This is a genomic window from Mumia quercus (genome assembly GCF_025506335.1).
In the GTDB taxonomy this organism is placed as follows: Bacteria; Actinomycetota; Actinomycetes; order Propionibacteriales; family Nocardioidaceae; genus Mumia; species Mumia quercus.
Genome location: NZ_JANZYO010000001.1, coordinates 57672 through 112603, shown reverse-complemented (window position 1 = coordinate 112603; position 54932 = coordinate 57672). Strand labels below are relative to the sequence as shown.

The following is a 54932-nucleotide window of genomic DNA, read 5'->3' as shown; positions in this document are numbered from 1 at the left end:
CGCGATGATCGGTCTGGTCGCGCTGGTGTTCGTGCTGGCCGCGCGCGCGACCGGAGGGCTCACCGGCGTCCAGCGGCGCGCGATGCCGGGCGAGCTCGCCCACTCGCTGGTGCCGATCGTCGTCGGCTACGTCGGCGCGCACTACCTCACGTACCTCGTCGAGAAGGGCCAGCGCACCGCCATCGCGCTCGCCGATCCGCTCGACCGCGGCTGGGACGTCCTCGGGGTGGGCAGCCTCGAGGTGTCGTACTGGCTGTCCGAGCACCCGCACCTGCTCGGCGTGCTCAAGGTCGGGCTCGTCCTGACCGGCCACGTCCTCGGCGTGATCGCAGCGCACGACCGGTGCATCCGGCTCCTGCCGCGCGCGCACCACCTCACCGGACAGCTCGCGCTGATGCTGGTGATGGTCGGGTACACGTTCCTCGGGTTGTTCTTGCTTTTCGCGGGCTGAGGGCGCTCTTCCGGCGGCGGTCGGGGGTTCCTAGGCTGGGGGCGTGGAACGACCCGAGGGACCAGCCGTCACGGTCTGGCTGTTCTTCTTCGTCGTCGTCTTCCTCCGGGCGCAGGCGACGTACTGGATCGCGCGCGTCGCCACCGTCCAGGTGCTGACCCGCACCCACCCGGAGGGCGGCTGGGGCGCCCGCGCGCACGGCTGGCTGGACGGTGACTCCGCCCAGCGCGGTGCCGACGTCGTCCGCCGCTGGGGTGCGCTCGCGGTGCCGGTCTCCTTCCTCACCGTCGGGGCGCAGACGGTGATCAACGCCGGCGCCGGCATCGTGCGGATGCCGTTCCCGCTCTACCTGGCCGCGATGATCCCCGGATGCATGGCCTGGGCGCTGGTGTGGACGACGATCGGGATGTCGGCGTTCTACGCCGCCGTCGGCGCCGGGCTGACCACCGGCTGGGGCCTCACGCTCGCGGTCGTGACGGTCGTCGCCGTGGTGGCGGCGATCGCCGTAGGCCGGCGCCGGTCACGGTCGCGACTGTAGCGGCCGCGTCGCGACCCGACCCCGATTTGGGCAGTTGGCCACGGAACCGGCGTCGGATTGCGTGGCCAACTGCCCAAATCGGGGTCGGGCGCGCATCACCTTGGGGACAGGAAGTTCGCCAGGAGGTCGTGGCCGCGCGGCGTGAGGATCGACTCCGGGTGGATCTGCACGCCCTCGACCGGGTGCTCGCGGTGACGGACCCCCATGAGGACGCCCTCGGCGTTCCACGCGGTCGGCTCCAGCGCCTCGGGCAGGTCCTCGACGACGAGCGAGTGGTAGCGCGCCGCCACCAGCGGGCCGTCGAGCCCTGTGTAGACGCCGCGGCCGTCGTGGTGGACCAGCGAAGGCGACCCGTGGACCGGCCGCGGCGCCCGTACGACCCGCGCCCCGTACGCCTCGCCGATCGCCTGGTGCCCGAGGCACACCCCGAGCACCGGCGTGGTCGCCCCGAGCGCTCTGACGGCATCGACGCTGACGCCGGCGTCGGACGGTGCTCCGGGCCCGGGCGAGATGACGAGATGGGTGAGGTCGCCGGCGCGCCGCCTCCGCACGAGCGCCTCGACGTCGAGGGCGTCGTTGCGGACCACGGTGGCCTGCGCGCCGAGCTCGCGGACGTACTGCGCGAGGTTGTGCACGAACGAGTCGTAGTTGTCGATGAGCAGCACCCGCGCGCCTGCCCTTGGGCGAGGCACGGAGCTCGTCGTGACCGGTCGCGCCGAGGCGTCGAGGTCGCGCAGCCATGCCGTCGTACGGCCGGGGGCGCGGCACGTGATCCCCTCGACCTCGGTGACGGCGCGGACGCGACCGATCGCGTTGGTCACGAAGAGCTCGGTCGCGCAGGCCAGCTCGTCGAGGGCGATCCGACGCTCGTACACCGGGACCGCGCGCTCGCGCAGCAGCCCGAGCACCACGTCACGCGTCACGCCGGGCAGGATCCGGCCGTCGAGCGCCGGAGTGTGGACACCGTCGTCGAACACCGCGAACACGTTGCCCCGCCCGGTCTCGAGCACGCTGCCGTCGGTGTCGACGAGCAGCGGGTCGCGCGTGGCGGTCCACGGCGCCCCCGGCAGCGCGTCGAGGACGGTGCGGTCGCACCACTTCGCGTCGCCGAGACCGCCGGGGACGACGACGGGCCGCAGGACCCACGGGTCGGACGGTACGGCGCCGGCCGGCGTGGCGGTCACGTCGACGGCGCCCGTACGGGGGTCGAGCGTGAGACGCAGGCGGTGCGCGCCGGCGAGCGGGGCTGCGGTCTCGGCCACGCGTACGGCCAGCGCGTCGGGGTCGAGGGCGATGCCGTACGTGGTGCGTGCGGCACCGGCGAACCGCGTCACGTGCCCGTCGAGGTCGACGGGGTCACCGTCGCGGACGAGGAGCGTGTCGAAGATCCCCGCCGCGGGATCCGGGGTTGCGGGGGTGTGGTCTCGATACGCGTCTCGCCCTTGGGGGCTCGCCGCTACTCGACCAACCTGGGGGCTCGCCGCTACTCGACCAACCAGAGGGCTCGCCGCTACTCGACCAACCAGCGGGTTTGCGACGACGCCGCCGACGGCGCGCAGGAGCGGGGCCGCTTTGGTGAAGCACTCGCGCAGCTCGTCCTCGGGGTCGGAGTCCGCGACGACGCCACCGCCGACCCCGAGCCACACCCGGTCGCCACGCAGCTCGAAGGTCCGGATCGCGACGTTCGCCTCGAGCCCGCGCGGCCCCGCGTACCCGATCGCACCCGTGTAGACCTCGCGCCCCGTGGCCTCGAGCGCGTTGATCACCTGCATCGCCCGCACTTTCGGCGCACCGGTCACCGAGCCGGGCGGGAACGACGCCCGCAGGACGTCGGCGTCCGAGGCACCCGGCAGGAGCCGCGCCTCGACGTCCGAGACCAGGTGCCAGACACCCGTGTGCGCCCGCGGAGCGGCGGTCGCGGTGACCTCGACCGTGCCGGTACGGGCCACGCGGCCCAGGTCGTTGCGGACCAGGTCGACGATCATCACGTTCTCGGCCCGATTCTTGACCGAGGCCGCGAGCGCCGCGGGATCGGAGTCGGCCGGAGCCGTGCCCTTGATCGGCGACGACACCACCCGGTCGCCGGTCCGCCGCACGTACAGCTCGGGCGACAGGCTCACGACCGTCCCCGTACGGCCGGCGACGAAGGCCGCGTACGCCGGGCCCAGCGCCTCGACGCCGGCGACGAACATCTCGAGCGGGTCCCCGCTCAGCCGCGACTCCAGCCGCAGGCAGACGTTGGCCTGGAACAGGTCGCCCGCGTGGATGTGCGCGATCGCGCGACGCACCGCCTCGCGGTGGGCCTCGAGGCCGGGGACGGCCACGAACGGCTCCAGCGCGTACGGGGCCGGGAGCGGGTCTGCGCCGTCGAGCAGCTCCCGGAGCTCGAGCCAACGTCGCTCGACCTCCGCCGGCGCCGCCACCGACTCGAACCACCACACGCCGTCGACACCGCGGCGCAGCACGGTGTCGTAGCGTGCCAGGTCGGCAGCGGGTAGCGGGTACGGCCGTGGCGGCGCCGTGCCGATGTCCTCGAGCCGGGCGCCGAGCGGGTAGCCCCACCAGCCGACCCAGGTGCCCGCCGCGGTCCCGCCGGCGGCGCCGTCGGTGTCCGGCCCGGTCCCGAGCGCGAACGGGTCCTCGCCGTCGCCGAGCACGCTGTCCGGGTCGTATGCGACGAGGTCGTGCCCGTCGTCCCACGACCCGACCAGCGCCACCAGGCGTTCCCGGTCGCGCAGGCGACGCAGCAGCGTGCCGGTCGCGACCTCTCCGACCCGCCGGCGGACGGCGGGTGCCGTCATCGCGCGGGGGTCTCCAGGGGAGCCGAGACGAGGTGCGTCTCGTGACGCAGCCACGCGTCGACGACCTCGTACGCCCGCTTGCGCGGTCCCTCGGTCGACAGGAAGACGTCGTGCCGCGCCCCCTCGATCGGCACGACGTGGGTGTCCCCACCCAGGCAGCCCGCCCAGCGTGCGATCTGCCGCACGTCGAGGACGGCATCGGCGGCGTCGACGGCCTCGGAGTACCTCGACGTGAAGTGGCTGCGCGACGAGCGCAGCACCAGCGACGGCACCCCGACGTCGAGCCCGCGGTGGAGCCGCGCGTGCCCGAGCCGGATCGCCCGCAGCCAGCCGAAGGTCACCGGGAAGCCGGTGACCGGCTTCCACGCCGTGTTGAACTCCCACTCCCCGAAGTGCGACGCAGCCAGGCTCGACCCGTACGCGTCTCCCGGCGGCAGCTTGATCACGGTCGTGGGCTTCACGCGACCGACGAGCTTGACGACCTCGGTGCCGACCGTGCGGAGGTACGGCGCGCCCTGGAGGTCGAACCACGGGCTGTTGAGCACCAGTCCCGCGACGTCTTCCTCACGCTTGCCGGCGCGGCGACGTCGGTCGAGCCACAGCGGGAGGATCAGGCCGCCGGTCGAGTGCGCCGCGAGGACGACGTCGCCGCCCTGCTCCGCGCGGACGATCGCCAGCGCCTGCTCGAGCTCGACGTCGTACGAGGCGAGGTCGGAGACGAAGTGCGCGGTATGCCCCGGATGCAGGGAACGACCGCACTTGCGCAGGTCGAGCGCGTAGAAGGCGAGGCCGCGCGCGGCGAAGAAGTCGGCCAGCGCGGTCTGGAAGAAGTAGTCGCTGAAGCCGTGGACGTACAGGACCGCTCCGGTGGCAACCTCGCCGGGCTGCGGCACCCGGCGTACGAGGGTGGCGTCGATACGGCCCTCGCCGTCGGGGTCTTCGCCGAGGTCGATGCGGTGCTGCTCGTACCCCACGCCCAGCACGTCCGGCTGCCAGCTGGTCATCGGTGCTCCTCTCGCGGCCGCTCGCCCGCGGCCTCCCACGCCGAAAGCGTACGGGGAGGCGCACGGGCGAGCCGTCACGGTCTTCGGAGTCAGCCGACCCTCTCGAACGGAGTCGGGGTCTCGCCCGTCCACCGGTAGAGGTCGAGCGCGCCGGTCTGCTTCCTCACGCCGTCCTCGGTGACGGGGCCACCCGAGGCGCCGTAGAAGTAGCCGTTGCCGACAGACACCAGCCCGTACGACGCGTCGAAGGTCCACCCGAACGTCGAGGACGCCGGGTCGTACTGGCCCTCCGGCAGCAGCGTCAGGTGGTCGCCGAGCTCGGGCTCGGCCTGGCCGCGCACCACGGCCTCGTACGGCGGACGGTCGCCGTCGACGACGAACAGCGAGTAGTTCGGATAGCTGGGCTTGGTCCCCTCGTAGACGGCGAGGAACCAGTTGCCCGACGCCTCGTCGTACTCGAGGTTCTGGACGCCGTACGTGGTGTTGCCCGTGAAGACGAAGTACTTGTTGCGCACCTCGCGCGGGCCGCTGCGGTGCGGGGCGTCCTGGGCGAGCGGCCGCTCGTACCGGCGCCAGCCCGAGACGTCGTACTCCAGCAGCACCTGGTTGTCGTTGTCGATGCGGTCCTTGTGGGCGTAGATGCCGTACGCGACGCGCAGCACCTGCTTGCCCTTCGCCTTGCCCTTGCCCTGGTCGGCGGCGGGGCCGAACGCGACGCCGTCGATGCCGCTGCTGCCGTAGCGGTGGTCGGCCGTGTTGGCGGTGTCTCCGTCGAACGTCCCGTCACCGTCCATGTCGGCGGTGAAGTCCTCCACGACCTCCGGGAGGTAGACGGTCGTCATCACGCCGTCGGTCTCGGCGTCCATGCCGACCCGGTCGACCTTGTCGCCGTCGAAGATCGCGATGTAGAAGGCCTCCTCGGCCTTGTACTCCAGCGAGCCGTAGACGCGGCCGTCCTTCTCGTTGAAGTCGAGGTCACCGAGGTGGCCGGTGAGCCCGGTCACCGTGCCGAGGACGTTGCCGTCGAGGTCGGTCTTGACGAGCATCTGCGTGAACGACCAGTAGACGACGCCCTCGCGCTCGTCGATCGCGGCGCCCTGGACATGGCTCGTCGGCCAGGCGCCGCCGTCGATGTGGCGAGGAAGGGCAGGTGGTCTCGAGGGCTTGTCCGCGCGTTGCTGCGCGGAGGTGGGGGTACGCTCGCCCGCCGGCTCGGCGACGGCGGACGTGGTGGGGAGGAGCAGAGCGGTGGCGGCCACGAGGGCGGCCCCTGATCGTACGAGCGGGTGGCGCATGGGTTCCTCTCGTCGGATGTGCTTCCTGCACATCGAACCTAGAGGAGTTGGCGGTTTTCCGACACCGAGGCGGCGAGACGACAAACGTCGGGCGACGAGAGCGTGTCTTGCTCAGTCGTGCGGGATCTCGCTGATGACCTGCGCACCGAGGGTCCGGCTCAGCAGCTCCTCGTGGCTCAGACCGTCGTTGTCCATCGCCGGGTCGTCCGCGCGGGCGTGCCGGTCCGGGTCGTACGCCTCAGGTCGTGCGACGTCCTCGCGCAGCTGGGCGCGAGCGGCGGCGATCGCGTCGGCGCTGGCACGCTCCGGTCGCGCGGGAGCGTCGGAGGGTGGCGCTGCCGACGCGGGCGGCGCCTCGGGCACCGGACGGGGAGCCGGCGCTGGGGCGGCGTCTGCCGGGGCGGCCGGCTCCGGCGCACGGGTGGGCGGCGCCGGGGCGGGCGCGGCGCTGCCGCCGGCGGCCGAGGGATCGACGATCGCCTCGACCCGCCACGTCCCTCCAAGGACGTCCGCGAGCGCGTTGGCGAGGATGCCGTCGGAGCCGCTGCGCGCGAACGAGTCGCGGGCGCCGGCGTTGACCAGCCCGATCGTGACGGTGCTGCCCTCCAGCGAGTGGACCTGGGCGTTCTGGCTGAGCATGACCCACGTGAAGCGCCGCAGCGCGCGGACCTTGTCGAGGATCTGCGGCCACAGCCGGCGGACGTCGGCCACACCGACGGCGCCAGGTGCTGCGGGCGGCTGCTGGGGCGCCTCGGCAGGCGCGGCGGCGGCAGGCGCCGGCTCTGGCGCGGGAACAGGCGCGGGCGGGGTCGCCGCTACAGGAGCAGGCGCGGCCACCGGAGCAGGCGCAGCGGCCGGAGCAGGCGCGGCCACCGGAGCAGGTGCTGCCTGCGGAGTGGACTCGCCGACCATCGCGAGCCGTCGCTCGATCCGGTCGAGCCGCGCCTGGAGGCCGTCGGGAGTCGCGTCGGCGCCGGGCAGAAGGATGCGCGCGCAGATGAGCTCGAGGAGCAGCCGTGGCGCCGTGGCCCCCCGGAGCTCGGTCAGGCCGGCGCTCACCACGTCGGCGGCGCGCGTCAGGTCGGCGCGACCGAAGCGCGCGGCCTGGTTCTCGATGCGCTCCGCACGGTCGCCGGGGATGTCGATGAGCCCGATGGAGATCGCGTCGGGCACGTTCGCGACGATCACCAGGTCGCGCAGGCGCTGGAGCAGGTCCTCGGCGAACCGGCGCGGGTCCTGCCCGGTCTCGACGACCTTGTCGATGGCGGCGAACACCGCGCCCCCGTCGCCCGCGGCGAACGCGTCCACCACCTCGTCGAGCAGCGAGTCGGGCGTGTAGCCGAGCAGCGCGGCGGCGAGGTCGTACGTGACCCCGTCGTCGCCGGCACCGCTGATGAGCTGGTCGAGCACGCTGAGGGTGTCACGGACCGAGCCGCCGCCTGCACGGACGACGAGCGGCAGCGCCGTGGGCTCGAGCGGCACCCCCTCCGTCCGGCCGAGCTCTTCGAGGTACGACGTGAGGACCTTCGGCGGGACGAGCCGGAACGGGTAGTGGTGGGTCCGTGACCGGATCGTGCCGATGACCTTCTCGGGCTCGGTCGTCGCGAAGATGAACTTCAGGTGCGGGGGTGGCTCCTCGACGAGTTTGAGGAGCGCGTTGAAGCCCTGGCTCGAGACCATGTGGGCCTCGTCGATGATGTAGACCTTGTAGCGGCTGTTGACCGGCGCGAAGAACGCCCGCTCGCGCAGGTCGCGCGCGTCGTCGACACCGCCGTGGCTCGCGGCGTCGATCTCGATGACGTCGATGCTGCCCGGCCCGCCGCGCGCGAGGTCGCGGCAGCTCTGGCACTCGCCGCACGGGTCGGCCACCGGCGCGCGCTCGCAGTTGAGGGCGCGCGCGAGGATGCGCGCGCTCGTCGTCTTGCCGCACCCACGAGGTCCTGAGAAGAGGTAGGCGTGGTTGACGCGGTTGTTGGCCAGCGCGTGCCGCAGCGGCTCGGTCACGTGCGACTGGCCGATCACCTCGGCAAACGTCTCTGGGCGGTAGCGCCTGTACAACGCCATGGGTTCGTCCACGCCTCAACCCTAACGATCGCTCATGACGGTCGGCGGAGGCCGCCGTTGATGCGCAAGGCCCCACGACATCAGCGTCGCGGGGCCTTCCGGGGGTTTGCTTTCTCGCACGGCGCCCGAGGCGCACTTGCACTGTCCTACCGTGCTGTTTGCCCGGCGTGCAAGGGCATCCGGGGACTTTTTCGGCTATCCAGAGGGTCGTACACAGGCACCGCTACGCCATCCACAGAGATGGGGAGTTCATCCACAGTTTCGCCCACAGGCAGGAGTCGTCGGTTCACACCGAACGCTCGTCCGCGGGCGGCCGCCCGTACGTGACCGCGTCGACCACCTCGGGCGGCGACGTCTCGACCAGCTGCCGGTCGGGCCGCGCGCCCAGCGCATCGTTCACCGTCGAGAACGCGAGCCGGAGCGCGACGAACACCGTGGCCTCGAGCACGGCACGGTCGTCCAGGCCGACGGAGCGCAGTCGCGCGACGTCGTCGGGCGACGTGGCGTTCGGGTCACGGACGACCGCGTCGGCCCACGCCGCGAGCGCGGCCGCACGCGGCTCGAGGACCTCCCACCGCCCCTCGATCACCGAGGCGGCCGTCGCCGGGTCGGCGAGACCGGCGAGCCGGCGCCCCCACGCGAGCGAGCAGTAGGAGTCGCCGCGGGCCGCCGCAGCCGCCACGACGAGGACGGCCCGGTCGTCGTCGGTCAGCGCGCTGTCGCTGGCGACCGCCGCCCGCGCCGCGGTGAACGCGTCGTTCACGTCAGGGCGCCAGGCCCACAGGCGTGTGAGGTTGTCCACGTACCCGCCGGCGTCTCGGTCCCCGGCGTACATCGCGGTGACGGCGTCGGTCTGGGGCGGCTCTTCGAGGAACATCACCCCAGCATGGACCCGCGGGGGTCCGGGAGGGTGCAGACATGAAAAGGTCCCTCGCGCACCCGATAGAGCTCACTTACCCTTGCTGCCTTCCGGCCCTGGGGGAGTTGGGCGAGATACCGCCGCGCGAGGGACTGCCGTCATCCTACCGACAACGGTCAACGTCCTCGGGCACGGGGCTCGACCCCGGCCCGATTCACGGCCGCCAGGCGCGAACGGGTACCCTGCTCGCGGAGGATTCGCATAGTGGCCTAGTGCGCACGCTTGGAAAGCGTGTTGGGTTAACGCCCTCAGGGGTTCGAATCCCCTATCCTCCGCCAGCCACGACGGCCCGGCCCGCACGACGCGGTCCGGGCCGTCGTCGTACGCGGCGCGACGACGTGCCCTGAGCGGCGGCGAGAGCCGAGGTCGGCCTGACTAGACTGCAGGGGTGATCTTCCGAGGAGTGGGCGAGGGCAAGCCGTACCCTGAGCACGGCCTGACCCAGAGCCAGTGGGCGAAGCTGCCGCCGCAGCAGGTCCGGCTCGACACGCTCATCACCATCAAGCGCCAGCTCGACCTGGCCAGCCTCCTCGACGAGGACTCCACGTTCTTCGGCGACCTCTTCCCGCACGTCGTCGGCTGGCAGGGCGGGCTCTACCTGGAGGACGGTCTGCACCGCGCGCTGCGCGCAGCCCTCCAGCAGCGCCAGGTGATGCACGCCCGCATCTACACGATGGACAGGTGACCATGACCCGGGGGTTGCGTACGTTCCTCACGATGGCGGTGCTCGTCGCCGTCTTCGTCGGCGGCACCTACACGGGCGTCCGCCTGCTCTTCGCCAAGCCGCCGAGCCTGCCGGAGGTCGCTGCCGACACCTGCCGCAACCGCACGCTCGACCGAGGCGAGCAGCTGTCCACCAACCAGGTGCGGGTGAACGTCCTCAACGCGAGCGAGCGCTCGGGCCTGGCCAACCGCACCATGATCAACCTGCAGACCCGAGGCTTCTTGCCCGGGACGATCACCAACGCTCCCGAGGACACCCGGATCGGCAACGTCCGCGTGGTCGCCCGCGAGCCCAACCGCGTCGACGCCCGCCTGGTCGGCGCTCAGTTCAAGGGCAAGGTGCAGTACACGAAGGGCGTGCCCGGCGACGACGCCAACGTCGAGATCCTCATCGGCAAGAAGTTCGAGGGCCTCAAGAAGAAGACGATCGAGTCGATGAAGGCCAAGAACCGCGTCACGATCTGCGTCCCGGACCTGACGGAGCCCGTGTCCTGACGACGCGTACGGTCGCCAGGACACGGGCCCGCGTGCTCAGCTGGTGATCGCCACCACTCCGAGGTGGTTGGAGATCGAGTTGTAGCGCTCGGCGTACACCCGGATGCCGCCCATGTCGTAGGCGATGATCATGCCTCGGATGGAGGCACGCGGGAGCGTGGAGTTGCGCTGGTAGACAGGGCCGCCGCTGTCGCCCCTGCGGACGATCACCCGGTCGTCGCTGCGTCGGCCTCGCATGAGGTACGTCGTGCAGGTCGCCGGGATGTCCGGGTCGTCGCAGTACGTCGCGGAGAGGCTCTTGATCTCGACCCCGCACACCGACTTCGTCACCTGGCCCGACAGGCACACCGAGTCACCCACGTCGCCGTCGTTGGCGCCGGTGACCACGCGGGTGGTGAAGTTGTCGAGGCCGTCGGTGTAGATCGAGTTCGTGTACGTCGAGCCGGCCAGGCGCGCCTGGTCGTACTCGGGGTAGCTGGTGCGCCCGGCGGTGTTCCCGAAGAAGTACGAGCCGGAGTACCACGACGTGCCGTTGGGACCACAGTGTCCCGCGGTGACGGAGTAGCGCGTGCTCGACGACTTGCTCTTCACCGTGAACCCGGAGGTGCACCCGGTCGAGCCGGCCGTGATGCGGGCACCGCCCCAGTGCGGCGAGGTGTCGGAGTTGCGCGAGGCCCGGGCGCTCTCGCCGCTGTAGCGGACGACGACGGCGCCTGGCTTGACGCCCTCGACCGGTGCCCGCGCGACGTCGAGACGACCTGCGGCAGGTGCCGCCCCCTCGACGTCGACGACCACCGACTCGAGCTCGGGATCGAGGTCCATGCTGAAGCTGCTGCGCTGAGCGGCGTCGTCGGCCCACTCCTGCGCCATGACCTGTCGCCAGGCCGTCCGCAGCTCGTCCGCGCTGCGCTCGGACTTCGTGACCGTGAGGTTGGCACGTGCCGAGGGGGGAAGACCCGACGTCACCCGCGCGATCAGCGCGGCCGGGTCGGTCTCACGGGTGACGACGACCTCGTAGCCGTCGGCGGCGCTGCCGATGACTCCGATGATCCCGGCGTCGAGGCCGACGGGGACGCCGTCGGCGGGCTTCGCGCCTCGGGGGGTGAGAAGGGCGGTCAGTCGTTGGGCCACCTGACGTTGGACGGTAGTGACCGTCGCGGTCTCGGCGGAGGTGGGGGCTTCGTCACCGGCAGCGGGACCGCCGGTGGTGGTGAGGAGCCCGGCGCTCAGGACGAGCGCGAGGGCTGGGACGGTGATGAGCTGGCGTGGAGTCGACATCGGGGCTCCTTCGTCGCAGGGTCCGCTGCCCGAAGGTTAATGGGAGTTCACTAGGTCCGCTCGGCAACTGCTGGACCATCTGGCCGGCTTTGGTTAGCCTTACCTGAGATGCGCTTCCGAACGAGGAGAATCCGTGAGCACCACGACCGACACCGCCGTCGCCGCCTGGCGCTTCTTCGACGTCGAGGTCGCGCGTACGCAGGTGCTCTCCCGCTCGTTCGTCCGTCTCACGTTCCGCGGTGACGACCTCGACCAGATCGCCGACAACGGCTTCGACCAGCGCATCAAGCTCGTCCTGCCCGACGCGACCGGCGGGTACGACCACGTCCCGAGCGGGCTCGACTGGTACGACCAGTGGCGCAGCCTCCCCGACGAGCACCGCAACCCCATCCGTACGTACACGATCCGCTACGTCCGCCCGGAGCTTCGCGAGGTCGACGTCGACGTCGTCCTCCACGGCCCCACCGGACCTGCCGGCCGGTACGCGGCGACCTGCCGGCCGGGCACGCGCGGAGCGCTGATGGGCCCGAACGCGCTCCACCCGGGTCCGCACGGCGCGATCGAGTTCGCCGTCCCCGACCCCGGGCACCCGCTCCTGCTCGTCGGCGACGAGACCGCACTGCCCGCGATCAGCCGGATCCTCGAGGACCTGCCGGCCTCGACCAGCGGGCACGTCGTCGTCGAGGTGCCGTACGCCGAGGACTTCACCGAGCTCACCCGGCCCCGCGGGATGGCGCTCACGTGGGTCGCCCGCGAGGGCGGCGAGCACGGTGCGCACCTCGTCCCGGCGGTCCGCCGCGCCGCCGACGACCTGCTCGCCGGCGTGCGTACCCGGGTCGAGACGGTCGCCCCCTCGACCCGTGCGCTCGAGGACGTCGACGTCGACAGCGAGATCCTCTGGGAGGTCCCTCTGGACGACGTCGGGCTCCCGCTGCCACCGCAGGGCGATCTGTACGCGTGGCTGGCCGGCGAGGCGTCGACGATCAAGACGCTGCGCCGGTTCCTCGTGAGCGAGCGCGGGCTCGACCGCCGCTCGGTCGCGTTCATGGGCTACTGGCGACAGGGTCGCGCCGAGGGCTGACGCCGCCGGCGCCCGACCCGCTCACAGCGCCGCGCTGATCCGCGGGTCGGTCGAAGGGACGGGCGCCTCCGTCCGTACCCACGGGTCCCCGCCGAAGTAGGTGGAGAAGATCGTCTCCGCGGTGCGTGTCGCCAGCGCCTGGGTCGTCAGCGTCGGGTTGGGCCCGCCGAGGGAGTTCGCCAGCGCTGAGTTGTCCGCGACGAACAGCCGCTTGACCCCCCGCGCCTCGCACCGCTCGTCCAGCACGGAGGTCGCAGGGTCGGCCCCCATCCGCATCGACGACTGCGTGTGGAGGATCAGCGGCGCCCAGTCGATGCGGTAGACCTTCTTCGCCCCTGCCGCACGCAGGATCTCGGCCGCACGGTTCGCCAGGTAGTCGCGCCGTCGGACCGTCGCCGGGGAGCGCCGCGACCCGTCGAGCTCCACGCGGGCCGGGGCCCCGTGCTCGTCTCGCGGGTAGAGCGGAGGGAGGCGGACGCGGTTGCGGGCCTCGACGTCGTCGGCGGTGATGACGAGCAGGCTGAGCAGCCGGTCGATGCCGCGGCCCATCACCTCCTTGAGCTCCGAACCGGCGAGCCGCCCCGAGCTGCCGTCCCACGCCCCCCGCTTCCCGCGGCCGAGGTCGTACTGGCATCTGATCCCGCTGCCGCTGAAGCTCATGCTGAAGGCCTGGAGCGCTGGCGGGAGCCCGCCCTGCTCGATGCACCCGTAACCGGGGAACTCCGCGCGGGCCGCCGACGCCGGGCCCCGCGAGGCCCCGGTGTCCTTGTCGAACGTGCCGACGATCCAGTCCAGCGCGTGGTCGGTCAGCCCGCGGCCGACCCAGTCGTTGGGGTTGGGCAGCTCCGAGGACAGCCACAGCCTCGGCGTCTCCACACAGCCTCCGGCCAGCACCACGACCCGGGCGTCCTCGCGGGACGGTGTCCTTGTCGTCGTTGGTCCGGTACGTCACGCCGGTCGCCACGCGCTCCCCGTCACGCACCTCGGTGTGGACCTGCGTGACGAACGCGTCGGTCACCAGCGTCGCGTCGCGACCGCCCGAGGACCACGCGCTCGCGGTCACGGCCATCGGCACGTAGCTGTTGTCGGTCGAGCGCTTGGCGACGAGGTTGCGCGGCGCGTCGAGCGGTGAGCGGCAGCCCTGCGCGCAGAAGCCGCAGAACGTGCATCCCTGCGCCTGCGGGTAGTGCAGCAAGGACGAGTCCGAGGTCCGGCCCGCCGTGCCGTGAGGCTGGAGGATCGCGTTCTCCTGCGGCCGGAAGGCGACGCCGTGGGTGTCCTTGGTCGTCTGCACCGGCAGCCCGAGCGCCTCGCAGCCGTCGAAGAACACCCGCTCCTTTCGGCCCATGGGCGCGGTCTGGACCGGCAGCGTCGCCTCGACCCACTCGTAGTACGGCACGAGCTCGTCGTAGCCGAACGGGAACGCGTGCGCGGTGTCGTACGCACCGCGGTCCGCGCCGTCGTACCCCGCGAACGCGCCCTGGTAAGCCCGCGGGCTGTTGCCGTAGTAGTGCAGCGTCGTGCCCCCGACGCCGGTCACGTTCCAGATGTAGGAGTTCTGCGGCTGGTCGCGGATCCAGGCCGGGCGCGACCGGTCCCGAGGGCCGACCCGGAAGTAGCCGTCCTTCGGGTTGAAGGCGTCGTTCTCGAAATGGGTCCACTCCTGCTCCGGGTTGTCGTGGGCGGCCCCGGCCTCGAGCAGCAGCACGTCGAGACCACGACCGGCCAGCTCGGCGGCGACGACGGGGCCGCCGCCACCGGCGCCGACGACGATGACGTCACGCATCACGCCACCTCCGTCCGGCCCTGGTAGTAGCCGAGCAGCTCCGGATGTCCGTCCGGCGGCCGCGTACGCCCGGGCAGGTAGCGCGTCTGGTCCCACCCGATCGGGCGGCGGACGAGCTGACGCGTGGCGCGGTCGAACGTCGACTGCTCGCTGTACATCCCGTCCGAGGGCAGCGCCAGCATCGCCATCGAGAGGAAGCGGATCAGGGAACGCAGCTCGTCGGCGAGGAAGTCGCCCACGAGCGGTCGCAGCGCGGCCACCACCGAGGGCTCAGGCCCTTCGAGGTCGGCGAACACGCGTGCCTTCTCGGTGTAGCGCAGGCGCGCGAAGGGCGAGTCGAAGCCGATCCGGAACAGCGATGCCGGCACGAGCACGCTCGCGGTGACGTTGAGCAGCAGCGCGATGACGATGGAGGCCGGGAGGTGCTCGTCGTTCTCGAGCACGAGCGTGAGCGCCTCGTCGACGCGCTGCGCCCGCGACAGCCCGACCCGCCGCAGCGACAGCGGCAGCGGCGTCGGCAGCGAGCCGAGCTCGCGCGTGCCCTCGGTCATGAGGGGGACGACGATCGCGTCCGGGAGCGGCAGATAGCCGTCGATCGTGTCCATGAGGAACTGGGGCGTCTTCGTCGCGACGCCACCCGCCTCGGCGCGCACCTCGAGCTGGCGCAGCGAGTAGAGGTCGGGTCCGGGGAGGCAGAAGGCCGCGACTCCGCTGAACGTGTCGAACGCCAGGCGCTGCAGCTGCGGCCGCAACCACCTCATGAGGTCCTCGATGACGTCGGCGGTCGCGGTCGGCGCCGCGGCGCCCGCCGAGGGAGGCCCGGCCAGCGCCGGCGGGAGCGCCACGGCGAGGCCGAGGACGCCGGCACGGACGAGGAACGCCCGTCGGCCGGTGACGAGTGGAGGGCGGGCGGGGTCGAGGTCGGCGAGAGGGCGAGGGTCGGTCATGGTGGCTCCTGGGTGGGTACGCCGTGCCGGGGGCACCGTTCTCGCGGGTGCTTGGCCGCGTGGGTGCCCCGAGAGAGGCGGACGTAAACCCATGCGCAACTCTGTGTCACAAATTCGCCGGTTCCCGCGTCGCTAGGCTCCCGGCATGACTGAATCCGTCGTGTTCGACATGGACGGCGTGCTGATCGACTCCGAGGAACGGTGGGACGCCGTACGCCGCGAGCTCGTCGCCGCGGCCGGCCGGCCGTTCCCCGACGAGGCGACGCGCGCGATGCAGGGCATGAGTGCACCGGAGTGGGAGCGGTACCTCCACGAGGAGCTCGGCGTCCCCGGCACGCCCGAGCAGATCGGCCGCGAGGTCGTCGACGCGATGGCGGACGGCTACCGCGACGACCTCCCGCTGCTCCCCGGCGCCGTCGACGCGGTCACCGCCCTCGCCGCCTCGTACCGGCTCGCGGTCGCCTCCTCGTCGAACCGGAGGCTGATCGAGCTCGTCCTCGAGCTCGCCGGCATCGCCGACCACTTCGATGTGGTCGTGTCGAGCGAGGAGGTCGACCGAGGCAAACCCGACCCGGACGTCTACCTCGAGGCCGCCCGACAGCTGGGAGTGGCGGCGGACGCGTGCGTCGCCGTCGAGGACTCCTCCAGCGGACTGCGCGCCGCACACGCTGCCGGGATGGCCGTCGTCGCGGTGCCGAACCGCGCCTTCCCGCCCGACCCCGACGCGCTCGCGCTCGCCGACGTGGTCGTCGAGCAGGTCGGCGAGGTCACGCCCGCGCTGGTCGCCGACCTGCGCTGAGGCCGAGAGCGCCCCGAAAGCACCGAAAGCACCGAACCCCGCCCGGGATCCCGGGCGGGGTTCGTACGGCGGTGGCGGTGGGATTTGAACCCACGGTAGGTTTCCCTACACAACATTTCGAGTGTTGCACCTTCGGCCGCTCGGACACGCCACCGCAGAAGAGATTACCGGACCGACCCCAGTCCTCCCGCACCGGGTCGTCGCCTCATCGATGGTCGGCGAAGAAGGCCAGCAGCTGGGCCGCGGCCTCCTCCGCCCGCACGCCTCCACGTACCTCCGGACGGTGGTTCAGCCGACGGTCCCGCACCACGTCCCAGAGCGAACCGACCGCGCCCGCCTTCTCGTCGTACGCGCCGAAGACCAGCCGCGAGACCCGAGCGAGCACGAGCGCACCGGCGCACATCGTGCACGGCTCCAGGGTCACGACCAGCGTGCAGCCGTCGAGCCGCCACTCCTCCCCGCGGGCCGCTGCCGCCGCACGCAGCGCGATCACCTCGGCATGGGCGGTCGGGTCGCCGTCTCGCTCACGGGCGTTCCAGCCCTCGCCGATCACCGTGCCGTCGGCGTCGACCACCACGGCACCGACCGGCACGTCGCCGGTCTCGACGGCGCGGGAGGCGAGCGTGAGGGCACGGCCCATCAGGCCCTCGTCGTACGCGAGCGGGGAGTCCACGTCAGTCGAGCAGCGCTTCGTAGGCCTCGCCGAAGCCCAGCCGCTCGGCGATGTCGCCGAGGACCTCGTCGGGGTAGGCGTCCGGGTCGTCGAGCAGCACCGCGAGGTCGATCGCGGTCACACCGAGATCGCTCAGGATCTCCATGTCGCCTGCCGGCTGCGGCTCGTCGTCCTCCTCCGGGTCGGGCAGGTCGAGCGCATCGGCGACCGAGCTGGCGAGCGGCCACTCGTCGACCGCCGTGACGTCGGAGAGGAGGAGCTGGGTCCGCGGTCCGGTCACGCGCGCGAGCACGAAGAAGTCCTCGTCCACGGCGACCATGCCGATCACGCCGCACTCCGACGGGAACGGCCGCAGCGCACGCTCGAGATCCTCGACGCTCGCGGTCACGTCGGCAGGCAGGCGAGACACCTGCCAGAGGCCTTCCTCGCGGTAGGCGAGCACCGCGACGTCCACCTGGTCCTCCGCCACGACCCACACCTCCTTCGACGCAGCACAACACGTACACCCGAGGATGGCAGAGGAAGGCAGCCCAGTGTTGGGGAGACGCACCCCGTTCGTCGCTCGGTAGGGTTCCGGTCATGGACATCCACGTCGTCGACCACCCGCTGGTGGACCACAAGCTCACCACCCTGCGGGACGCCGAGACCGACTCCCCGACCTTCCGGCGCCTCACCGACGAGCTCGTCACGCTGCTCGCGTACGAGGCCACGCGTGACGTGCGCGTCGAGGACGTCACGGTCCAGACCCCCGTCGCCGCCGCGAAGGGTGTCCGCCTGGCGCCGCCGAAGCCGCTCATCGTCCCCATCCTGCGCGCCGGTCTCGGCATGCTCGAGGGCCTGCAGCACCTCCTGCCCACGGCGGAGGTCGGGTTCCTCGGGATGATCCGCAACGAGGAGACGCTCGAGCCCGCCACGTACGCCGAGCGACTGCCGGACGACCTCACCGGCCGCCAGGCGTACGTGCTCGACCCGATGCTCGCGACGGGCGGGACGCTGTCGGCCGCGATCGAGTTCCTGGTGCAGCGTGGATGCACGGCCATCACGGCGGTCTGTCTCCTCGCCGCCCCGGAGGGCATCGCGCGCGTCGAGGCCGACCTCGCCGACATCGCCGTGCCGGTCTCGCTCGTGGTCGCCGCGGTGGACGAGCGGCTCAACGAGCACGGCTACATCGTCCCTGGCCTCGGTGACGCGGGCGACCGCCTCTACGGCGTCGTCTGACCGCTTCGTTGGGCCCACCGAAGCCTGCATGCCCCACCTGAACGTTGAGGTGGGGCGCGCACGCTTCGTGGGGGTACGCCGACGGAATCGCCGGTTGTCCACAGCTGCGACGCGCCGTGGATGCGCGGACCGGTGGCGTCCCGCCAGGCTTCCGGGATGGAGATCGAGCACGACCCGGCGATCAGAGCGCTCGCCGAACGGCGCGGCGGCTACTTCACGACGGCCGACGCGCGAGCGTACGGGTACGGCCCGACGCCGCTCGCGGCTGCCCGTCGGCAGGGAGCGCTCACGAAGGTGCGGTACGGCGCGTGGGCGCTGAGCCGGATGCACGAGGCGCTCGACGCGACGGAGCGGTACGCGGTCTGCTGCCTCGCGGTCGCGGACAAGCTCGGGCCGGGCACCGCGCTCACCCACCACTCGGCGATCGCCGTACGGGGCCTGCCGCTCGTCGCGGTGGACCTCTCGGTCGTGCACGTGACACGACTCGACGGCCGAACCGGGCGTACGGTCGCCGGCGTCCGTTTCCACGAGGGCTCGCTGGCCGATGACGAGATCGCCGAGGTCGCAGGCCGACCGGTGTCCACGCTCCCGCGGGCGGTCTGGGAGTCGGCGTCGCTCGCACACGTGCGCAGCGGCGTCGTGCTGATGGACGCGGTCCTCCACCGCGAGCTCGTCGATCGCGAGCAGCTCGAGCGCGCCCAGGTGCGTCATCGCGGGTGGCGGGGAAGCCCGCGCGCGGCCGCGGCTCTCACGTTCGCCGACGGCAGGTCGGAGTCGCCCGGCGAGTCGCTGGGGCGATGGATGTTCCACGTGTTCGACCTGCCGGAGCCGGAGCTCCAGTACGACGTCTTCGACGAGGACGGCAGGTTCCTCGGCCGCTCGGACTACGCCTGGCCGCAGTGGCGGCACCTCGGCGAGTTCGACGGGCTCCGGAAGTACCTCCGCCCGTACAAGCAGGGCGACGACGCCTCGAGAGTCGTCGTGTCGGAGAAGCGCCGCGAGGAGAAGATGTGCGGGCAGCGCTTCGGCATGTCTCGTCTGATCTGGAGCGACGTCTTCGCGCTGGACCGCCGGGTCGCGGACCGCGTCCGCGCGCAGATGGAGCAGTCGCGGCGCCTGTTCGGCTGACACCCCACCGGAGCCGTCGACCCCCACCGCAATCTTCCGGTGGGGCGCGCACGCCGCGGTGGGCCAACGGAAAGTGACGGGGGTCATACCCGAGCCGAGGGGCGATGTCCACCGTACGAGACGCGCATCTCACCCACTGGTCGTCCGGCGGCCGCTGAGGCTAACGTCTGCCCAATGAAGATCGGCGTGGTCAGGGAGACCGCGCCGGGTGAGACCCGCGTCGCCGCCACACCGGCGACCGTCACCCAGCTGATCAAGCTGGGGTACGACGTCGTGGTCGAGTCCGGCGCAGGCGAGGCGTCCAGCTTTTCCGACGAGGCGTACGTGGAGGCGGGCGCTTCGACGGCGCCGCGCGACGAGGCCTGGCGGGCCGACCTGGTGCTGAAGATCAACGCGCCGACCTCGGACGAGATCGCGCTGCTCGCCGACGACGCGACCCTTGTGAGCCTCCTGGCACCCGCGCTGAACGAGGCACTCGTCGACGAGCTCGCGCAGCGCCGGCTGACCGTGCTGGCGATGGACGCCGTGCCGCGGATCTCGCGCGCCCAGTCGATGGACGTCCTGTCGTCGATGGCCAACATCGCCGGCTACCGGGCAGTGGTCGAGGCCGCGCACGAGTTCGGGCGGTTCTTCACCGGTCAGGTCACCGCGGCCGGCAAGGTCCCGCCCGCCAAGGTGCTTGTCGCGGGCGCCGGCGTTGCCGGCCTGGCCGCGATCGGCGCAGCGAGCAGCCTCGGCGCGATCGTCCGCGCGACCGACCCCCGGCCCGAGGTGGCCGACCAGGTGAAGTCGATCGGCGGCGAGTACCTCAAGGTCGACGTCGAGCAGGAGGTCTCGACCGACGGCTACGCACGGGCGACCAGCGAGGCGTACGACCGGCGCGCCGCGGAGATCTACTCCGAGCAGGCCGCCGACGTCGACATCGTCATCACGACCGCGCTGATCCCGGGGCGCGCGGCGCCGCGGCTGATCACCGAGGAGGACGTCGCCCGCATGAAGCCGGGCAGCGTCATCGTCGACATGGCGGCGGCCCAGGGCGGCAACGTTGCCGGGTCCGTCGCAGGCGAGAAGGTCGTCACCGACAACGGCGTGACGATCCTCGGCTACACCGACCTCGCCGGCCGCCTCCCCACCCAGGCGTCGCAGCTGTTCGGTACCAACATCGTCAACCTGCTCAAGCTGCTGACGCCGGGCAAGGACGGCCAGCTGGTCCTCGACTTCGACGACGTCGTCCAGCGCGGCGTCACCGTCGTCCGCGACGGCGAGAAGACCTGGCCTCCGCCGCCCGTCTCCGTGTCCGCCGCCCCGGCGGCCGCGGCTGCCGCCCCGACCCCCGTCGCACCAGCGGAGAAGGCTCCGACAAGCCCGGCGGTGAAGTGGGGTCTCATCGGTGCCGGCATCCTCGCGCTGTTCCTCGTCAACGCGTTCGCGCCCGCTCCGCTGCCCGAGCACTTCACGGTGCTCACCCTCGCGGTGGTCATCGGCTACTACGTGATCGGCAAGGTCCACCACGCCCTGCACACGCCGCTGATGTCGGTGACCAACGCGATCAGCGGCATCATCGTCGTCGGCGCGATGCTCCAGATCGCCGTCGGCGACGGCACGGAGAACGCCACCACCATCAGGGTGCTGTCGTTCGTCGCGATCCTCCTGGCCTCCATCAACGTCTTCGGCGGGTTCGCCGTGACCCGTCGCATGCTCAGCATGTTCTCGAAGGACTGACGCCGCCATGACTGCACAGAGTGCTGCCACCGCGGCGTACATCGTCGCCTCCCTGCTGTTCATCCTGTCCCTCGCCGGCCTGTCCAAGCACGAGACCTCGCGCAACGGCGTCTGGTACGGCATCTCCGGCATGGCGATCGCGTTGGTCGCGACGTTCGTCCTCGTCGCCGACGTCGCGGACGTCACCGCGATCGCGCTCCTGCTCGCCGCCGTGCTGATCGGCGCCGCGATCGGCCTCTGGCGTGCCCGGATCGTCGCGATGACGCAGATGCCGGAGCTCATCGCCCTGCTCCACTCGTTCGTGGGCCTCGCCGCCGTGCTGGTGGGCTGGAACGGCTATCTCGCCCCGAACCACCTGTCCGGTTCGCTGGCCGACATCCACCACGCCGAGATCTTCATCGGCATCTTCATCGGCGCGGTGACCTTCACCGGCTCGATCGTCGCCAACCTCAAGCTGTCGGCCCGGATGCGCTCGGCGCCGCTGATGCTGCCGGGCAAGAACGCGATCAACATCGGGGCGCTCGTCGCCTTCGTGGCCCTGACGATCTGGTTCGTCGTCTCCCCGAGTCTCGTCCTGCTGATCGTGGTCACGGTGCTCGCCCTCGCCCTCGGCTGGCATCTCGTGGCCTCGATCGGCGGCGGCGACATGCCCGTGGTCGTGTCGATGCTCAACAGCTACTCGGGATGGGCGGCGGCCGCGTCGGGCTTCCTGCTCAACAACGACCTGCTGATCGTCACAGGTGCTCTCGTCGGCTCCTCGGGCGCCTACCTGTCGTACATCATGTGCCAGGCGATGAACCGGTCGTTCCTCTCGGTCATCGCCGGTGGGTTCGGCATCGAGGCGTCGAGCAGCGACACCACCGACTACGGCGAGCACCGCGAGATCACTGCGTCCGACGCCGCCGACCTGCTGACACACGCCCGCTCGGTGGTCATCACCCCCGGGTACGGCATGGCGGTCGCCCAGGCGCAGTACCCGGTGGCCGACCTCGTCCGCAAGCTGCGCGAGCGCGGGGTCGAGGTCCGCTTCGGCGTCCACCCGGTCGCCGGCCGCCTGCCGGGCCACATGAACGTCCTCCTGGCCGAGGCGAAGGTCCCGTACGACATCGTCCTGGAGATGGACGAGATCAACGACGACTTCGCCGACACCTCGGTGGTCCTCGTCATCGGCGCCAACGACACGGTGAACCCCGCGGCAGCCGAGGATCCGTCGAGCCCGCTGGCCGGCATGCCGGTGCTGCGGGTCTGGGAGGCCGAGAACGTCATCGTGTTCAAGCGCTCGATGGCGGCCGGGTACGCGGGTGTCCAGAACCCGCTGTTCTTCCGCGAGAACAGCCAGATGCTCTTCGGTGACGCGAAGGAGCGGGTCGAGGACATCCTCCGCGCCCTCTAGGCGACATCCGCGATGCGACATCGAGGGTGGCACATTCCGGATACCGACGGTATCTTCCCTGCATGACCTCCACGTTCCACGGCAGGGTTGCTGTCGTCACCGGCGCCGCGCGCGGCATCGGCGCAGGTGTTGCCCGCGAGTACGTCCGCCGCGGCGGGCGCGTCGCCCTGATCGGGCTCGAGCCCGACGAGCTCGAGTCCCTGGCGAAAGAGCTCGGTCCTGCGGCGGCCTGGTGGGAGGCCGACGTCCGCGACACGGCCGCCGTGACCAGCGCGATCGACGCGGCCGCCACCCACTTCGGACGCCTCGACGACGTGCTCGCCAACGCCGGCATCGCCTCGTACGGCACCGTCCGCCAGGTCGACCCCGAGGCCTTCGAGCGGGTCGTCGACGTGAACCTCAACGGCGTCTTCCGGACCCTGCACGCAGCGATCCCGCACGTCATCGAGACCAAGGGCTACCTCCTGGTCGTCTCGTCGCTCGCCGCGTTCACCCCGCTCGCCGGCCTCGCCCCCTACAACGCGAGCAAGGCCGGTGTGGAGGCCCTCGCCCTCGCCACCCGGCAGGAGATGTGGGTCCACGGGGTCAAGGTCGGGGTCTGCCACCCGTCGTGGATCGACACCGACATCGTGCGCGGCACCGAGGCCGACCTCCCGAGCTTCAAGGCGATCCGCGGCAAGCTCCCGTGGCCTGCCAACGGCACGACCACGCTCGAGGACTGCGTGACGGCGATCTGCGACGGCATCGCCAAGAAGAAGCGCCGCGTGTACGTCCCGCGCGGCGTCGTGGTCGCCAACATCACCAAGCCGCTCCTGTCGTCCGCGCTCGTCGAGCCGATCGCCAAGCGGATGGTGAAGCAGACGATCCCGACGATGGAGGCGGAGGTCGCGGCGCTCGGCCGCAACCACTCGAGCCACGTCCCGGTCACCGACCGGAAGTAGCGTCGACCGGCCGACCGCCGACAGTACGGGGGACGGTCAGGCGGTCGCGCCGACCGAGGCGGCGAGCGCGACGATGTGCCCGAGACGGGCGAGCTCGGAGTCGAGGACGGGCGGGCCGCCGTGGCGTCCGAAGACGACGACCGCGTCGCGCTTGGGGACGGGAGCCCCCGCGAGGACCATCGAGCCCCACTCGGCCAGCGGGCTCAGGCGCTGCGCGTGGTCGAGCGCGAACCACTTCTCGACGTCGGGGACGAACTCCGGCGCGGTCGCCGTCGCGTGCAGCACCCGGGCGCCGACACCGCCGCGCGCCAGGAGGAGCGCCCAGTCGGCACGGAACGTCTCGGGGATGCGGTCGACCAGACTCTCCAGCGCGCGCGCCGGCTCGGCCGTGAAGGCCTCGACGGCCTCGAGGTCCATCGAGAGGTTGGCGCCTGCGTTGTAGCGCGAGATCCACTGCACCCGGACACCGTCGAGACGGTGGCACGCGGTGATCAGCTGGTCGGGCATCGTCGTCACCGGGAGCTCGAGCAGCACGTCGTCGACGGCCTTGCCGTCCGAGCGGTGCTCGACGATCTCGATCGCGTGGATGTCTGCGCCCGCTTCACCGAGTGCCGTCGCGACGGCGCCGAGGGACCCCGGCACGTCAGGAAGCTCGATTCGCAGCAGAAACGCCATTGGTCAGAATCCTCCGTTCAGCCGTCCGCGCTCCTCACGCGTGCGCGGTCGACGGTGACCACGGCCTGTGCCCGCGCCGAGCATACCGACTCCGCTCAGCGATCGAAACGTCCCGCCGCCGGCCGGCTCAGGAGCTGACTGTCGTGGAGGCCGTCGTGGCAGCGGTCGCGGCCATGACGGCGGCGAGCACCGCGGCGTCGGCGGCCTCCACCACCCGGCGGACCCCGTCGCTCGCCCAGTCGAGGGACTCGATCTCCTTCGCCCGTTGCTTGGCGACCTTGCGGTCGGCTCGGTCGACGACGGCCGAGAGCAGGTTCGCCGCACGGAGGAGAGACACCGTCGCGGCGATCTCGGGGGTCGGCTGCACGCCCAGGACGAGCACGCCGTGGAGCTGCGCCCGCAGCCCCGCCTCGTGCGCCGAGTGCTCCGCCGGCCAGCGTGTCACCGGGAAGATCCCCAGGACGCGCCCTTCCTCGCGACGGAGGATCCCGCGCGCGGCAAGACTGTCGTGGACGCGCTCCGAGGCCTTCTTGGCCAGCTCCGTGACGGCCTTCTTGGGCGGCACGGGCCCGCCCGCGCTCAGGCGGGCGAGCGCGTCGTCCAGCAAGGGCTCGCCGGTCGGGGAGCCGTCGCGTACGAAGACGCGCGTCCGCCGTCCCTCGCCCTCGACGTCGACCCGTTCGCGCAGCGCCAGCTCCATCAGCAGGGCGCCACCGAGGGCCGCGTCGTACCCGGTGCCGGTCACCGACCTCTTGCCCGTCTCGTCGTCGGTGACGAGGAGGACGAGGTCTTCGGCGATCAGCATGGCCGCCAGGCTATCCCGCGTGTCAGCGCAGCGGGTCGAGGTGCCGGGCGTACGTCGGCAGCGCGTGCCCGGTGAGCCCGTCGGCGACCATCCGGCCGGTCAGCGGGCCGAGCGCGATGCCCCACATGCCGTGGCCACCCGCGACGTGCACCCGCGGCGAGCGCGTGGCGCCGACCAGCGGCAGGCCGTCGGCCGTGCACGGACGCGAGCCGACCCACTCCTCCTGACGAGCCGTCCAGTCGACGCCGGTGAACATCGGACGGGCCGCCTCGACGATCGCGTTGATCCGGCGCGGGTCGAGCGGGGCGTCGGGACGACGGAACTCCATCATGCCCGCGACGCGCAGCCGGTCACCCAACGGCGTGCAGGCCACCCGCTGGACGGGGAAGTAGATCGGGTTCTTCGGCATCTGCTCGGGGACGACGGTGAAGCTGTAGCCGCGACCCGCCTGCACCACGCGCTTCACGCCGTACGAGCGGGCGAGCTCGCCGAGCCAGGTGCCGGTGGCCAGGACGACGGCATCGGCGCGCAGGCGCTCACCGGTCGCCGAGACGACCTCGACGCCGTTCGCCCCGAAGTCGTTCACGTCGACCACGTCGAAGCCCGAGACCAGCTCCGCACCGCGGCGCACGACGGACTCCGCGAGCGAGGCGACGTAGGCGGGCGGGTTGATGAAGCGCTGGCCGAGCATCCGCACGCCGGCCCGGACACCGGCGCCGAGCGTCGGCTCCAGGGACCGGATCTCGTCGCCGGTGAGGAGCTCGTAGTCCACCTCGCCACCCGAGGAGACGACGTGGGCCAGCTCGTCGACGAGCACCTTGCGGTCCTCGACCGAGGCGAAGCCGGCGAGGAACGGGTCGGCGTCGCGGATCGGCTCGCGCACCTCGTGCCCGGCCGTACCGCCGGTGCCCAGGACGTCGTACGCCGAGAGGGCGTCGCGGTTGAGCTCGGCGAAGATCGCCATCGCCGCCCGCCAGCGGGCCGGGGTGCAGTGCCGGGCGAAGCCGACGAGGAACTGCAGCAGGCGACGGTCGGCCGCCAGCGGCACGTACACGGGCGAGGACGGGCTCATCATCGCCCGGACCCCGTACGAGAGGACGGCGGGCTCGGGCAGCGGCAGGGTCAGCGCGGGGGAGATCCACCCCGCGTTGCCCCAGGACGCACCGGCGGCCACGCCCGTGCGGTCGACGATCGTCACGCGCACGCCGCGCTCCTGGAGGTACCAGGCGGTCGAGAGTCCGACCATCCCGGCGCCGGCGACGACGACGTGCTCAGGGCTCTTCGAGGCGCGCGACGCGCCGGTGCTCGTGCTCATGCCGTCATGGTGGGCCGTGGGGCCGCACAGCGGAGTGTGCGTTCGGCCACGATCTCGCCGCGCCCGCTGTGCAATCGCACAGCGGGCCGCTCGGGCTACCCGTGGCCGGCGACGTCGGTGACCTTGAGGTGGAGGGCGAGAAGGAGCCTCGTGTCGGGGTCGTCGAGGTCCACCCCGACCGCCTGCGAGGCACGACGCAGCCGGTTGCGCAACGTGTTGGGGTGGACGTGCAGCGTGGCGGCGGCCGCGCCCACGTCGCCGCCGTGCGCGAGGTACGCGCGGGCCGTCGGCAACAGCTCGGCACCGTGCTTCTCGTCGAACTCCACCAGCGCCGTCAACGGGCTGAACTCCTCGTAGCCCTCCCAGGCGTCCGCGCTGCGCAGCGCCACCACGTCGGCGAGCACACCGCGTACGGTCTCGACCACCTCCGTACGACCACGGCGGCGCAGCACCCGTACGACCGAGTCGGCGTCGCGCGCCGAGAGGTCGATGGCGGCCGCGGTGTCGACCGGACGTCCGACGCCGACCACGAGCGGGCCGCGCGTACGGGCGAGGAAGTCGCGCGCGACCCGCGCGGCCGCGACCTCCGATCCGGAGACGACCGCGTAGACGACGTCGTCGACCTGTGCCGCGGCAGCACTGGGCGCGACCGCCGCCAGGTGGAGGACGAACGCACCGGCCCGCGCCCCCGGCACGGCCTGGTGCGCACGGTCCGACGCGAGGACGAGGACCGTGCAGGGGGTGCGCAGACCCTGTGCCTGCGCCGCGCGGACGGCCGCGTCGCCCCCGCTCAGCAGCGTCTCGACGACCTCGACCGTGCGCTGGCGCGTCGAGTCGGCGCGCTCACGGATCCGCAGCAGCCGGTCCGCGACGACCGGCGCGAGACCGAGCATGGCCTGGCGCTGCTCGTCGGTGATGCCCTCGGGCACGGCCGCCCACACCGACCCGAGCAAGGTGCCCGCGTCGTCGCGGACCGCGACGATCGCCCGTCGGGTCATCCCCGAGCCCGGGAGGTCGACGGTGACGACGTCGCGACTTCGCGCGACCTCCGTGAAGACGCCCGCGTCGTCGAGCAGCGCGCGGTAGTGCGGAGGCACCTGCCGACCGAGGATCGTCGTGATCCGTGCGTCGTCGACGGCCTGTGAGCGCTCGGCGCCGACGCTCTGCGAGTACGCGAGGACGCTCGAGTCGGGATCCTCGATCGTGATCGGGGCGCCGACGAGCTCCGCGAGCGAGTTCGCGAGCGACGTGAGGTCGTCGTCACGGAGGTCCATGCGGGAAATGTACGTGGTCGTGGGCGTTCGGCGGGCAGGACGCTCGGCGTCGGAGGACATCACGACTCGATTTCACCCATGTCGCCCTGACCAGGGCGTCTGACACGATAGGTCACCTATGTCGTTCCCCCGCCGCACTCGCCGCCGCCCTACGTCCGTGCTCCGCCGCCTGACCGGAGCCGCAACCGCGACGGCGCTGGCGCTGACGGGCGTCGCCGCCGTGCAGACCACCTACGCCCCGGCCGCGCAGGCCGACGACGCGTCTCTCGCCGCCGCGGGTTACGACGTGATCTGCGAGAACATGCACACCCTCGGGTCGTTGACCCGCGCCGACGTCGGCCGGGCGCGCGCCATCATGGGCGGCACGGTCGACATGAACCAGTACGGCACGATGACGCTCGCGGCCAACCCCTCCTGGAAGCCCCAGGCCGGCCTCGACACCGCTGGCGACCGCTACATGCACTCGCTGCACTGGGCGCTGCCGCTGCTCAAGACGGGCCTCGCGCTCGGGGACGCGGAGGGTCAGGCGATGGAGCGGCGCTTCGTCGACCTCATGGTCGACTGGGTCCGCGACCACCCCGTCAGCAAGCGCACGTACTGGCAGAACCACCCCCAGTACCTCGGCTTCCGCATCGGGACCTTCGTCTGCATGAACCGGCTGGCCACCGCGCCCGCGCACCGAGACTGGGCCGCCAAGCAGCTGCGCGTCGAGCTCAAGAAGGCGCTCGCGTACGGCACGTCCGGCAACAACACCACGCTGAACCTCAAGCTGACGGCGTACGCGGGCGCGCGCCAGGCGGGCACCTCCGCGCAGCGCACCACGCTGCGCGACCAGACGGTCAACGTCGCCCGCCGGCTCGCCCACGCCGACGGGTCGGACCTCGAGGGCGCCCCCGGGTACGGCCTCTACCTCGGCACGATCATGCACCGCGCCCACCAGGTCTTCACCCGGTACGGGGCGACGTCGTCGGCCGCCAAGATCGCGTCGATGCTCCAGGCGCGCGGGTCGTTCTACGCGCATGCGAGCCGACCCGACCGCAACCTCGAGACGATCGGTGACACGCACCTGCAGCGGATCCCGGCGGGCGTCTTCAGCGCCACCTCCGAGGCGGAGTGGGTCCGGACCTCCGGAGCGTCGGGGGCCAAGCCGTCCGCGCTCTACAAGAGGTACGCCGGCGGCTACGCGTTCGGGCGCTCGGGCTGGGTCGCGGGCACCGACACCTCCTCGACCTTCTACTCGCTGCGGACCGCCGACCGCTACGCGCTCCCGTCGCACCGCCACGCCGACACGACGGCGATGACCTGGTACGCCGACGGCGTCGACTGGGTCGCCGACCCCGGCCCGTACGCGTACGACGGGTCGGGCCTGCGGTCTGCGGTCGTGAGGCGGAACGCGCACAGCGCGCTGGTCGCGCCCGGCACCCCCAACCGCTCGGTGTACGGGAGCGTCAAGGCGGCGAGCTCTGCCGGCGGCATCGACCGTACGTGCGTCTACGACGCGGGCTACCTGGCGTCCAGCGGCTTCGAGCTGGCCCGCTGCCTCTACTACCTGCGGGCGATCGACGCCGTCGTCGTCGAGGACCTCGTCCGCTCTACCAAGCAGTCGGGCACCGTCCAGCAGCAGTGGGTGCTTCCCAGCGGGGTGACCGCGCGGACGTCGGGCCGCCACGTGGCGCTGTCGAGCCCCGACGTCACCGGCGTGACCCGCAACGCCCGCATGCTCACCTCGGGCGTCCCCCGGGTCTCCGGCGCGACGACGACCGCCGGGATCCTCGGCCAGGTCTACGGCAAGTCGACCCGAGGGTCGGTCGTCCGGGTGCCGCTGTCGGTCGCCACCGGCAAGACCACCCGCGTCGTCACGGTGCTGACGAGCAGCGGCACCCCGGGCGTCGCACGCACGACCGTGCGTGGCCACAAGGCACTCCGCGTCACGGTCAACGGCCGCGTCCAGACCGTCACCACCTCGGTCAACGAGTTCGCACGGCTCGCCGCGAAGGTCTCGTTCGCGCGCTCCAAGGCGAAGGCGAAGGTCGGTCAGAAGGTCCGCTTCTCCACGCGCGTCACCTCGCTCGGACTTCCTGCCAAGCGGGCCAAGGTCGTGCTGCAGGAGCGCCGAAAGGGCAAGTGGCGCAAGGTCCGCACGCTGCGCACGAAGGCCAACGGCCGCGTCTCGACCAAGGTCAAGATGACCAGCAAGGGCACGAAGCGCTACCGCGTGGTCGTCCGTGCCAAGAAGGGCAGCAAGGGCTGGCGCACCGTCACCTCGCCCACCGTCACGGTCAAGGTCAAGAAGAAGCCGAAGCGCTGACCTTCCCGATCCGCACGTGCGTGACCGCGTCGGACGGGACGTGCTCGATCACCCCGTAGCCGGCGGGCAGCGGCCCCGTGAAGAGCCGCTCCCCGCCCCCGAGCACCACCGGGGCGACCGCCACGTGGAGGTCGTCGAGGAGGCCCGCCTCGAGGAACTGACGAAGCGTCGACGCGCCGCCGCCCAGCGCGACGTCGCGCCCGTCCGCAGCCTCGTACGCCTGGGCGAGCGCCGACTCGATGCCGTCGGTCACGAAGTTCCACGTCGTGCCGCCCTGCATCTCGACCGGGTCGCGAGCGTGGTGGGTGAGGACGAAGACGGGGTGGTGGTACGGCGGGTCGTCGCCCCACCACCCCTTCCACCGGTCGTCCGGCCACTCGCCTCGGATCGGACCGAACATGTTGCGGCCCATCACCGTCGCTCCGACACCCTGCGTACGGCGTGCCACGAAGTCTGCGTCCACACCCTTCGGGTCGTCGAACATCCACGTGTGGAGCTCCTCGCCGCCCACGCCGAGCGGCTCTTCGAGGCTCTGGTCGACCCCTGCGACGAAGCCGTCGAGGGACATCCCGATGTTGAACGCGCGCAGCTTCGGCATGACGTCACGTGCGCGGGACGCGCGCGCTCGGTGAGGTCTGCACGAGCAGGCTGCGCCACACGCGCTTGCCCACGACCGAGCTGGAGCCGAGTCGACGGGCGCCCTTGTACGACCGCATCGCGGCCCGCGACCGTGCGTCCCAGACGCCGCTGACCGGGAGCTTCAGCGCCCGCTGGACGGCGCTCACGGCGGGTCCACGAGTGCCCTTGGAGATCCGCAGCCCTGAGTAGGCGACGAGCGTGCGGTGCAGGCTCGACGACCCCGCCGGGGCGGAGACCCGCGGGTAGTACGGGCACGGCGTCGCGCGCCGCTTGGTGTAGCCGCCCGCCCAGTTGAGGTCCCTCGGCCGGCACGGGCCGTAGTTGACACCGGCGACCGTCCGGTCCCAGTACGAGGTGTAGCCGCGCGCGCCCGCCCACGACAACGACAGGTGGACGTGGTTGCGGTGGCAGGTCGTGTCGTACGCGGTGCCGGCCCGGTTCTTGGCCGTGCAGCCGTTGTAGACCCGCCAGCCGCTGCTCGCCCGATAGCTGGACCAGATGCGGTTGTTCCAGATGATGTACATGACGCCGAGCCGGCGGGCGTTGGCGAAGGCGTTGCCGCGCTTGTCCGTGGCGAGCAGCCACCGAGCGAGGTCGTCTCCGCGCTTCTTGCCGTTCTTCGTGCGTGCGTTCGTCATCCAGTCGACCGCGCGGCCGTCGTGGTGCTCGCTGGTCGCGGTCGTGCAGTCGCGCTGGGCCGACCAGCTGGTCACCGGCCAGGTCGCGACGAGCAGGGCTCCCAGCCGTGCGGTGCCCTTGTGCGGTTTGGCGCAGCTGTTCGGACCGACGTAGGGCGCCGGCGCCTCCACCGCAGCCGGCAGTCCGGACGGTGTGGGCGGCGCTTTCGCCGAGGCAGAGGTGGCCGGTGCGACCAGTGCGAGTGCGAGGACGGGCGGCGCCATCAGCAGCGTCGCCGTACGCCCGAGGCGCGTACGAGACATGTGTTCTTCCCCCAGGTCCCGCCCGGCGCATCGACGCGGTGCGTCGACTTCCCCACGCCGAACAGACCGTCCCCACGCTACGTATCTCAACGAGGAGTGCATCTCGAAGGCGAGTCGCGACAATTTCCCCAAATACTGACATACTCCCTCACATCCCCCGAAGCACTTGGCCCTCGCTCGGCTGCTCGCCGCGAGGTCGCAGATCTCGGGAGGTTCACATGAGCGACGTCGCTCCGGCCGCATCTCTGTGCGCTCCCCGTTCGCACGTCCGAGGGCACCAGAGCCCTCGGCTCACGAAAGGAACCACATGTCGAAGCTGAAGACGCCGCGCGGCAGGACCGTCGCGATCGTCGCCGCCTCCGTCCTGGCCATCGGTGCGCTCTCCACCGGCGGGGCGGTCGCCGCCGACACCATCGGCGCGAGGGACATCCGGCCCAACGCCGTCCGTTCCCAGCACATCAAGGACGGCGAGGTGAAGAAGCGCGATCTCGCACCGGGCGTCCAGCGGCTCCTCGACCAGGCCGGCAAGCCGGGCAAGACCGGGCCGAGGGGGCCGGTCGGGCCGGCGGGACCGAGGGGAGCGAAGGGTGAGCCTGGCGACCCCGCCAGCGACGTCAACGGCGGGCTTGAGGGCGAGGTCACCGGCACGGTGACCATCGCCCACATCGGCGGCCGCTTCGCCGACCGGGCGACCGAGGTGGGGTCGATGACCCTTCCACCGGGGACGTACCTCGTCAACGCGTACGCACACTTCGACCGCGTCGACGACACCCAGGCGTCGACCCCTGTCCTCCAGCTCGCGGTCCGCGGGGTCGACGGTTCCGCGTGGGGGGCCGACTACGGAACCGCCTTCACCGGTGAGTACCCGGCCACGGGCAACATCGAGCAGACGGCGTCGTCGACGAAGATCGTCACCGTCACAGAGGAGACCGAGGTCGACGTGCTCACGTTCGGCTACAACGCCGACACGAGCGCCAAGGGCAGCGGCAACTACACCGCCGACGTCTCGGTCAGCGCCGTGCGCGTCGGCTGACGACCACCGAGGGGTGTGCGGCGGCATCACCTGCGCCGCCGCACACCGGTGTCCCGTAACTGAGATCAGCGTTCGCCGTTAGTATCACTTACTGCAAGATGTGAGACTATGGGCCGATGGTGATACCGGATCAGCCGTGGCCGCCGACGTCTCGCGACCGGCGACGGTGGCGGACCAATCCCGATCTGCACAGCATCGACGGCCGCCGACCCAGCCGCGCAGACCGCATGCTCGATCACGTCGAGGTGGAGATCCCGGCGCGGATCGGCGACCGGACGCCTCCGCTCTCGCCGGACACGCTCGCCCTGTGCGAGGCAGCGGGTCAGGGGATCGTGGCCCTCGACGCCGGGCCAGGTCGCTACCTCACCGCGCTCGCAGAGTTCCTCACACGCACGGAGTCGTTGGCCTCGTCGCGCATCGAGCGCGTGTACGCCGATCTCGACGACCTGGCGCGCGCCAGCCTGGGTGAGGAATCATCCGCGAGCGCGACGAGCACTCTCGCCGCGACACGAGCGCTGCGCCAGCTCACCGAGTCGTGCGACGGCGGCACGCCGCTGTCCGAGCGGGCGATCCTCGAGGCGCACGCCGCACTGCTTGCTGATGATCTCCTCGAACGCCAGTCGGCGGGCAGCTACCGGACGCAGCAGAACTGGATCGGCGGCAGCGACTTCACTCCCCGCAACGCCGCGCACGTACCCCCGTCTCCGGACCTCGTCCCCGACCTGATGGCCGACCTCGTCGCGTTCGCCAACCGCGACGACCTCACGCCTGTGGCCCTCGCCGCGATCACGCACGGCCAGTTCGAGGCGATCCATCCGTTCAACGACGGCAACGGCCGCATCGGCAGGGGTCTCGTCAGCGCCCTCTTCAGGCGGCGCGGGACGACCCGCCGCACGGTCGTCCCCCTCGCCGCGGTGATGCTCGCCGACGTGGACACGTACTTCCAGAAGCTGGCCGACTACCGAGCGGGCGACGTGGAGTCGCTCGTCCGGTACGTCGCGGGTGCTGCCGTGACGGCGACGGCGGAGGCGGAGGTGTCTGCGCAGCGGTTGGCGGCGCTGCCCGCGCAGTGGGGTGAGCGGATCGTGGCGCGGCGAGGATCGGCTGCTCAGCGACTGGTGGTCGAGCTCCCCGAGCACCCCATCGTGGACATCGCGACCGTCGAGGCGGTCACAGGCGCCTCGCGAGCACGCGCCTACGACGCGATCGAGGTGCTTCAGGACGCAGGCATCCTGCAGGAGGTCACCGGCCGCGCGCGCTCTCGGATCTGGGTCGCCGCGGACGTCATGGACGAGGTCGCCGACCTCGAGGATCGGATCGGCGCCCGCTCGCGACCCTCAGCGCGCTGGCGTTGAGTCGGAGGGGGTCGCCTCGGTGACGGGGACGTCCAGGGAGAGGGAGCCGCTGGTGACGCCCTCGAGCAGCAGCTCGGTGATCGCGTCCAGGGCAGCGACCCGCTCGAGAGCGGCCACGCGCGCCTCGCGCACCGCCGCGAGCGTGCTCGTCAACGCCGGTCCGTCGGCCTCCGCGACCCGACGAAGCACCCACTGCCGCCACGTCCGCGCGCCCGGTGGCTGTGCGTTGACGTCAGCGGCGACGACCTCCGCACGGAGCCCGTCAGAGTTCGCCGCGATCCGGAGCACGCGCGCGGGAGAAGCAATGACCGAGTCGCCATCGTGGTCCACGAACGCTGCCGGCCGCGAGCTCGTGCAGAAGACCACGTCGCCGGGCTCGGTCGTGCGCCCCGACGGGTAGTGCTCGGCGAGGACGAGCGACCCGATCCGCCGGACGCCCACCTCGGCCGTGCCGAGGAGCTCGTCGACGCCGAGAACCCGCAGACCGCTCGTCGCGGTGAGGTGCTCCTCCGCGTACCGCGTCCCCGGCACCAGACGGAGCGCCCGGCGCCGGAGCATCTCGCCGACGGTGACCGACCGCAACGACGTCCCGCGCGAGGCGCTTCGCAGCGACGGCACCGCAGGCACCGGGAGGGGCTGGAGCGCCGCGTACGCGCGCTCGATCCTCGCCTGCACCGTCGTGGCGGCGACGGGCAGGTACGGCGTCGCGGATGCCACCTCGACGAGACTGGAGCGCGCCGCGACCAGGGTGCGCATCAGGACCGGGCGGAGGTGCACGTACGCGTACGAGCGCCTCCGCCGCGGCGGGCCCGCGCTGGCGACGAGGTCCGCGGCGAGATCGTCGACCACCGTGTCGGACAGGTCGGTGTCCGCCAGATCTCCGACCATCGTCACCCGGTCGGCGGCCGACGAACCGCGATGCTCGCCGCCGACGACCCACACCGCGAGCGCCTGCCTCGACCGTGCGGGGACCAGCCCTCTGGGAAGCCGCACGACGGCGCGGACCCGCCCCGAACGCAACAGCTCCGCTCGTCGGCGCTCCGCCGGGCCACCGATGCCGTCACTCAACGCCGACGCCGGCGCGACGACCACCGCACGCTGCGCGCCGTCCATCGGGAGGACCACGCGATCGAGCGAGGTCAGGATCTCCTCCGCCGACATCGACGGCTGTCCCGGGTGCGGCAGGTGGACGACATGCGTGGCGCCGGGAGGGACGGAGAACCTGCCCTCCCCGTCGACGACGATCTTGTTCGGGCGGACGCCGTGGACACGGAGTCGACGACGCAGCAGACGCACCGCACCGTGATCGCCGCTCGGCGTCAGCACCTCGATGCTCCCGCGGTCACGGTGCTCTGCCAGCACCGCCATCAACAGGTCGCTCGCAGCCGCGAAGGGATCGGCGTACGTGGCGCTCCCGTCGCTGCGGGAGGCGAGACCGACCGCGGTCCGCGCCACCAGCCGACCGACGGACGCGTGCAGCACCACCGGCTTGCGCGCGTCGAGCGGTGTCCGGAACGGGTCTCGCATCAGTCGCTCGAACGCCGCAGCCGGACTCGTCGTGCTGGCGGCGAGCAGGCTCGCGAAACGGAGCACGGCGGGCAGGCGGTCACCCACGGCCTCGAGCTCTGAGGACACCATCTGATCGTCCGGGTCGTACTCCTCAGCAAGGTCGAGCACCCCCTCGGCCGGCATGCCCGCGAGCTCCTGGCCCGAGACAGCCACCAGGCACAGCGCCGCCGTCACCGCTGCGAACACGACGGGGTCGTCGCGGTGCGAGGCACCCGCGAAGGTCGCGAACGCCGGCACGTCGTCACGCGCAGACGGATTCTTGCCGTGGCCGGTCTCGACGAGCCAGTCGGCCACCTCGTACGCGTCGAACATCTCTGTCCGGCCGCTGATCTGGCGCGGCGCGGGGAACGGGCGGTCACTGCCCGCCGTGCGAGAGCGCCACATCGAGACCACCGGCCTGCGCACGCCGGCCAGGAGCGCGACGTCGCTCGACGCGAGGAGCAGCTCGGGAGTGGGCGAGGTCATGGACCGACCTTAAGGCTAGGGGCCGCCCGTACGCTGATAAGGGCCCTTATCGGGACCCCATCCCTGGCGCTGTCGTCTTCGACGCGACCGTGCCGCCGACGTCCGAGGGCACGAGGCCCTCGGCTCACGAAAGCAGGAAGGAATCCATGTCGAAGCTGAAGAAGCACCGCAAGTCTCTCGCCATCGTCGCCGCCTCCGTCCTCGCGATCGGAGCACTGTCCACCGGTGGCGCCGTCGCCGCCGACAAGATCGGCCCCAAGGACATCCGGTCGAAGGCCGTGCGGTCGGGGCACATCAAGGACGGCGAGGTCAAGAAGCGGGACCTCTCACCTGCAGTGAAGCGCCAGCTGGAGAAGTCCGGCAAGCAGGGCGCTACCGGCAAGACCGGGCCTGCGGGCCCGAAGGGCGAGAAGGGCGAGAAGGGCGATCCCGCCAGTGACGTCAAGGGCGGTCTCGCGGGCCAGGTCCTCGACGAGGTGGAGATCGCCAAGATCGGCGGGTCCTTCGCCGAGCGGGCCACCGAGGTCGGCGCCATGACGCTCAAGCCGGGGACCTACCTCGTCAACGGTCACGCGAAGTTCGACCGCATCAACGACCGGAAGCCCTCCTCCCCGGTCCTCCAGCTCGCCATTCGCGGTGTCGACGGGTCCACGTGGGGAGAGGACTACGGGACCGCGTTCACCGGCGAGTTCCCGGCGGAGGGCAACCTCGAGCAGACGGCGTCCTCGACCCGGGTTGTCGTGGTGCCCGAGGAGACCGAGGTCAGGGTGCTCGTGTTCGGCTACAACAAGGACACGAGCGAGAAGGGCAGCGGCAACTACACCGCCGATGTGTCGGTCAGCGCGGTCCGCGTCGGCTGACAAGACGGTTCGTGTGCGGCGGCATCGGGGAGTCGCCGCACACGGACCTCAGCCCAGGTGCCGACCCAGGAACTCGCGCGTACGGGGGTCGCGCGGGGCGCTGAACAGCTGCTCGGCCGCGCCGCGCTCGCGCACCACGCCGTCGTCGAGGAACAGCACCTCGTCGGCGATCTCGCGGGCGAACTGCATCTCGTGCGTGGCCATGACGATCGTCATCCCGGCGTCCTTGAGATCGCGGACGGCCTCCAGCACCTCGCCCACGAGCTGCGGGTCGAGCGCGGAGGTGATCTCGTCCAGGAGCAGGACCTTCGGCTCCATCGCGAGCGCGCGGACGAGCGCGACCCGCTGCTGCTGCCCCCCGGACAGCGCGTCGGGGTGCTTGCGCACCTGGTCGGCGAGGCCGAACCGCGTGAGCAGGGCAGACGCCCGCTCCTCGGCGTCGCGGCGCCGGACGCCACGGGTCTTGCGCGGACCGAGCGTGACGTTGTCGAGCACGGACATGTGAGGGAACAGGTTGAACGCCTGGAAGACGATGCCGATGTCACGACGTACGTCGTCGACGTCGACCCGCGGATCGGTGATCTCGCGTCCGTCGAACCAGATCTCGCCGTCGTCGACGACCTCCAGCAGGTTGAGGCAGCGCAGCAGCGTCGACTTCCCCGACCCGGATGCACCGATCAGGCAGACGACCTGGTGGGGCGCCACGCTCAGGTCGACGCCCTTGAGCACGTCGTGGGCCCCGTACGTCTTGCGGACCGCCCGCGCGTCGAGCAACGCGCTCATGCTGCTCCGCTCTGTCGTCGGGCCGCGCGCAGCGACAGCCAGTCGGTGAACCGCGCGAGCGGGATCGTCGCCACGATGAAGAACACCGCCGCGACCACCATCGGCGTGAAGATGAAGTCGCGCGCGGAGTAGACCTGCGCCTGTCGCAGCGCCTCGAAGACGCCGATGGCCGACAGGAGCGCCGTGTCCTTCTGCAGCGAGACAAAGTCGTTGAGCAGCGGCGGCGTCACACGGCGCACCGCCTGCGGGAGCACGACGTAGCGCAGCGTCTTGCCGTACGAAAGGCCGAGCGCGCGCCCGCTCGCCCACTGGCTCGGGTGGACCGAGAGGATGCCGGCACGCAGCACCTCGGCCACGTACGCGCCGTAGCTGAGCGTGAGCGCGATGACGCCGAGCCAGAACGGGTCGGTCGGCGTGCCCTGGAGTCCGAGGGTCGGGACGCCGAAGCCGACGAGCAGCACGATCAGCAGCGTCGGCGTCCCGCGGAAGACGTCGGTGTAGACCGTCGCGACGACCTTCAGCGGCGCCATCCAGGCAGACGGCACGACACGGACGACGGCCACGAGCATCGCGAGCGCCAGGATCAGCACCTCGGCGACGAGGAACGCCTTGATGTTGACCCAGAACGCCTTCGCGATCTCCGGGAAGGCCGCCTTGGCGTCCTCCCAGTCGAAGTACGTCTCGCGGACCCGGTCCCACCCCGGCGCGGAGGTGACGAGGAGCCCGACGCCGACGAGCACCACGGCCGTCGACACGAGGGCGATCGTCATCCTGCGCCGGTCCTGCCGTCGCCGGAACGCCAGCCGCTCGAGCTGGCGCTCGCTCACCTCCCAGGAGGTGCTCACGACAGCTCGGGCACGCCCGTCGTCTCCGACAGCCACTCCTTCTCGAGGTCGGCGAGGGTGCCGTCCTCACGGAGCTCACCGATCGCCTCGTCGAGGCAGGTCACCAGCTCGCTGCCCTTCTGCAGCAGCAGGCCGAACTCCTCGCTCTGACCGGTGTCGGGCTGGAACTGTCCGACGATCGTGCCGGGCTTGGAGAGCACCGCGGCGGTCGTGTAGAACGCCGACGGCAGGTCCATCACGAGCACGTCGATCTGCCCGACCTCGAGGGCCTTGGTGGCCTGGTTGGTGTCGTCGTACACGCGGGGCTTCTTCGCGGGGCCGATCTGGTCGATGGCGGTCAGCGACGTCGTCCCGACCTGGGCGCCGAACTGGGCGTCCTTCAGGTCGGCGAAGCTCGTGGCCTTCGCGTACGGGCTCGACTCGAGCGCGACGATCGCCTGCGCCGCCTTGTAGTACGGCTCGGAGAACGTGACCGCCTTGGCGCGCTCCTCGGTGATCGAGATCTGGTTGATGTCGAAGTCGAACGTCTTCTCGCCCGGCTGGTAGCTCGTGTTGAACGGCACGGTCTCCCAGACGACCTCGTCCTCGGAGAAGCCGAGCTGGTCGGCGATCGCGTACGCGACGGCGCTCTCGAAGCCCTTGCCGTTGCTCGGGTCGTCGTCGACGAACCACGGCTCGTACGCCGGCGAGTCGGTGCCGATCGTGAGCTTGCCCGCCGTCTTGAGCGGCAGGTCCGCCTTCTTGCAGGAGGCGGTCGCGTCCGAGCCGCTGGGCTCGTCACCCTCGTCCGCGGGGGCACAGCCGACAGCGAGGGTGAGGGCGGAGACGGCCGCGAGCGCGGCGAGACGGGCGGGACGACGTACGGGGCTCATGGCACGAATCGTAAGGGTCAGAGCTGGCCGCGCTGCCGGAGGATCGGTACGACCCCCTCGGCGAACCAGTACGCCTCCTCGATGTGCGGGTAGCCCGACAGGACGAACTCCTCGATTCCGAGCTCTGCGTACTCCCCGATCAGGTCGGCGACCTCCACGTGGCTGCCGACGAGCGCGGTGCCGGCTCCCGAACGGACGAGGCCGACGCCCGCCCACAGACCCGGGTAGACCTCGAGGGCACGCGCGTCGCTCGGGGCGACCCCGCCGTGCAGCTCACGCATCCGCCGCTGCCCCTCGGACTCGCTGGAGGCGAGCGCCTCCTGCGCCTTCGCGACGTCGGCCGGGTCGAGGTCGGCGAGGAGCCGGTCGGCGACCGCCCACGCCTCCTCGCTGCGGTCGCGACTGAGCGTGTGCAGCCGGATGCCGAAGCGGACCTCGCGGCCCTCCTCCTCGGCCAGCTTGCGGATCCAGGCGATCTTCTCGGCGACCTGTGCCGGCGGCTCCCCCCACGTGAGGTAGACGTCGACCTGCCGCGCGGTGACCGGGCCCGCTGCGGCCGACGACCCGCCGAGGTAGATCGGCGGGACCGGCGCCGCCGTACGGGTCCGGGCGTCGACGACGTCGTAGAAGTCGCCCGAGAAGTCGTACCCCGAGTCGGCGAACGCCCCGCGGAAGATCGAGAGGAACTCGTCCGCTCGGGCGTACCGGTCGTCCTTGGCGACCCGGTCGCCGAAGCGCTCCTGCTCGGACTGGTCGCCGCCCACGACGACGTTGAGGGCGAGCCGCCCTCCCGACACGCGCTGGAAGGTCGAGGCCATCTGCGCGAGCAGTGTGGGGCTGACGAGTCCGGGACGCGCGGCGATGAGGAACTTCAGCCGGGTGGTGTGGGCGAGCAGGGCCGAGGCGACCACCCAGGCGTCCTCGCAGGGGGTGCCGGTGGGCGTGAGCACCGACTCGAAGCCCAGGCGCTCGGCGGTGCGCGCGACGTCGATCAGGTAGTCGAGGTCCGGCTCGCGGTAGCGGCCCGCAGTGTGCTCGGCGCCGCCCGCACGCGCGACCTCGGTCGGCACGCTGTGACCTCCACCGACGAGGGTGCGGCTGTCTCCGGTGGTGGGGAGGAACCAGTGCAGCTTCATGGGGGACCCTTCGCGGTGGGGCGGACAGACGCACGCCACCCTCTCCCACCGGCGGCCCACGGACACGGTTATCGCTCACCGCGGGTGAAACGCCACGACTTCTGCGGGCCCCGGCGAGACCCGGCCCCACGGCGGACGCAGGGACGTACGGTCCGGTTCATGCCCGAACGTCGTCGCACCCCTGCCTGGCTCCCGGCCGTCGTCACGGCGACCGGTGTCCTCGCGCTGTGGACCGTCGTCGCGGCGTCCGACCTCGTCCGCCCGGCGTATCTCGCCCCCAGCCCTCTCGAGGTGTGGGACGCGTTCGTCCGGGCGAACACGTACCACGAGATCGGCGGGGGCGTCGACCGCGTGGTGCGCGGAGAGGAGAACTACTTCCTCTGGGAGCACCTCGTCGTCAGCCTGCGCCGGATCGGCATCGGGCTGCTGCTCGCGATCCTCGTCGGCGTCCCGCTCGGGCTGCTGATGGGGACGGTCGCCTCCGTACGGCGGGTGGCGGGTCCGTACCTCGACTTCCTGCGGTCGATCCCGCCGCTGGCCTACATGGGCTTCCTGGTCGCGTGGTTCGGCATCTACGACACCTCGAAGATCTGGCTCCTCTTCCTCGCAGCGTTCCCTCCGATCGCCCTCGCGACGATCAACGGGGTCCGCGGGGTCCGGGAGGACCAGGTCAACGCGGTGCTCTCGCTCGGGGCGTCCCGGCGGCAGGTCGTCACCTCCGTCGTCCTCCCCGCGACGCTCCCCGACATCCTCAGCGGCATCCGGGTCGCGGTCGGCTTCGCCTGGACCACCGTCGTCGCCGCCGAGCTCGTCAACGGGCTGCCCGGCATCGGCGGCCTCGCGTACCTCTCCGGCACGCAGAACAAGATCGCGCTCTCGGTCGCCTGCATCCTCGTCATCGGCCTGACCGCGATCGCCCTCGACGCCCTCATCCGTCTCATCGAACGCTCGCTCGTCCCGTGGCGAGGAAAGGCCTGACCCATGACGCGTGAACCCCGCAAGCCCACTCGTACGAAGGTGGCCGCCGGCGCCGCACTCGCCGCCCTGGCGCTCCTCACCTCCGGCTGCGTCGGGGGCGGCGACGACGCGGCCGCCGGTGGGGACTCGCAGTGCCCGTGGGAGCCGGACGAGTCGATCACCGCGAAGGTGCGCATCGGCTACCAGAAGATCCCCAACGGCGACGTCGTCGTCAAGGACCAGAAGATCCTCGAGAGCTGCGCCCCGAACGCCACGATCACGTGGAGCAACTTCGCGTCCGGCGGCGACGTCGTCCAGGCCTTCGGCGGCAAGAGCCTCGACATCGGGCTCGTCGGCTCCTCGCCGGCGACGAAGGCGCTGTCCGCCCCGCTCGAGCTCCCGGTGTCGGTCGTCTGGATCCACGACGTCATCGGCGCGGCCGAGTCGCTCGTCGTCCGCGACGGCGCCGCTACCGACGTCGTCGGCCTCAAGGGCAAGACGATCGCGACACCGTTCGGGTCGACCGCGCACTTCTCTCTCCTGCAGGCGATCGCCGACGCGGGGCAGGACGCGGCCGACTACCGCCTGGTCAACGCCGAGCCCGAGCAGATCGCGCCGGCGTGGTCGCGGGGCGACATCGACGCGGCGTGGGTCTGGGACCCGACGCTCAGCGAGCTCAAGAAGGACAAGGGCACCGTGGTCCTCACGAGCGAGGACACCGCGAAGGCGGGCAAGCCGACGTTCGACGTGGCGATCGCCGACAACGCCTTCATCGAGAAGGAGGCGGACTTCCTCGCCCTGTGGGCGAAGGCCCAGGACTACGCGGTCGCCCAGATCGCCGACGACCCCGACAAGGCCGCCGAGAGCGTCGCCGTCGAGGTGGGCGTGACGACCGACGAGGCGAAGGCGCAGTTCGAGGGGTTCGTCTACCTGTCGGCCGCCGATCAGGCCGGGCCGGACTACCTCGGCGGCAAGCTCGAGAAGGACCTCTTCGCCACGGCGCAGTTCCTCCTCACCCAGGACGGCATCGCGGCCGTCGGGCCCGAGTCGGCGTACGCCGGTGGCGTCGACGCGAGCGCGGCCGAGGCGGCGGCGAATGCGGGTTCGTCGTCGTGACGCTCGAGTCGGTCCGTACGCACGCGGGCGCCGTACGCGTGGCGGGAGTCGAGCACGTCTTCGGCTCCCGCGGGGACACGGTGCCCGCGCTCGACCGGATCGACCTCACCATCGAGCCCGGCGAGCTGGTCACGCTCGCCGGGCCGTCCGGCTGCGGCAAGACGACGCTGCTGCGGCTCGTCGCGGGATTCATGCGTCCGTCGTCGGGGACGATCACGGTCGGCGACCGCACCGTACGCGGCCCGGGCGCCGAGCGCGGGGTGGTGTTCCAGCAGCCGACGCTCTATCCGTGGCTCGACGTCCGCGGCAACGTAGCGCTCGGGCCACGGCTGCGCGGAGCCGCGAAGGCAGAGCGTGCGGCACGCGCCGAGGAGTACCTCGCGATGGTGGGTCTGACCGACTTCGCCGACCGGCGGCCGTACGAGCTGTCGGGCGGCATGCAGCAGCGCGCCCAGATCGCGCGGGTGCTCGCGAACGACCCCGACATCGTGCTCATGGACGAGCCGTTCGGCGCCCTCGACGCCCTCACGCGCGAGCGGCTGCAGACCGAGCTGCTCACGCTGTGGCGGACGACGGGCAAGACCGTCCTCTTCATCACCCACGGTGTTGACGAGGCCGTGCTGCTCGGGTCACGCGTGCTCGTGATGAGCCCGCGTCCGGGGCGGATCGTCTTCGACGAGCCCGCGCCGTTCGCCGCGGCGTCTGCGGACGTCGACCCTGTCGAGCTGCGTGCGTCGGCGGAGTTCGCGGCGATGACCCGGCGGGTGCGTGAGGCGATCGCCTGACCCGCGAGTCACCGTGCGCGCACCCGCGAGTCACTCAGGCGGACGCAGGGTTCGTCGCCGCACCGTTGAGCCAGAGCGTGTCGGACGGGTCGCTGTGCGTCCCCTTCGTGCCGACGTGCTTGGAGCTGATCGTCGGACCGTTGCGGATCACGTGCCAGAGCGCCATCGCGTGACCGCGCCCCACCCCGTACTCCTCGTTGAGCCATGCCACGACCTGACCCGCCTTCGCGTCGGGCTCGGCGAACCCGCGCTCTCGGGCTTCCTCGACGAGCTCGCGAGGGGTCTTGCCGGTCTTCTTCTCGAGGGTGTCGAGGTACGCCTGGAACGACATCGTGCTCTCCTTCTCGGGGTGCGGTCCCCCTCCATCCTCTACGACCGACCGGTCGTGGAGAACTCATCGGGAGCCCTCACGACCGGCGCATCAGGCCATGCCGCGCGACGATCGGTGCACGCGAAGCGACACGATCGAGATCCGCACCGGCAGCAGCGCCGTCGTCCACGACCTGACCGGCGAGTGCGCGCAGTTCGTGCGCGCGGAAGGCGACGGCCTGCTCAACGTGTTCGTGCCTCACGCCACGGCGGGCGTGGTGGTCATCGAGACGGGCGCGGGCTCCGACGACGACCTGCTGACGGCGCTGGACGCCCTCCTGCCCCGCGACGACCGCTGGCAGCACCGGCACGGAACGCCGGGACACGGGCGCGACCACGTCCTCCCGGCGTTCATCGCGCCCTCGGTCACGGTCCCCGTGCTCGGGGGTTCGCTGGCTCTCGGCACTTGGCAGAGCATCGCGCTCGTGGACACCAACGTCGACAACGCAGTCCGCGAGGTGCGTCTCAGCTTCCTGGCAGGGTGAGCGGCCTAGGATCGTGCCGTGTCCGCACTCGAACGCGTCGCCGGCCAACCGACGTGGCTCCTCGGCCGCGCCAACGCGCGCGCTCACGCCCTGCTCACCGACGCGTTCAGGGCTCACGGACTGCGTGGACACCATTTCCGGCTCCTGGCGGCGCTCGACCAGTACGGCGCGAGCAGCCAGGCCGACCTGGGTCGCAGCACTGGTATCGACCGCAGCGACGTCGTCGCCCGGCTCGACGACCTTGTCGCCGCCGGCCTCGCCTCGCGTGATCCCGACCCGCGCGACCGTCGGCGCAACCTCGTGACCCTCACACCGCGTGGCGTCGCCATGCTCGGCACGCTCCAGTCCGTGCTCGACCAGGTGCAGGACGACGTCCTCTCGCCGCTCACGCCGGCCGAGCGAAAGACCTTCGTCCGACTGCTCGGCAAGCTGACCTGACTATCGGAGCCCCTGGGTCGCGAGCCAGTCGTCGATCGCGACGCCGATCTCCTTCGGGCGGTCCTCGGCCGCGTGATGTCCGGCGCTGCCCACGTGGACGGTCTCGAGCGCGGCGATGTTCTCCCGGCACCACTGGGCACCCCGCTCGTCGATGAGCAACGTCGGTGAGCCGTCGAACGTCAGCAGGAGCTTGGGGACGTCGTGGCTGGCGGCGAGCCAGGCGTCGTACGCCTCGATGCGCCCCGTCACGGCAGCGGGCACGCCGTCGATGGGGATCTGACGCGCCCAGGCGAGCACGGGGCGTCGACTCTCCGGGGTGGGGAACGGCGCGAGGTACGCGGAGAGCTCGTCGTCGCTGAGCGGTGCGAGCACCCCGCCGGTGTAGGCCGAACGCACGAAGAAGTCTGACTCCAGCACGAGCGCCTCTCCTTCTGGTGACCGGATCGTGCGAGTGCGCTCGAGCGCCTGTGGTGAGAGGTCGGCCGACGAGAGGGGCCTCACGATGCTCTCGAAGAAGGCGATTCCGCGGACACGCCCGGGATGCCGGCTCGCCCAGTCGAACGCCAGCGCGCCGCCCCAGTCGTGGCCGACCAAGGTCACGGCGTCGAGCTCGAGCGCGTCGAACCAGGCGTCGAGGTACGCCGCGTGGTCGGCGAGCTGGTAGGCGAGGTCGGGCTTGCCCGAGGTGCCCATGCCGATGAGGTCCGGGGCGAGCAGGCGCCCTGACCCGATGGCCGGAAGCACATGCCGCCACATGTGCGACGACGCAGGGTTCCCGTGCAGGAAGACGACCGGCGGGCCTTCGCCTGACTCGGTGTAGGAGAGGTGGGAGTCAAGAACGTTGATCGTCTGCATGGAAGACCTCGTCTGGACGGCATTGTTGGTGATCCCAATGTTGGCAGTACCAACAACCTTCCAGCAACACTATTTGCCGACACTTCCCTACGCGGTCGCGTATACTTGTGTCGTGACCCTCATCGGCGTACGCGAGGCGGCCGAACGCCTCGCGATCTCCCCTCGACGCGTGCTGCAGCGCATCGAGGACGGGACGCTGCCCTCCGTACGGGTCGGCAACCAGTGGGCGATCGACCCCGCTCACCTGCCGCTCGCGCAGGCACGGCCGTCACGCGCGCTGTCCGGACGCATGGCGTGGGCGCTGCTCGACCTCCTCGACGGCGGCGCGCCGGACGTCGCCGCCACCGAGCGCAAGCGGCTCCACGCGTACGCCGCGCGTCTGCGGGAGTCCGCCGACCCTGCGGCGCTGCTGCGCGCGTGGATGAGCAGCCGGGCCGCGCGCGTCGAGTACCGTGCCGCTGCCGCCGACCTCGACGACCTGCGTGACGACGAGCGCCTGCTCCGCAGCGGGGTGAGCGCGCAGGACAGCTTCGTCGTCAGCCCGGTCGCGGAGGCGTACGTGCGCGAGCGCGAGCTCGAGGAGGTCGTGGACGACTACTTCCTCGTGCCCGCCACCCGCCCCGACGGCAACGTCGTGCTCCACGTCGTCCCGGAGCTCCCCGCACGGATCACCTGGCCGGTCCTGGCAGCAGACCTCGCCGAGCACCTCGGCTCCCGTGAGAGCGCCCGGGTCGCCGAGCTGGTCCGGCAGGGATCGTCCTGAGCTAGGCCCGACGCTCCCGGACGGCGTAGGTCAGGTGCGTCACCCGCGGAGAGGACTCCGAACCGGTCGGCTCCAGCGCCACGCGTGCCGCGTCCACGCCGTCGAACAGACGCACCCCGGAGCCGAACAGCACCGGCGACAGCCCGATCGAGAACTCGTCGACGAGACCGGCGTTGAGGTACTCGAGGATCGTCATGCCTCCGCCGGCGATGCGGACGTCGCGGTCGCCGGCGGCCTGGCGGGCCTGATCGAGCGCGGACTCGATGCCGTCGTTGACGAAGTGGAAGGTCGTGCCACCCGGCCGCTCCCACGGGTCACGCTTCTCGTGCGTCACCACGAAGACCGGCGTGTGGAACGGCGCCTCCTCCGGCCACGCCTGTTCACCGGCGTCGAACATCCGCTTGCCCATGACGCTCGCACCGGTGCGCTCGAACGTCTCTCGCAGGATGTCGTTGTCGCGCCCCTCCTCGCCACCGCCGCCCAGCTTGAGGTTCTCCCGGAAGAACCGCTGGGGGAACACCCACCGTTGCAGCTCCATCCACTGTCGCCCCATCAGCTCGTCGGTCGACTCCGGCGCGATGAACCCGTCCAGCGACATCGACACGCTGAAGAACACCTTCTGAGCCATCAGCCCTCCCCTTCCCGCTCAGCCAGCTCCGCGACGTACGCCGCGAGGTTGCCGAGGGTCTGCTGACCACCCTCGACCGCGTGGTACTTCTCGACCGCCTCCTGGCGCATGGCCGGCGTCGGGAACACGGTGCGCATCTCGATCCGGGTCGCCGCACCGTCCCGCTCGAACGTCAGGACCGACTCGAAGGCGTTCGGGTCGTCACGAGACTCTCCGTGGAGCATCGCGATCCGCTGCGCCGGGACGATCTCGGTCCAGCGGATCCACTCGGAGTAGTCGGTCCCGTCCGGTCCGTGCATCACGAAGTCCCACTCACCGCCGACCCGGAACTCGAGCGAGCGCGTGGTGGTGGTGAAGCCGTTCGGCCCCCACCACTGCGAGAGGTGCCGCACCTCGGTGAACGCCTCGAACACCAGCTCCGGCGGAGCGTCGATGACACGGGAGATCACGATCTCCCGGTCCGCCACCTCTGACTGCGTCCCTGCTTCCCGTCCTGCCGATGCCATCGACTACTCCTCCTGTCGTGCCTGCTTGAGGTCCTGCACGTACGCGTCCAGCCGGTCGAAGCTCTCGTTCCAGAACTCCGCGAAACCACCGGTCCACTCGTGCACCGGTCGCAGGCCACGGGCGTCGAGGCCGTACAGGCGCTGCTTGCCCGCCCTGCGGTCCCGCACCAGGCCGACCTCGCGCAGCACACGCAGGTGCTTGGAGGCCCCGGGCTGAGTCATCCCCAGCTCCTCGGCCAGCTCGGTCACGGGCCGCTCGCCCGAACGCAGCAGCAGGAGGATCTCCCGACGCTGCGGCTCGGCGATCGCGTTGAAGACGTCCGACGTCGTCGCTGCCCGTGCCATGGGAACAATCATATTCCTATATGGGCATGCGTCAAGAGACTTCTCGACACGTTCCCTCGCGCGGTGGTGGAACCGGCACGGCCGAGCACCTAGGATCCGCGAGAGCGCTCGTGCGACCACGCCCGGCCGGGCCCGTCGCCCTGAGACCAGGAGGTACGCGGTGAGCATCGTGCTGCCGGTGATGAGCGCCGAGCAGGAGGCGTCCTGGTTCGGCCTGTTCCACCTGGCCAAGAACGTCCCCGAGGGGTGGACCCTCGTCGGCGGACAGATGGTCCACCTCCACTGCGCGGAGCGGGGCGTCGAGCCGTACCGGTCGACCCCCGACGTCGACACCGTCCTCGACGTCCGCGGGCACCCGCAGATCCTCATGACGGTGACGTCCGCGCTCGCCGACGCCGAGTTCGAGCCGCGCGGGCTGACGGCGAGCGGCAAGCAGCACCGCTGGGTGCGCGGCCAGGCGACGATCGACGTCCTCATCCCCGCCTTCACGGGACAGCCCGGACGCGGGGTGGGCGCCAGCGGATACCCCGGGCTCGCGACTCCCGGTGCGATCTACGCGCTCAAGCGCTCGGAGGCCGTCGAGGTGACCGTCGGCGACGTCACTGGCACCGTCCGCCGTCCGACGCTCGTCGGGGCGCTCGTCATCAAGTCCGCCGCGTACTCGATCACCGTCGACCCGCACCGCGAGCGTCACCTCGACGACCTCGCTCTCCTCGCGTCGATGCTCACGGCCCGCGACCTGCGCGGGATCGAGCTGTCGAAAGGCGAGGTGAAGTACCTCCGCGAGGCGGCACCGGCGGCGCGCGACCATCTCGCGGCGACGATGATCGACGGCGCGGTCGACGGACTCACCCGGCTCGCGCGCGTCGCCGAGCGCGCTGCGGCCTGAGGACGGTCAGCGCGGCACGGCCGCCCACTCCTCGCGGAGGATCGCGTAGGTGTAGCCGTCGACCCAGCCGAGCTCGGCGTGCCAGGAGTCCTGGACGCCGTGCTGCTCCCGGCGCATGCCGAGCTTCTCCATCACCCGCCAAGACGCGTGGTTGTCCGCGAAGCAGGCGGCGGTGATCCGGTGCAGCCCGAGCTCGCCGAAGCCGAGGTCGATCAGCGCCCGCGCGGTCTCGGTCGCGTACCCCTTGCCGCTGTAGCCGGGTGCGAACGTGTAGCCGAGCATCCCCTCCGAGGCCGTCCACGCCTCCTTCCCCGGCTCGTGCTGGCCGAGGCCGTCGCTGACGGAGAGCGACACGAGGCCCATGACCTCGCCGTCGAGGTGGACGAAGGCTGCGTGGTCGAGCGGGTCGTCGATGCTGTCGAGCCACGCCCTGCGGAAGGCCTCGGGCTCGACCGTCGTACGGATCAGCCACCGCCTCACGTCCGGGTGGTTGCGCCACTCGAGGACACGGGTGATGTCCTCGTCGGTCGGCAGGCGAAGCTCGAGCCGCTCCGTCCGCCGCGGCCACTCGATGTCAGGTCGGGTCACGCCCCGCACGCAACCAGACGACCCCGCCCCGCCGCAACCGGATTCGACACCGCGGCGAGCGGAGCCACTACTGAGAGGCACCCTCACCTGCGAGACTCCTTCGATGACGTCGATGATCTCCGCCGACGCCGCGGGCACCTGGCGGCTGGGCGACATGACGGTGAACCGTCTCGGCCTCGGCACGATGCGTCTGACAGGCAGCGCCGCGTTCGACCTCGGGACGCCGCGCGACCGAGACCAGTCCATCCGGGTCCTGCGCCGCGCGGTCGAGCTCGGCGTCAACCACCTCGACACGGCCGCGTTCTACTTCTCCCCGCTGCGCTCGGCGAACGAGCTGGTGAACACCGCGCTCGCGCCGTACCCCGACGACCTCGTGATCGCCACCAAGGTCGGGCCCGGACGGGACGCGTCGGGTGCCTGGTTGCCGCCCGCCCGTCCCGAGGAGCTTCGCGGTCAGGTCGAGGAGAACCTGCGCCAGCTCGGCCGTGATCATCTCGACCTCGTCTACTTCCGGAGGATGCCCACCATTGCCTCCGTCAGCGAGCACGTCGGCGCACTCGCCGACCTGCGCGACGCCGGCATGATCCGGCACATCGGCCTCTCCGCGGTCGACCCACGGCATCTCGCCGAGGCGCTGTCCGTCGCCCCGGTGGTGAGCGTGCAGAACCGGTACGGCATCGGCGCGTCGAGCCAGTCCAGCGACGTCCTCGCCCGCTGTGGCGAGCACGGCATCGCCTTCGTCCCGTTCTTCGCCGTCGCCGGATCCGGGGCCGAGCGAGGACGGTCTGCCTCCACCGAGGACGAAGCGGTCCTGCAGGTCGCCGAGGCGCACGGCGTCTCCTCCGCGCAGGTCCGGATCGCATGGACCCTCGAACAGGGCCCGCACGTCCTGGCGATCCCCGGGACCGGCGATCCCGTCCACCTGGAGGAGAACGTCGCCGCCGCGGCGATCCGGCTCACCCCGGACGAGCTCGCGCTCCTCGCGGCGTGATCCGGCCCGCTGCGCGTTTACGTAACAGATCTTGGTCGTCGCGGTGACACTTCGCGTGGCGAGATCGCTGTGTTTGCGCTTGCATCCAAAGATCGCGTGAACCGATCACGTGCCGGAAGGAGCCACCCGCATGCGCACTCCCTTAGTCCGGGTCGGCGTGGCTGGAGGAGCGTCGGCCTTGCTGCTGACCGCTCTGCCAGCCTCGCTCGTCTCGGCTTCACCCACCTTCGCCCGACCCGACGTCGACTGCTCCACCGTCCTCGCAGCGCCCACCCTCGACGCCGCCTTCGACGCCGCGGCCGCCACCGCCGACGTGCCCGCCGACCTCCTGCGCTCCGTCTCGTACATGCAGTCGCGCTGGGAGGGGCACAGCGGCAAGGCGAGCAACGACGGCGGGTACGGCATGTTCAACCTCAAGTCGACCACCGCCCCGGTGCCGGACGGCGCAGGTAAGGGCGATCCGGCTCCGAAGGCCGCGACCACGAGCGAGATCGACCGCGGCGCCGCGCTCACCGGGCTGGCCCCGACGGACGTCCGTACGAACGACCGCGCGAACCTCTGCGCCGCGGCCGCGCTCACCGCCTCGTACGCGCCCGATCTCGAGCAGGACACTCCGGCGAACGCGTGGGAGCCGGCGATCCGCAGGTTCGCGACGGCCGACAGCTTCGTCACCCAGGTGCTCAGGACCGCGCGGACCGGCCAGCAACGAATCACGTCGACGGGCGAGCAGGTGACCCTCGAGGGTGACCCGACGATCACCGTCGCCGATCCCGCGCAGAGCGACCCCGAGACGGACTGCCCGCCCGACCTCGGGTGCGAGTGGATCCCCGCCGGGTACGCGAAGCTCGACCCGTCGGCGCCCGACAGCACCGGCAACTACGGCAACCACGACAAGGCCGACCGCACCGGGCCGGGTGGTCCGAAGCTCAAGTACATCGTCATCCACGACACCGAGACCGCGTACGACCCGACCATCCGGCTCGTCACCGACCCCTCGTACCTCGCGTGGAACTACACGATCCGCTCCTCGGACGGCCACATCGCCAACCACCTGGACCCGAAGGACGTCGGCTGGCACGCCGGCAACTGGTACGTCAACGCACACGGGATCGGCCTGGAGCACGAGGGCTGGGCGGGATCGGCCGGCTGGTTCACCGAGGCGATGTACCAGCAGTCGGCGAAGCTCGTGCGCCACCTCGCGCACACCCACGACATCCCGCTCGACCGCGCCCACATCATCGGGCACGACCAGGTGCCCGGGGTCGCGTACGGCTCGACGCGGAGCGTGCACTGGGACCCGGGACCGTACTGGGACTGGGAGCATTACTTCGACCTGCTCGGTGCCCCGATCGGGCAGTCGGCGAAGAACACCCCCGCTGTGAAGGCCGGCGACGTCGTCGAGGTGCGCGGCGGGTACGCGGACAACGTCAACACGATCACCGGATGCCAGCAGGCGTCGCCGGGCTCAGGGGACTGCGTCGAAGGTCAGGGGACGAACTTCGTCCTCGCCCGCCAGGCCCCGGCAGCCGACGCGCCGCTGGCGAAGGATCCGGGCTGGAAGCCGACCGGCGCCGCCGGCACGACGTACGCCAGCGACATCAGCGCGCGCGTGCAGTCCGGTCACAAGCTGGTCGTCGCCGAGGTGCGTGAAGACTGGCTCGGCGTGTGGTGGGCCGGCTCGCTGGTGTGGGTCCACAACCCGGCCGACAAGCCGGTGGTGTTCCGTACGACCGCGAAGACGGTGACGACGACGTCCGCCACGACTGCGGCGCCGATCTTCGGGCGCGCCTATCCCGAGCAGGAGGCGTACGCGCCGTACGCGATCCCGTACCAGGCGCACTCGGCGCTCGAGTACACCGTCGGCGTCGGGCAGCGGTACGCCGTCAGCGACGACGACGTCGAGACCGACTACTACTACGCGAAGTCGTTCGACGGCTCGATCCCGGACGACCGGACCGTGGTGAAGGGCCAGCTGCGCTACTACCAGCTCTGGTACGCCCACAAGCAGGTCTTCGTGAAGGCCGACGACGTCGTCCTCGACGACCCCGGCAAGCGTGTGGTGGTGCCGACCGCGCTGCCGCGGATCAGCGGGGAGGCGAAGGTGGGCGCGACACTCACGGTGAGCAACGGCTCGTGGTCGCGCGAGGTCACGCGCTTCGGCTACACGTGGCTGGTCGGTGGGCGGCGGGTCGACGGCGCGACGTCGTACCGGTACGACGTCCGGCCGGCCGACGTCGGCAAGCGGATCGTCGCCGTGGTGTCGGTCAAGGATCCGGCGCTCCACCCGATGCTGGCGCCGTCGCTCCCGACCGCCAAGGTGCGCCGCTAACCACCGCCAGCGCGGGCTGGGCCACGTTCCGTTGGGACCACCGAAGGATGCGAGCCCCACCGCAGGTTTCAGGTGGGGCCGCCACTCTCCGTTGGGGCCAACGGAATGTCGGCCCCGCCCGGACACCGGCGACCTCGCGGGAGTTTCCCCCGCCAGCGCACGAAACTCTGGTTGGCGTGGCAAACATGCCACGCCAACCGGAGGACGCCACGCTGGCGGGGGAAACCGCGAGCGGCGTCAGGCCTCGGCGTCGAGGGCGGCGGCGACGCGGCGGTGCGCCTCCCAGATCTCCTCCGGCATCCGCTCGAACTGCTCGAGGTGCTCCTCGCGGAAGCCGATCTCCTGACGCCAGCGGTCGACGTCGATGGAGAGGATCTTGTCGAGGTCCTCCGGCGTGATGTCGACGCCGTCGAGCAGCAGCTCCTCCTTCGTCGGGAGGATGCCGACCGGCGTCTGGCGACCGGTGACCTCGCCCTTCTTGAGCTGGATCAGCCACAGGAGCGGGCGGAGGTTCTCGCGGTATCCGGGCCACAGGAAGTGCCCGTCCTCCGGGTCACGCTGGAACCAGTTGACGTGCGCGAAGATCGGCAGCTCCTTCGCAGCCCCGACCACGTCGAGGTAGTGCCGCGCGTAGTCGCCCTCCCCGTACGCCATGAACGGCCGGTTGGACATCGGGTCGTACCGCAGCTGCCCGTCGACGCCCTCGGCGGCGAAGGTCGCCTCCGCACCCAGGGTCAGGCCGTCGTACACGCCCTCGGCGAGGTCGGTGATCGCCCGGATCAGCGGCTCGCGGTCGCGGGTGCGTCCACCGAAGATGATCGCGTCGATCGGCACGCCCGAGGCGGCGTTGTAGTCCGGCGCGATGTTGGGGACGTTGTCGAGCGTCGTCGTGAAGCGGCTGTTCGGGTGCGCCCACGGCTCGCCGGCCTGCTCGGGCGTCCGGTCGGCGATCGGGTTGCCCTTCCAGTCGAGCCACCCGGTGACGTCGGCCGGCGGCTCGGGCGTACGGCCCTCCCACCAGACCTCCTGGGTCTGCGGGTTGTACGCGACGTTGGTGAAGATCGTGCCCGTGCCCTCGGCGATGGACCGCAGCGCCGTCGGGTTCGTGGTCTCGTTCGTGTCCTTCGCGACACCGAAGACGCCGTACTCCGGGTTCATCCCGTAGAGACGGCCCGACTCCTCGTCGACCCACAGCCACGCGATGTCGTCGCCGTAGAACGACACGTGGTAGCGGTCGCCGAGCGCGTCCGGCGGCAGCATCATCGCGAGGTTCGTCTTGCCCGAGGCGCTCGGGAAGCCGCCGCAGACGTGGTACGTCTCGCCGGTCTCCTTGTCGTGGATGCCGATGAGCATGTACTGCTCGGCGAGGAACTTGCGCGAGTCCCACCCGTCGTACGCCCCCTGGCGCAGGCCGTGCGCGATCTTGCCGAGCAGCGCGTTGCCGCCGTACGAGGAGCCGAAGTGGAGGATCGTCCGCTCGTCGGCGACCGTGCAGAAGTAGCGCTGGTCGTCCGGCGTGCCGTGCCCGAGGGACTCGAGCTCGCCGGTGACGTGGACGGCGCGCACGAAGCTGTCGGGGTCCTCGAGGTCGTTGACGAACTCCGACCCCACCCGCGCCATGCGGATCATGTGGAGCACGACGGTCCGGGTGTCGGTGAGCTCGACACCCGCGGCCCAGGGTGCGAGCGCGTTGCCCGGAGGTGCCATCAGGTACGGGACGACGTACATCGTCTTGCCGACCAGCGCACCGCGCATCTTGCTCTCGAGGAGCGGCCGCATCTCCGACGCGGGCCGCCAGTTGTTGTAGACGCCCTTGTGACGGGGGTCGTTGGTCGCGACGATCGTGCGCTCCTCGGAGCGCGCGGTGTCCTTGTGGTAGCTGCGGGAGTAGTAGCGGCCCTCACCTGCGGGCTCCAGCTCCCCGGCCGCCAGGGCCTCGTCGATCAGGCGCGCGTCGTCGGCGGCGCTGACGACCTCGACACGGTCCGCGCCGGTGAGCTCAGCCCAGTGGCGGACGTACTCGCGCACACGAGGGTTGGAGAGTCCGGCCTCGTCCATGGCCTTGTCGGGATCTGCCATCTGTCTTCGGGTCCTTTCAGATCGGCAAGGTGCGATGAAGGGTACATGACTTGAAGAACTCTGCAAGAACCCCTACGTTTGTTGCCCCGAGCACCATTCGACGCGTCCGCGGGACCAGAGGCGATGACGAGCAACGTACCGCTTTACCAGGCGAAGGCCGAGCTGTTCCGTACGCTCGGCCACCCCGTCCGCATCCGCGTCCTCGAGATCCTCCAGGCCGGGCCGACGCCGGTGCGCGAGCTCCTCAACGAGCTCGAGATCGAGGCGTCCAACCTCTCGCAGCAGCTCGCGGTCCTGCGCCGCGCCGGACTCGTCACCTCGTCACGACACGGCTCGACGGTCCTGTACGAGCTGTCGACCTCCGACGTCGAGGACCTGCTCGCGGCGGGCCGCCGGATCCTCGCCGACATCTGGCAGGACACCGAGGGGATGCTCGCGGCGCTGCGTCGCGACGGCGGCTGAGACGTCGCGCCGCGGGCTCACTCCCGCGGCGCGTCCGCGCCTTCCAGCGTGCGGAGGATGCGGTGCAGCGACGCGCGGCACGCGGCGACCGACGCGGTGTCGGCGAGGGAGGCGCGGGTCGCGGTGAAGACCGTACGCCGCGGGGCGCCGGGGAGGTCGACCATGCGCACCTCCGGCGCGCGTCGTACGCCCATCAGCCCCGGCAGCAGCGCGACG

56 protein-coding genes, 2 tRNA genes and 1 other RNA gene (2 of these 59 cut by a window edge) are annotated in these 54932 nt (G+C 71.4%); 28 read left to right on the top strand and 31 right to left on the bottom strand.

The annotated features are described in order from the left end of the window. Both NYZ95_RS00520 and NYZ95_RS00515 read left to right on the top strand, forming a co-directional pair. On the top strand, positions 1 to 451 hold the final stretch of the coding sequence (locus NYZ95_RS00520) for a hypothetical protein (RefSeq protein WP_262847654.1). 902 nt of this gene lie to the left of the window's left edge; 451 of the gene's 1353 nt are visible here — the last part of the coding sequence; its start codon lies beyond the left edge, outside the window; it ends in the stop codon at positions 449 to 451. Positions 452 to 494: 43 nt separating this feature from the next. Then, the gene (locus tag NYZ95_RS00515) at positions 495 to 989 is read left to right on the top strand and encodes an SNARE-associated domain-containing protein (RefSeq protein ID WP_262847652.1); all 495 of its coding nucleotides are present in this window, start codon (positions 495 to 497) and stop codon (positions 987 to 989) included. A 95-nt stretch (positions 990 to 1084) separates the two neighbouring features. Here the strand turns inward: NYZ95_RS00515 and NYZ95_RS00510 are convergent, their stop codons facing one another. From NYZ95_RS00510 to ffs, 6 genes are all read right to left on the bottom strand, one after another. Further along, the gene (locus NYZ95_RS00510; RefSeq protein ID WP_262847650.1) at positions 1085 to 3790 is read right to left on the bottom strand and encodes an aminodeoxychorismate synthase component I; all 2706 of its coding nucleotides are present in this window, start codon (positions 3788 to 3790) and stop codon (positions 1085 to 1087) included. Further along, positions 3787 to 4794, bottom strand: a complete 1008-nt coding sequence (locus tag NYZ95_RS00505; RefSeq protein ID WP_262847649.1) for an alpha/beta hydrolase — start codon at positions 4792 to 4794, stop codon at positions 3787 to 3789. Before NYZ95_RS00505 ends, NYZ95_RS00510 begins: the two co-directional genes overlap by 4 nt. A gap of 89 nt (positions 4795 to 4883) precedes the next feature. Then, entirely contained in the window at positions 4884 to 6053 is a 1170-nt protein-coding gene (locus NYZ95_RS00500) for a hypothetical protein (protein WP_262847647.1), read from the bottom strand. A gap of 147 nt (positions 6054 to 6200) precedes the next feature. After that, on the bottom strand, positions 6201 to 8165 hold the full coding sequence (locus tag NYZ95_RS00495) for a DNA polymerase III subunit gamma and tau (RefSeq protein WP_443677468.1): 1965 nt from the start codon (positions 8163 to 8165) through the stop codon (positions 6201 to 6203). Between the two features lie 274 nt (positions 8166 to 8439). Further along, complete coding sequence (locus NYZ95_RS00490) at positions 8440 to 9030, bottom strand: carboxymuconolactone decarboxylase family protein (RefSeq protein ID WP_262847645.1); 591 nt, start codon at positions 9028 to 9030, stop codon at positions 8440 to 8442. A 42-nt stretch (positions 9031 to 9072) separates the two neighbouring features. Continuing rightward, an RNA gene (ffs, locus tag NYZ95_RS00485) (signal recognition particle sRNA small type) lies at positions 9073 to 9169 on the bottom strand. A gap of 93 nt (positions 9170 to 9262) precedes the next feature. Here ffs and NYZ95_RS00480 point away from each other — a divergent pair. From NYZ95_RS00480 to NYZ95_RS00470, 3 genes are all read left to right on the top strand, one after another. Beyond that, a tRNA-Ser gene (locus tag NYZ95_RS00480) sits at positions 9263 to 9350 on the top strand. 110 nt (positions 9351 to 9460) lie between these two features. Beyond that, positions 9461 to 9757 (top strand): type II toxin-antitoxin system VapB family antitoxin, encoded by a 297-nt coding sequence (locus NYZ95_RS00475; RefSeq protein WP_167001140.1) that lies wholly within the window; start codon positions 9461 to 9463, stop codon positions 9755 to 9757. 2 nt (positions 9758 to 9759) lie between these two features. After that, on the top strand, positions 9760 to 10290 hold the full coding sequence (locus NYZ95_RS00470) for a LytR C-terminal domain-containing protein (RefSeq protein WP_262848657.1): 531 nt from the start codon (positions 9760 to 9762) through the stop codon (positions 10288 to 10290). A gap of 36 nt (positions 10291 to 10326) precedes the next feature. On the opposite strand, the gene NYZ95_RS00465 is transcribed toward NYZ95_RS00470, so the two are convergent. Beyond that, the gene (locus NYZ95_RS00465; RefSeq protein ID WP_262847642.1) at positions 10327 to 11568 is read right to left on the bottom strand and encodes a chymotrypsin family serine protease; all 1242 of its coding nucleotides are present in this window, start codon (positions 11566 to 11568) and stop codon (positions 10327 to 10329) included. Between the two features lie 133 nt (positions 11569 to 11701). Here NYZ95_RS00465 and NYZ95_RS00460 point away from each other — a divergent pair, with 133 nt between their 5' ends. Further along, entirely contained in the window at positions 11702 to 12649 is a 948-nt protein-coding gene (locus NYZ95_RS00460; protein WP_262847640.1) for a siderophore-interacting protein, read from the top strand. Positions 12650 to 12670: 21 nt separating this feature from the next. On the opposite strand, the gene NYZ95_RS20240 is transcribed toward NYZ95_RS00460, so the two are convergent. Then, positions 12671 to 13525, bottom strand: coding sequence for a GMC oxidoreductase (locus tag NYZ95_RS20240; protein ID WP_262847638.1), 855 nt, complete (start codon positions 13523 to 13525; stop codon positions 12671 to 12673). A gap of 50 nt (positions 13526 to 13575) precedes the next feature. Between NYZ95_RS20240 and NYZ95_RS00450 the strand changes: the two genes are divergently transcribed. After that, positions 13576 to 13728, top strand: a complete 153-nt coding sequence (locus NYZ95_RS00450) for a hypothetical protein (protein ID WP_262847636.1) — start codon at positions 13576 to 13578, stop codon at positions 13726 to 13728. Positions 13729 to 14300: 572 nt separating this feature from the next. After that, the gene (locus tag NYZ95_RS00445) at positions 14301 to 14462 is read left to right on the top strand and encodes a hypothetical protein (protein ID WP_262847634.1); all 162 of its coding nucleotides are present in this window, start codon (positions 14301 to 14303) and stop codon (positions 14460 to 14462) included. Here NYZ95_RS00445 and NYZ95_RS00440 read toward each other — a convergent pair. Beyond that, positions 14435 to 15382 carry a hypothetical protein gene (locus NYZ95_RS00440; protein WP_262847632.1) on the bottom strand — a complete coding sequence of 316 codons (948 nt, stop codon included), beginning with the start codon at positions 15380 to 15382 and terminating at the stop codon, positions 14435 to 14437. The two genes, NYZ95_RS00445 and NYZ95_RS00440, sit on opposite strands and share 28 nt — an antisense overlap. A gap of 145 nt (positions 15383 to 15527) precedes the next feature. Here NYZ95_RS00440 and NYZ95_RS00435 point away from each other — a divergent pair, with 145 nt between their 5' ends. Beyond that, a complete protein-coding gene (locus NYZ95_RS00435) occupies positions 15528 to 16181 on the top strand; it encodes an HAD family hydrolase (protein ID WP_262847630.1) in 654 nt (217 codons plus the stop codon). Between the two features lie 69 nt (positions 16182 to 16250). Here NYZ95_RS00435 and NYZ95_RS00430 read toward each other — a convergent pair. The 3 genes from NYZ95_RS00430 to NYZ95_RS00420 all read right to left on the bottom strand — a co-directional run bounded on the left by NYZ95_RS00430 (position 16251) and on the right by NYZ95_RS00420 (position 17323). Continuing rightward, a tRNA-Ser gene (locus NYZ95_RS00430) sits at positions 16251 to 16335 on the bottom strand. A 51-nt stretch (positions 16336 to 16386) separates the two neighbouring features. Then, positions 16387 to 16821 carry a tRNA adenosine(34) deaminase TadA gene (gene tadA / locus NYZ95_RS00425; RefSeq protein WP_262848655.1) on the bottom strand — a complete coding sequence of 145 codons (435 nt, stop codon included), beginning with the start codon at positions 16819 to 16821 and terminating at the stop codon, positions 16387 to 16389. 34 nt (positions 16822 to 16855) lie between these two features. Then, positions 16856 to 17323, bottom strand: a complete 468-nt coding sequence (locus NYZ95_RS00420) for a tRNA adenosine deaminase-associated protein (RefSeq protein WP_262847629.1) — start codon at positions 17321 to 17323, stop codon at positions 16856 to 16858. 110 nt (positions 17324 to 17433) lie between these two features. Here NYZ95_RS00420 and upp point away from each other — a divergent pair, with 110 nt between their 5' ends. From upp to NYZ95_RS00395, 5 genes are all read left to right on the top strand, one after another. Continuing rightward, positions 17434 to 18072, top strand: coding sequence for a uracil phosphoribosyltransferase (upp, locus tag NYZ95_RS00415; protein ID WP_262847627.1), 639 nt, complete (start codon positions 17434 to 17436; stop codon positions 18070 to 18072). Positions 18073 to 18228: 156 nt separating this feature from the next. After that, positions 18229 to 19200 carry a type IV toxin-antitoxin system AbiEi family antitoxin domain-containing protein gene (locus NYZ95_RS00410; protein ID WP_262847625.1) on the top strand — a complete coding sequence of 324 codons (972 nt, stop codon included), beginning with the start codon at positions 18229 to 18231 and terminating at the stop codon, positions 19198 to 19200. A 174-nt stretch (positions 19201 to 19374) separates the two neighbouring features. Then, positions 19375 to 20922, top strand: coding sequence for a Re/Si-specific NAD(P)(+) transhydrogenase subunit alpha (locus tag NYZ95_RS00405; protein ID WP_262847623.1), 1548 nt, complete (start codon positions 19375 to 19377; stop codon positions 20920 to 20922). A 7-nt stretch (positions 20923 to 20929) separates the two neighbouring features. Further along, positions 20930 to 22315, top strand: coding sequence for a Re/Si-specific NAD(P)(+) transhydrogenase subunit beta (pntB, locus tag NYZ95_RS00400; RefSeq protein ID WP_262847621.1), 1386 nt, complete (start codon positions 20930 to 20932; stop codon positions 22313 to 22315). A 62-nt stretch (positions 22316 to 22377) separates the two neighbouring features. After that, entirely contained in the window at positions 22378 to 23256 is an 879-nt protein-coding gene (locus NYZ95_RS00395; RefSeq protein WP_262847619.1) for an SDR family oxidoreductase, read from the top strand. Positions 23257 to 23292: 36 nt separating this feature from the next. Here the strand turns inward: NYZ95_RS00395 and NYZ95_RS00390 are convergent, their stop codons facing one another. From NYZ95_RS00390 to NYZ95_RS00375, 4 genes are all read right to left on the bottom strand, one after another. Then, positions 23293 to 23922 carry an ACT domain-containing protein gene (locus tag NYZ95_RS00390; RefSeq protein ID WP_372500445.1) on the bottom strand — a complete coding sequence of 210 codons (630 nt, stop codon included), beginning with the start codon at positions 23920 to 23922 and terminating at the stop codon, positions 23293 to 23295. A gap of 136 nt (positions 23923 to 24058) precedes the next feature. After that, positions 24059 to 24736 carry a GOLPH3/VPS74 family protein gene (locus NYZ95_RS00385; RefSeq protein WP_262847616.1) on the bottom strand — a complete coding sequence of 226 codons (678 nt, stop codon included), beginning with the start codon at positions 24734 to 24736 and terminating at the stop codon, positions 24059 to 24061. Between the two features lie 22 nt (positions 24737 to 24758). Continuing rightward, positions 24759 to 26051 carry an NAD(P)/FAD-dependent oxidoreductase gene (locus NYZ95_RS00380; RefSeq protein WP_262847614.1) on the bottom strand — a complete coding sequence of 431 codons (1293 nt, stop codon included), beginning with the start codon at positions 26049 to 26051 and terminating at the stop codon, positions 24759 to 24761. 95 nt (positions 26052 to 26146) lie between these two features. Then, positions 26147 to 27325, bottom strand: a complete 1179-nt coding sequence (locus NYZ95_RS00375; protein ID WP_262847612.1) for a PucR family transcriptional regulator — start codon at positions 27323 to 27325, stop codon at positions 26147 to 26149. 157 nt (positions 27326 to 27482) lie between these two features. Between NYZ95_RS00375 and NYZ95_RS20235 the strand changes: the two genes are divergently transcribed. Further along, positions 27483 to 29633 (top strand): heparinase II/III domain-containing protein, encoded by a 2151-nt coding sequence (locus tag NYZ95_RS20235; protein WP_262847610.1) that lies wholly within the window; start codon positions 27483 to 27485, stop codon positions 29631 to 29633. On the opposite strand, the gene NYZ95_RS00365 is transcribed toward NYZ95_RS20235, so the two are convergent. Together NYZ95_RS00365 and NYZ95_RS00360 are read right to left on the bottom strand one after the other, a co-directional pair. Beyond that, the gene (locus tag NYZ95_RS00365) at positions 29611 to 30231 is read right to left on the bottom strand and encodes a dihydrofolate reductase family protein (protein WP_262847608.1); all 621 of its coding nucleotides are present in this window, start codon (positions 30229 to 30231) and stop codon (positions 29611 to 29613) included. The two genes, NYZ95_RS20235 and NYZ95_RS00365, sit on opposite strands and share 23 nt — an antisense overlap. A gap of 4 nt (positions 30232 to 30235) precedes the next feature. After that, entirely contained in the window at positions 30236 to 31213 is a 978-nt protein-coding gene (locus NYZ95_RS00360) for a type IV pilus assembly protein FimV (RefSeq protein WP_262847606.1), read from the bottom strand. A 307-nt stretch (positions 31214 to 31520) separates the two neighbouring features. Here NYZ95_RS00360 and NYZ95_RS00355 point away from each other — a divergent pair, with 307 nt between their 5' ends. Then, the gene (locus NYZ95_RS00355; protein WP_262847604.1) at positions 31521 to 32246 is read left to right on the top strand and encodes a collagen-like triple helix repeat-containing protein; all 726 of its coding nucleotides are present in this window, start codon (positions 31521 to 31523) and stop codon (positions 32244 to 32246) included. Positions 32247 to 32473: 227 nt separating this feature from the next. After that, complete coding sequence (locus tag NYZ95_RS00350) at positions 32474 to 33601, top strand: Fic family protein (RefSeq protein ID WP_262847602.1); 1128 nt, start codon at positions 32474 to 32476, stop codon at positions 33599 to 33601. Here the strand turns inward: NYZ95_RS00350 and NYZ95_RS00345 are convergent. Next, positions 33584 to 35635, bottom strand: a complete 2052-nt coding sequence (locus NYZ95_RS00345; RefSeq protein ID WP_262847600.1) for a serine/threonine-protein kinase — start codon at positions 35633 to 35635, stop codon at positions 33584 to 33586. The genes NYZ95_RS00350 and NYZ95_RS00345 overlap by 18 nt on opposite strands. A gap of 146 nt (positions 35636 to 35781) precedes the next feature. Here NYZ95_RS00345 and NYZ95_RS00340 point away from each other — a divergent pair, with 146 nt between their 5' ends. After that, positions 35782 to 36495, top strand: coding sequence for a collagen-like triple helix repeat-containing protein (locus tag NYZ95_RS00340; RefSeq protein ID WP_262847599.1), 714 nt, complete (start codon positions 35782 to 35784; stop codon positions 36493 to 36495). A gap of 48 nt (positions 36496 to 36543) precedes the next feature. Here the strand turns inward: NYZ95_RS00340 and NYZ95_RS00335 are convergent, their stop codons facing one another. Genes NYZ95_RS00335 through NYZ95_RS00320 form a run of 4 tightly spaced genes read right to left on the bottom strand, consistent with a single transcriptional unit; the run spans position 36544 to position 40131 of the window. After that, on the bottom strand, positions 36544 to 37278 hold the full coding sequence (locus NYZ95_RS00335) for an amino acid ABC transporter ATP-binding protein (protein ID WP_262847597.1): 735 nt from the start codon (positions 37276 to 37278) through the stop codon (positions 36544 to 36546). Then, complete coding sequence (locus tag NYZ95_RS00330) at positions 37275 to 38123, bottom strand: amino acid ABC transporter permease (protein ID WP_262847595.1); 849 nt, start codon at positions 38121 to 38123, stop codon at positions 37275 to 37277. Before NYZ95_RS00330 ends, NYZ95_RS00335 begins: the two co-directional genes overlap by 4 nt. Next, entirely contained in the window at positions 38120 to 38995 is an 876-nt protein-coding gene (locus tag NYZ95_RS00325) for an ABC transporter substrate-binding protein (RefSeq protein ID WP_262847593.1), read from the bottom strand. Before NYZ95_RS00325 ends, NYZ95_RS00330 begins: the two co-directional genes overlap by 4 nt. A gap of 17 nt (positions 38996 to 39012) precedes the next feature. Beyond that, positions 39013 to 40131: an LLM class flavin-dependent oxidoreductase gene (locus NYZ95_RS00320; RefSeq protein ID WP_262847591.1), complete on the bottom strand. Its 1119-nt coding sequence runs from the start codon at positions 40129 to 40131 to the stop codon at positions 39013 to 39015. A gap of 159 nt (positions 40132 to 40290) precedes the next feature. On the opposite strand from NYZ95_RS00320, the gene NYZ95_RS00315 reads away from it, so the two are divergent. The 3 genes from NYZ95_RS00315 to NYZ95_RS00305 are packed head-to-tail and all read left to right on the top strand — an operon-like array spanning position 40291 to position 42989. Continuing rightward, entirely contained in the window at positions 40291 to 41109 is an 819-nt protein-coding gene (locus tag NYZ95_RS00315; RefSeq protein WP_262847589.1) for an ABC transporter permease, read from the top strand. Positions 41110 to 41112: 3 nt separating this feature from the next. Continuing rightward, positions 41113 to 42204: a taurine ABC transporter substrate-binding protein gene (locus tag NYZ95_RS00310; protein WP_262847587.1), complete on the top strand. Its 1092-nt coding sequence runs from the start codon at positions 41113 to 41115 to the stop codon at positions 42202 to 42204. Beyond that, a complete protein-coding gene (locus NYZ95_RS00305; protein ID WP_262847585.1) occupies positions 42201 to 42989 on the top strand; it encodes an ABC transporter ATP-binding protein in 789 nt (262 codons plus the stop codon). Before NYZ95_RS00310 ends, NYZ95_RS00305 begins: the two co-directional genes overlap by 4 nt. 34 nt (positions 42990 to 43023) lie before the next feature. Here the strand turns inward: NYZ95_RS00305 and NYZ95_RS00300 are convergent, their stop codons facing one another. After that, a complete protein-coding gene (locus tag NYZ95_RS00300; protein ID WP_262847583.1) occupies positions 43024 to 43320 on the bottom strand; it encodes a DUF4287 domain-containing protein in 297 nt (98 codons plus the stop codon). Between the two features lie 97 nt (positions 43321 to 43417). Here NYZ95_RS00300 and NYZ95_RS00295 point away from each other — a divergent pair, with 97 nt between their 5' ends. After that, a complete protein-coding gene (locus NYZ95_RS00295; protein ID WP_262847581.1) occupies positions 43418 to 43843 on the top strand; it encodes a YjbQ family protein in 426 nt (141 codons plus the stop codon). Between the two features lie 18 nt (positions 43844 to 43861). Further along, positions 43862 to 44281, top strand: coding sequence for a MarR family winged helix-turn-helix transcriptional regulator (locus NYZ95_RS00290; protein WP_262847579.1), 420 nt, complete (start codon positions 43862 to 43864; stop codon positions 44279 to 44281). On the opposite strand, the gene NYZ95_RS00285 is transcribed toward NYZ95_RS00290, so the two are convergent. Continuing rightward, positions 44282 to 45169, bottom strand: a complete 888-nt coding sequence (locus NYZ95_RS00285; protein WP_262848653.1) for a haloalkane dehalogenase — start codon at positions 45167 to 45169, stop codon at positions 44282 to 44284. Between the two features lie 79 nt (positions 45170 to 45248). Here NYZ95_RS00285 and NYZ95_RS00280 point away from each other — a divergent pair, with 79 nt between their 5' ends. Next, the gene (locus NYZ95_RS00280; protein WP_262847577.1) at positions 45249 to 45899 is read left to right on the top strand and encodes an excisionase family DNA-binding protein; all 651 of its coding nucleotides are present in this window, start codon (positions 45249 to 45251) and stop codon (positions 45897 to 45899) included. 1 nt (position 45900) lies between these two features. On the opposite strand, the gene NYZ95_RS00275 is transcribed toward NYZ95_RS00280, so the two are convergent. The 3 genes from NYZ95_RS00275 to NYZ95_RS00265 are packed head-to-tail and all read right to left on the bottom strand — an operon-like array spanning position 45901 to position 47378. Beyond that, positions 45901 to 46527, bottom strand: a complete 627-nt coding sequence (locus NYZ95_RS00275) for a dihydrofolate reductase family protein (protein ID WP_262847575.1) — start codon at positions 46525 to 46527, stop codon at positions 45901 to 45903. Beyond that, positions 46527 to 47033, bottom strand: a complete 507-nt coding sequence (locus tag NYZ95_RS00270; protein ID WP_262847573.1) for an SRPBCC family protein — start codon at positions 47031 to 47033, stop codon at positions 46527 to 46529. Before NYZ95_RS00270 ends, NYZ95_RS00275 begins: the two co-directional genes overlap by 1 nt. Positions 47034 to 47036: 3 nt before the next feature. Continuing rightward, positions 47037 to 47378 (bottom strand): ArsR/SmtB family transcription factor, encoded by a 342-nt coding sequence (locus NYZ95_RS00265; RefSeq protein WP_262847571.1) that lies wholly within the window; start codon positions 47376 to 47378, stop codon positions 47037 to 47039. A 160-nt stretch (positions 47379 to 47538) separates the two neighbouring features. Between NYZ95_RS00265 and NYZ95_RS00260 the strand changes: the two genes are divergently transcribed. Next, complete coding sequence (locus tag NYZ95_RS00260; protein ID WP_262847569.1) at positions 47539 to 48267, top strand: hypothetical protein; 729 nt, start codon at positions 47539 to 47541, stop codon at positions 48265 to 48267. A gap of 6 nt (positions 48268 to 48273) precedes the next feature. Here the strand turns inward: NYZ95_RS00260 and NYZ95_RS00255 are convergent, their stop codons facing one another. After that, a complete protein-coding gene (locus tag NYZ95_RS00255; RefSeq protein WP_262847567.1) occupies positions 48274 to 48855 on the bottom strand; it encodes a GNAT family N-acetyltransferase in 582 nt (193 codons plus the stop codon). 103 nt (positions 48856 to 48958) lie between these two features. Between NYZ95_RS00255 and NYZ95_RS00250 the strand changes: the two genes are divergently transcribed. Continuing rightward, positions 48959 to 49846: an aldo/keto reductase gene (locus tag NYZ95_RS00250; protein ID WP_262847565.1), complete on the top strand. Its 888-nt coding sequence runs from the start codon at positions 48959 to 48961 to the stop codon at positions 49844 to 49846. A gap of 130 nt (positions 49847 to 49976) precedes the next feature. Continuing rightward, positions 49977 to 52175, top strand: a complete 2199-nt coding sequence (locus NYZ95_RS00245; RefSeq protein WP_262847564.1) for an N-acetylmuramoyl-L-alanine amidase — start codon at positions 49977 to 49979, stop codon at positions 52173 to 52175. A 237-nt stretch (positions 52176 to 52412) separates the two neighbouring features. Here the strand turns inward: NYZ95_RS00245 and NYZ95_RS00240 are convergent, their stop codons facing one another. Next, entirely contained in the window at positions 52413 to 54254 is a 1842-nt protein-coding gene (locus NYZ95_RS00240) for a phosphoenolpyruvate carboxykinase (GTP) (protein ID WP_262847563.1), read from the bottom strand. Between the two features lie 123 nt (positions 54255 to 54377). Between NYZ95_RS00240 and NYZ95_RS00235 the strand changes: the two genes are divergently transcribed. Beyond that, complete coding sequence (locus NYZ95_RS00235; RefSeq protein WP_262847561.1) at positions 54378 to 54716, top strand: ArsR/SmtB family transcription factor; 339 nt, start codon at positions 54378 to 54380, stop codon at positions 54714 to 54716. Positions 54717 to 54733: 17 nt separating this feature from the next. On the opposite strand, the gene NYZ95_RS00230 is transcribed toward NYZ95_RS00235, so the two are convergent. After that, positions 54734 to 54932, bottom strand: partial view of a LysR family transcriptional regulator gene (locus tag NYZ95_RS00230; RefSeq protein WP_262847560.1) — the final stretch only. Its footprint extends 722 nt past the window's final position; only the last 199 of its 921 coding nucleotides appear in the window; the start codon falls outside the window, past its right edge — the gene reads right to left on this strand; its stop codon occupies positions 54734 to 54736.

Bases quoted from the DNA above. Each gene is read 5' to 3' on its own strand.
- NYZ95_RS00435 (WP_262847630.1), top strand. From the start codon at position 15,528: ATGACTGAATCCGTCGTGTTCGACATGGACGGCGTGCTGATCGACTCC.
- tadA (WP_262848655.1), bottom strand. From the start codon at position 16,821: ATGGGCCGTGCCCTCACGCTCGCCTCCCGCGCCGTCGAGACCGGCGAC.
- NYZ95_RS00410 (WP_262847625.1), top strand. From the start codon at position 18,229: ATGGAGATCGAGCACGACCCGGCGATCAGAGCGCTCGCCGAACGGCGC.
- NYZ95_RS00510 (WP_262847650.1), bottom strand. From the start codon at position 3,790: ATGACGGCACCCGCCGTCCGCCGGCGGGTCGGAGAGGTCGCGACCGGC.
- NYZ95_RS00505 (WP_262847649.1), bottom strand. From the start codon at position 4,794: ATGACCAGCTGGCAGCCGGACGTGCTGGGCGTGGGGTACGAGCAGCAC.
- NYZ95_RS00275 (WP_262847575.1), bottom strand. From the start codon at position 46,527: ATGGCTCAGAAGGTGTTCTTCAGCGTGTCGATGTCGCTGGACGGGTTC.
- NYZ95_RS00465 (WP_262847642.1), bottom strand. From the start codon at position 11,568: ATGTCGACTCCACGCCAGCTCATCACCGTCCCAGCCCTCGCGCTCGTC.
- NYZ95_RS00315 (WP_262847589.1), top strand. From the start codon at position 40,291: ATGCCCGAACGTCGTCGCACCCCTGCCTGGCTCCCGGCCGTCGTCACG.
- NYZ95_RS00490 (WP_262847645.1), bottom strand. From the start codon at position 9,030: ATGTTCCTCGAAGAGCCGCCCCAGACCGACGCCGTCACCGCGATGTAC.
- NYZ95_RS00375 (WP_262847612.1), bottom strand. From the start codon at position 27,325: ATGGACCTCCGTGACGACGACCTCACGTCGCTCGCGAACTCGCTCGCG.
- NYZ95_RS00380 (WP_262847614.1), bottom strand. From the start codon at position 26,051: ATGAGCACGAGCACCGGCGCGTCGCGCGCCTCGAAGAGCCCTGAGCAC.
- NYZ95_RS00350 (WP_262847602.1), top strand. From the start codon at position 32,474: ATGCTCGATCACGTCGAGGTGGAGATCCCGGCGCGGATCGGCGACCGG.
- NYZ95_RS00355 (WP_262847604.1), top strand. From the start codon at position 31,521: ATGTCGAAGCTGAAGACGCCGCGCGGCAGGACCGTCGCGATCGTCGCC.
- NYZ95_RS00300 (WP_262847583.1), bottom strand. From the start codon at position 43,320: ATGTCGTTCCAGGCGTACCTCGACACCCTCGAGAAGAAGACCGGCAAG.
- NYZ95_RS00335 (WP_262847597.1), bottom strand. From the start codon at position 37,278: ATGAGCGCGTTGCTCGACGCGCGGGCGGTCCGCAAGACGTACGGGGCC.
- upp (WP_262847627.1), top strand. From the start codon at position 17,434: ATGGACATCCACGTCGTCGACCACCCGCTGGTGGACCACAAGCTCACC.
- NYZ95_RS00245 (WP_262847564.1), top strand. From the start codon at position 49,977: ATGCGCACTCCCTTAGTCCGGGTCGGCGTGGCTGGAGGAGCGTCGGCC.
- NYZ95_RS00385 (WP_262847616.1), bottom strand. From the start codon at position 24,736: ATGCTGATCGCCGAAGACCTCGTCCTCCTCGTCACCGACGACGAGACG.
- NYZ95_RS00295 (WP_262847581.1), top strand. From the start codon at position 43,418: ATGCCGCGCGACGATCGGTGCACGCGAAGCGACACGATCGAGATCCGC.
- NYZ95_RS00345 (WP_262847600.1), bottom strand. From the start codon at position 35,635: ATGACCTCGCCCACTCCCGAGCTGCTCCTCGCGTCGAGCGACGTCGCG.
- NYZ95_RS00240 (WP_262847563.1), bottom strand. From the start codon at position 54,254: ATGGCAGATCCCGACAAGGCCATGGACGAGGCCGGACTCTCCAACCCT.
- NYZ95_RS00235 (WP_262847561.1), top strand. From the start codon at position 54,378: ATGACGAGCAACGTACCGCTTTACCAGGCGAAGGCCGAGCTGTTCCGT.
- NYZ95_RS00395 (WP_262847619.1), top strand. From the start codon at position 22,378: ATGACCTCCACGTTCCACGGCAGGGTTGCTGTCGTCACCGGCGCCGCG.
- NYZ95_RS00405 (WP_262847623.1), top strand. From the start codon at position 19,375: ATGAAGATCGGCGTGGTCAGGGAGACCGCGCCGGGTGAGACCCGCGTC.
- NYZ95_RS00340 (WP_262847599.1), top strand. From the start codon at position 35,782: ATGTCGAAGCTGAAGAAGCACCGCAAGTCTCTCGCCATCGTCGCCGCC.
- NYZ95_RS00250 (WP_262847565.1), top strand. From the start codon at position 48,959: ATGACGTCGATGATCTCCGCCGACGCCGCGGGCACCTGGCGGCTGGGC.
- NYZ95_RS00445 (WP_262847634.1), top strand. From the start codon at position 14,301: ATGGGTCCACTCCTGCTCCGGGTTGTCGTGGGCGGCCCCGGCCTCGAG.
- NYZ95_RS00265 (WP_262847571.1), bottom strand. From the start codon at position 47,378: ATGGCACGGGCAGCGACGACGTCGGACGTCTTCAACGCGATCGCCGAG.
- pntB (WP_262847621.1), top strand. From the start codon at position 20,930: ATGACTGCACAGAGTGCTGCCACCGCGGCGTACATCGTCGCCTCCCTG.
- NYZ95_RS00310 (WP_262847587.1), top strand. From the start codon at position 41,113: ATGACGCGTGAACCCCGCAAGCCCACTCGTACGAAGGTGGCCGCCGGC.
- NYZ95_RS00470 (WP_262848657.1), top strand. From the start codon at position 9,760: ATGACCCGGGGGTTGCGTACGTTCCTCACGATGGCGGTGCTCGTCGCC.
- NYZ95_RS00270 (WP_262847573.1), bottom strand. From the start codon at position 47,033: ATGGCATCGGCAGGACGGGAAGCAGGGACGCAGTCAGAGGTGGCGGAC.
- NYZ95_RS00365 (WP_262847608.1), bottom strand. From the start codon at position 30,231: ATGCCGAAGCTGCGCGCGTTCAACATCGGGATGTCCCTCGACGGCTTC.
- NYZ95_RS00320 (WP_262847591.1), bottom strand. From the start codon at position 40,131: ATGAAGCTGCACTGGTTCCTCCCCACCACCGGAGACAGCCGCACCCTC.
- NYZ95_RS00325 (WP_262847593.1), bottom strand. From the start codon at position 38,995: ATGAGCCCCGTACGTCGTCCCGCCCGTCTCGCCGCGCTCGCGGCCGTC.
- NYZ95_RS00440 (WP_262847632.1), bottom strand. From the start codon at position 15,382: ATGACCGACCCTCGCCCTCTCGCCGACCTCGACCCCGCCCGCCCTCCA.
- NYZ95_RS00360 (WP_262847606.1), bottom strand. From the start codon at position 31,213: ATGTCTCGTACGCGCCTCGGGCGTACGGCGACGCTGCTGATGGCGCCG.